The following is a 57,671-nucleotide window of genomic DNA, read 5'->3' as shown; positions in this document are numbered from 1 at the left end:
ACGAAGACGAGGAGCAGGGCCGCCGCCTTGACGCTCTCCTCCACCACCGGGGCGATCGCCACCGAGCCGAGCTGGTCGGCGCCGGAGGGGTCGGCGGTGGCCGCGGCTATCCACTGGGTCGCGAAACTGTTGGCCAGTATCGCGATCAGCGCCGCGGTGCAGGCACCCCAGCCGAAGCAGAACAGCAACTGCGGCCAGGGCGCGGGCGCGGCCCGGCCGAGCCACCGGAAGGCCGCCATGAGCGGCGGCACCGGCAGCAGGGCGAGGCCGAGTCCGACGAGGAAGCCGGGGGTACCGGTCTGCTCCCGTACGAGTTCGAGGATCGCGATCCCGGTGGCGGCGAGCAGGACGACGAGCACGCACATGCGGACCCTGCCCGACGTGCGTGCGAGCACAGGGGAGAGCGCTCGGAACACGTGATGACCCTACAGAGTGGGTCTGACACGTGTAGTGACGTTGTCAGTTCTCCGTGCGACGGAAGAGCAGGTCGTGTACGACGTGGCCCTTGTCGAGTCCCTGGCCCTCGAACCGGGTGAGCGGCCGGAAGTCGGGGCGCGGCGCGTAGCCGCCGTCGGGCTGCGTGTTCTCGAAGTCCGGGTGCGCGGTGAGGACTTCGAGCATCTGCTCGGCGTACGGCTCCCAGTCGGTCGCGCAGTGCAGCACGGCGCCCGGTGCCAGCCGGGTCGCGGCCAGGGTGAGGAACTCCGGCTGGATCAGCCGGCGCTTGTGGTGGCGGGCCTTGGGCCAGGGGTCCGGGAAGTAGACGCGGATCCCGTCGAGGCAGGCGGGCGGCAGCATTTCGCGGAGCAGGATGATCGCGTCGCCGTTGGCCACGCGGATGTTCGTGAGGCCGCCCCGTTCCGCGAGGGCGAGGAGGTTGCCCTGGCCGGGGGTGTGCACGTCGACGGCGAGGATGCCGGTGCCGGGGTCGGCGGCGGCCATCTGGGCGGTGGCCTCGCCCATGCCGAAGCCGATCTCCAGGACTACGGGGAGGCCGTCGAAGAGCGCCTTGAGGTCGATGACCTCGTGGCCGTCGATGTCCAGGCCCCAGGTGCCCCACAGGCGCTTCAGTGCCTCGCCCTGGCCGGTGGTGACCCGGCTGCGGCGCGGCTGGAAGCTGCGGATGCGGCGCTCGTGGTGCGAGCCGGCGGGGTCGGGCGCGGGGCCGTCGGGGAAGCGGGGCTCGGTGCGCCACTTGGGCGGCACGTACGTGTTCGCCTCCGGCGCGGGGCCGGGTGTGGGGTCGGCTACCGGGGGGCTGGGGTGGGGGTTCAGGGGCTCAGACACAATGCGGTGATTCTACGCCGGGGGGTGTGGCCTTGGCCTGGGGCGGCCGTGCCGTGGGCTCGCCGGGGGTGGGCTGGTTTGGCTCCGCCTGGGCTGGGCTCGGCCGGGCTGGGCTGGGCCGGCTGGCCGGCTGGGGTGGCGTCTGGCCGTCCGGGCTTGGGTGGGTTGCCGCGTCTGGGCCGCCTCGCTTCGCTTTGGCTCGCTTTCCGGGGCGGGGGCGGGGGCGGGGTCGGGGACGGGGTGGGGTGTCGTCCGGGACGGGCTTCGATGTTCGGCGCCTGATCCGAGCCGGGTTGTCCAGCGGTACCTGGCGCCGAATTCATCTCGTTTTAGTCCCGGCCGACACCCCACCCCCTCCCCGACCCCCGCCCGGCCGGGCTTGTTCAGCTTCGTGGGCGTTTGGGGCGCGGGGGGGAGAGACCGGGGGAAAGGGCTGCCGAGCGGCGGTCGTAGGGTCGGGGGATGGGTGTGGAGCGGTGGGTGCGGCGTGTGGTCGGGGCGGCCCGGTGATCGTGTGGCTCAACGGTCCCTTCGGGGGCGGGAAGACGCAGACGGCGTACGAGCTCCACCGGCGGCTGCCGGGCAGCGTGGTGTGCGATCCGGAACACGTCGGCTTCGGGCTGCACCGGATGATGCCGGCGGAGCTGCGGGGCGACTTCCAGGACCTCCGGGCGTGGCGGCAGGGGGTGTTCGAGGTACTGGACCTGGTGGCGCGGCGGCATCCGGGGCCGGTGCTGGTGCCGATGACGGTCACGGAGCCGGTCTGTTTCGCCGAGACGGTCGGGCGGCTGCGGGAACACGGCCACGAGGTACGGCACTTCGCCCTGCTCGCCGAGCGGGAGACCGTGCTGCGGCGGCTGCGCGAGCGGGGGCTCGGCCGCGGGCTGAAGCGGGAGAGTTTCGCGGTGGCCCGGCTCGACGGGTGCCTGGCGGCCCTGCGCGCACCGGAGTTCGCGGAGCACCTGGCCACCGATCGGCTGACGGTGTCGGGGGTCGCCGACCGGATCGCGGCCTCGGCAGGGCTCCGGCTGACGCCGGACACCGACGGCGCGCTCCGGGGCAGGCTCCGGCGGGCACTCGTCGGCGTACGGCACATCCGCTTCGACTGAGACGCGAGGCGTCAGGCGGCCGCTCCCGCGTACGCCCCGGCAGGGGCGGACCGCGTGGTGAGGGCGGTCATCCGGGCGGCGATGGTCCGGGCGGAGCTGCGCGGCAGCCGGTCGGCGATGAGGCCGTCGGCGAGGAAGAGCACCTGGTCGGCGTGGGCGGCGGCGGCCGGGTCGTGGGTGACCATGACGACGGTGGCCCGCAGGCTGTCGACGGCGGTGCGCAGCAGTTCGAGGACCTCGGCCGCGGTGGTGGTGTCGAGGGCGCCGGTGGGTTCGTCGGCGAAGACCACGTCGGGCCGGGTGACCAGCGCGCGGGCGATGGCGACGCGCTGCTGCTGGCCGCCGGAGAGCTCGGCGGGGCGGCGCCCGCCCTTGCCCTCCAGGCCGACGCGGGCGAGGAGCTCGGCGGCGCGGGCCCGGTCCTGGCCCGAGCTCCCGCCGCCGGCGAGTCGCATCGGGAGCAGGATGTTCTGCTCGACGGTGAGGGAGGGCAGCAGGTTGAAGGCCTGGAAGACGAAGCCGAGGCGGCTGCGGCGCAGCTCGGTGAGCTGGTCCTCGTTCATGCCGGTGATCTCGGTGCCACCGAGGCGGACGGAGCCCTCGGTGGGCAGGTCGAGTCCGGCGGCGCACTGGAGGAAGGTGGACTTGCCGGAGCCGGAGGGGCCCATGACGGCGGTGAAGCTGCCGCGCGGCAGGCTGAGGTCGATCCCGCGCAGCGCGTGCACGATGGTGGCCCCGCGCCCGTATGCGCGCCGTACGTCCCTCAGCTCGACGGCCGCCGAGGTGTCGTACCCCGCGCCCCCGTCGGACCGCTGCTGCCGCTTCGCTCGCCGGAGCCCCATGGTGTGCCGCCTTCCGTACCCGTGCCAGGGTGTCGCCTGATCGTGGCTCCGACGCTACGGATCACGCGGGGTCGGCGGCCATGACGCAGCCCGGCGGGCCGGCGGTGGGGTAAACCCCACCACCCTCAGAAGGAGCGGCGGATCAGCAGCAGTGCGCGGTCGTCGTTGACGTCCTTGGCGACCTTTTCGATCAGGTGCCAGGCGGCGCCCTCCCACCCGGCGGCGACGTAGCGGTCGGCTTCGCCGGTGAGGCGGTCGATGCCCTCGCTGATGTCGCGGTCGGCGGTCTCGACGAGGCCGTCCGTGAACAGCATGAGGACGTCGCCGCGGCGCAGGTTGCCGCGGGCGGGTTCGAACTCGGCGCCGTCGTAGACGCCGAGGAGCGGGCCTTCGCCGGACTTCTCCTGCCAGCGGCCGGTGCCCGCGGAGAGCTGGAGGGCGGGCAGGTGGCCGGCGGAGAGGAGTTCGTAGTCGCCGGTCTCCAGGTCCAGGACGAGGTGGATGGAGGTGGCGAAGCCCTCCTCCCAGTCCTGGCGGAGCAGGTAGCCGTTGGCGGCGGGCAGGAAGCCGTGCGGGGGCAGGGCGCCGAGCAGGCCGCCGAAGGCGCCGGAGAGGAGCAGGGCGCGGGAGCCGGCTTCCATGCCCTTGCCGGAGACGTCGGTCAGGACGATCTCCAGGGTCCGGCCGCCGTTCGTACGGGCAGCGACGACGAAGTCGCCGGAGAAGGACTGGCCGCCGGCCGGGCGCAGGGCCATTTCGCGGTGCCAGCCGGGCGGCAGGGCGGGCAGCTTGCTCTGGACCCGGATCCGTTCGCGCAGGTCGAAGAGCATGGTGCCGCCGCGCCGCCAGGGCACGCCGACGCGGCTGCGGAACTGCGCGATGACCAGTCCGAAGAACCCGCAGGCCGCGACGACCAGGACGGTGCCGGGGGTGACCCGCGCGGGGCCCTGGGTGTAGGGGCCGAGGACGAGGGCCTCGACGATCAGCGCGGTCGCGGAGGCGGCGTACAGCGCGAGCAGGGACGCGGGGCGCAGCAGCAGGCCCCCGGCCACGATCGGCAGGACGAGCGCGGAGGGCGAGAACCAGACGGGCAGCATCAGCGTGCCCCAGGCGAAGCCGGGGACGGTGAGCAGCAGGCAGGCGAAGGCGAGCCAGTCGGAGGCGTCGCCGCGGAAGTAGTCGACGGCGGATTTGCGCAGGGCGGTGCGGGCCCGGTGCCACAGCATGCGCGTCCGGGCCAGGAGGGTCTCCACACGGGCTCCGGCCATTGTTCCGGGACCTTATCCATCCTCGCTGTGGATGCGCAGGGGGACCCCTGTACCGGAGGTCCCCCGGTGCCCGAAAACAGATCGACTGGCAGCCAATGCCCTGATAGGCATCGGCATATGGCTCTTGAGATGCGCGTATTGCAGGCCGATGAGTGGGATGTCTGGTATGACCAGCTGGAACTGGCGTTCGGTGGTGTGGCCGACCTCCCGCAGGAGCGGAAGCTCTACCGGGAGCTGACGGAGACGGAACGTTCCCTCGGTGTGTGGGACGGCGAGACCTGCGTGGGCTCGGCGGGGGCCTTCAGCTTCCGCCTTTCCGTGCCCGGCGGCGCGCTCGTCCCGGCGGCGGGCGTGACGATGGTGGGGGTCTCCCCCACCCACCGGCGGCGCGGGGTGCTCAGCTCGCTGATGCGCCGCCAATTGGACGACATCCGGTCGGGTGGTGAACCACTCGCCGTGCTGACGGCCTCGGATCCGGCGATCTACGGGCGCTTCGGCTACGGCACCGCGACCTACGCCCTCGCGCTGGACATCGACACCACCCGTGTCGCGCTCTCCGTCCCGCCGGGGACGGACGAGGTGCGGCTGCGTCTGGCCGACCCGGAGCAGGCGCTGGCCGCGTGCGAGCGGGTCTACGCGGCGCTGGTCCCGAGGCGGCCAGGGATGCCCGCCCGGCAGCCGGGCTGGGAGCGCCTCGCGCTGCTGGACCCGCCGGGCGGGCGCGACGGCCGGTCGCCGCTGCAGTGCGTGCTCGCCGAGCGGGAGGACGGCGAGGTGGTGGGGTACGCCCGCTACCGGGTGAAGCCCGACTGGGAGCCGAGCGGTTCGGAGGGCAAGGTCGACGTGGTCGACCTCGACGCCCTGGACCCGGTGGCGGGCGCGGCCCTGTGGCGCTACCTCTTCGGGATCGACCTGACCTGGACGGTACGGGCGCACCGGCGGCCGGTGGACGATCCGGTGCTCCACCTGGTCAGCGACGTCCGCCGGTCCAAGCCGAGCACGCGGGACTCGCTGTACGTACGGCTGGTCGACCTGCCGGCCGCCCTGGAGGCGCGGGCGTACGGGGCCCCGCTGGACCTGGTCCTGGAGGTCGAGGACGCCTTCTGCCCGTGGAACGAGGGGCGGTGGCGGCTGGTGGCCGACGGCAAGGGCGGGGCCGCCTGCACGCGCACCGAGGAGGCGGCGGACCTCCGGCTGTCGGCGCGCGAGCTGGGCTCGGCGTACCTGGGCGGGATCACCCTCACCTCACTGGCGGCGGCCGGCCGCGTGCACGAGCTGCGCCCGGGCGCCGTCACGGAGGCCTCCCGGTCCTTCGCCGGGGACGTTGCCCCGTGGCTGCCGCACGGCTTCTAGGGAGTGTCGTCAAAGTGGCGCCGGCCGCCCGAAGGGCGGGGCCTCCGGCCAGGCGGGACTTTGACGACACGACCCAGGCCCTGTCAGGCCGCCGGCTCCCTAGCGGGCCTGGCAGGAAGGGCACCAGAAGAGGTTGCGGGCGGCGAGGTCGGCGGCGCGGATCTCGCCCCCGCAGATGTGGCAGGGCAGGTTCGCCCTGCGGTAGACGTACACCTCGCCGCCGTGGTCGTCCACCCGCGGCGGGCGGCCCATCGCCTCGGGCAGGTGCTCGTCGCGGACCGTGTCGATGCGGTTCTTCCGGACGCCCTCGCGCATCAGGGCGGCCAGGTCGGCCCACAGGGCGTCCCACTCGGCGCGGGTGAGGTCCTTTCCGAGCCGGTAGGGGTCGATGCCGTGCCGGAAGAGGACCTCGGCGCGGTAGACGTTGCCGACGCCCGCGACGATCTTCTGGTCCATGAGCAGGGCGGCGACGGTCGTGCGCGAGCGGGAGATACGGGCCCAGGCCCGGTCGGGGTCGTCGGCCGGGCGCAGCGGGTCGGGGCCGAGCCGGTCGTGTATCGCCTTCTTCTCGCCCTCGCCGATGAGCGCGCAGGCGGTGGGGCCCCGCAGGTCGGCGTAGTGGTCCTCGTTCAGCAGGCGCAGCCGGACCGTGTCCGTGGCCGGCGGGGCCGGGGCGGGGCCGAAGCCGAGCTTGCCGAAGAGGCCGAGGTGGATGTGGATCCAGGCGTCGCCGAGCTCGAGGAAGAGGTGCTTGCCGTGCGCCTCGGCGCTCTCCAGTTCCCGCCCGTCGAGCAGGGCCGCGCTCTCCGCGAAGCGCCCCTGGGGGCTGCTGACCCGGACCGGGCGGCCCGCGAACCGCTCGGCGTGGTCCTGGGCGAGGCGGTGGATCGTATGCCCCTCGGGCACGGCTGCTCTCCTTGGGAACGGCTCTCGCTGACACGAAAAGGCCGTGCCCCCGGGGAACCCGGTGGCACGGCCCGGCGGGATCAGCCCTGCTGCGGGTGGTGGGCCGGGATCGGGGGGAGCTCGCCGGTCTGCTCGTAGGCGGAGAGCATGTCGATGCGGCGCGTGTGGCGCTCCTCGTCGGAGTACGGGGTCGCCAGGAAGGCCTCGATGAAGCCGACGGCCTCGTCCTGCGTGTGCATCCGGCCGCCCACGGAGATCACGTTGGCGTTGTTGTGCTCGCGGCCGAGCTTCGCGGTCTCCACGCTCCAGGCGAGGATGGCGCGGACGCCCTTGACCTTGTTCGCGGCGATCTGCTCGCCGTTGCCGGAGCCGCCGATCACGATGCCGAGGCTGTCGGCGTCCGCGGCGGTCTTCTCCGCGGCACGGAGGCAGAACGGCGGGTAGTCGTCCACCGCGTCGTAGATGTGGGGCCCACAGTCGACGGGCTCGTGGCCGTTGTTCTTGAGCCAGTCCACCAGGTGGTTCTTGAGCTCAAAGCCGGCATGGTCGGATCCGAGGTACACGCGCATGGGACGAGTGTGGCACGAGCGCCCCCGACAGGCCGCGGCGGGTGTCGCGTAAGTCACTTCTAAAGCTCAAGTAAACCCAAAGAACGCAGATGGGACAGGGCGGGACCAAGGTCCTGGACGTTCGTCCCATCGCAACGATCCGGATTGGGGTCTTCCGCGCTGCGTTCATCTCAGGTTTGAATGCCCGGGCTCGCAACCCGAGAACCTAAGGATCCGTCCATGAGCTCCACGACGACCCTTCAGAAGGCAGGCGACCCGACCGGTGAACCCGGTTCCGCCCAGTCCTCCGACGGTCTGAAGGCCGGTCTCAAGAACCGCCACCTGTCCATGATCGCCATCGGCGGCGTCATCGGCGCCGGACTCTTCGTCGGCTCCGGCGGCGGCATCGCCAAGGCCGGCCCCGCCATCCTGGTCTCCTACGCGCTGGTCGGCGCGATGGTGGTCTTCGTGATGCGCATGCTCGGCGAGATGGCCGCCGCCAGCCCGAACTCGGGCTCCTTCTCCGCTTACGCCGACCGCGCGCTCGGCCGCTGGGCCGGCTTCTCCATCGGCTGGCTGTACTGGTTCTTCTGGGTCGTCGTGCTGGCCGTGGAGGCCACCGCCGGTGCGGCCATCCTGGAGAGCTGGATCCCCGCCGTCCCGCAGTGGGCCTGGGCGCTGATCGTGATGGCGGTCCTGACCGTCACCAACCTCGGCTCGGTCGCCTCGTACGGCGAGTTCGAGTTCTGGTTCGCGGGCATCAAGGTCGTCGCCATCGGCGCCTTCGTGGTCATCGGCATGCTGGCCGTCTTCGGCGTCCTGCCGGGCTCGGACAACCCGGGCGCGGGCTTCGCACACCTGACCGACACCGGCGGGTTCATCCCGAACGGCTGGGGCTCGATCCTCACCGGTGTGCTGATGGTCGTCTTCTCCTTCATGGGCAGCGAGATCGTCACCCTGGCCGCCGGCGAGTCCGAGGACCCGCGGCGCGCGGTCACCAAGGCCACCAACTCGGTGATCTGGCGCATCGGCGTCTTCTACCTGGGCTCGATCTTCATCGTGCTGACGCTGCTGCCGTGGAACGACCCGTCGATCACCGAGAAGGGCTCGTACGTCGCCGCCCTGGACTCGATCGGCATCGCACACGCCGGCACGATCATGGAGGTCATCGTCCTGACCGCCGTGCTCTCCTGCCTGAACTCGGGCCTCTACACCGCCTCCCGCATGGCGTTCTCGCTGGGCGAGCGCGGTGACGCCCCGAAGGCCTTCGCCAAGGTCAGCAAGAACGGTGTGCCGACCGCCGCCATCCTGGGCTCCGTGGTCTTCGGCTTCGTCGCCGTCTACTTCAACTACGCCTTCAAGGACACGGTCTTCAACTTCCTGCTGAACTCCTCGGGTGCGATCGCGCTCTTCGTCTGGCTGGTCATCTGCCTGACGCAGCTGCGGATGCGCGGGATCCTCATGCGTGAGGCGCCGGAGAAGGTCACCGTGAAGATGTGGCTCTTCCCGTACCTGACGTGGGCCACCGCCGCGATGATCGTCTTCGTGCTGGGCTACATGCTCTTCGACGACGCCAACCGCGAGGTCGTCCTGCTCTCGGTGCTGGTGGCGGCCGTGGTGCTGGTCATCGGCGTCGTACGCGACCTTCGCCGCAAGGCCGCACTGCGCGCCTAGCCCGGGCGCGGCGCAACGCGATGCGAGACACGGCAGCCCCGGACCACAGCGTGGTGGTCCGGGGCTGCCGTGCGAGGCGGGACGGGTCAGCCGCGGCGGCCGGCCAGCTTCCAGGCGGCCGGCAGGGCGCCCATCGCCAGGGCCGCCTTCAGGGCGTCGCCGATGAGGAACGGGGTCAGGCCCGCCGCGACGGCGGCGCTCAGGGACATCCCGGTGGCGGCCATCAGGTAGGGCACGCCCACCGCGTAGATCACCGCGGAGCCGAGCACCATCGTGCCGGCCGTACGGAGGACCGAGCGGTCGGCACCGAGTCGCGCGAGGGCGCCGACGAGGGTGGCGGCGAGCAGCATGCCGAGCACGTAGCCGAAGGAGGCGCCGCCCGCTCCGGAGGTGCCGCCCGCGAACCACGGCACCCCGGCCATGCCGACGAGGGCGTAGAGCGCGAGCGAGAGGAAGCCGCGGCGCGCGCCGAAGGCGGTGCCGACGAGCAGCGCCGCGAAGGTCTGGCCGGTGACCGGGACCGGGGAGCCGGGGACGGGCACCGCGATCTGCGCGGCCAGCCCGGTCAGCGCGGCCCCGCCGACGACGAGCGCGATGTCGCGGACGCGGCTCGCGGGCAGCAGGTCGGCGAGGACGGCGCCGGGCCGGAAGGAGACGGAAGCAGTGCTCATCGGGGCTCCGCGGGATCGTGGGTGGCAGGACGATCACCGACGTTAGTCCGCGGCCCGCCGGGCCCCCACCGCCACCCGCCACAAAGCCGTACTCCCCGGTTTGGTGGGGATCGCACAAAGTTCGCGTCCTACACCCGATGCGGCGTGATCCGCATCACGGGGAAGATTCAACAACACGTCCGTTTTGCACGGAAGGCCGCCGCTCAGTGAGACTGTAGGGTCCCGCCAATCCTGATGCGGAGCCCCCAACACCGCTGGGCCGAACGAGAGTACGAGCATCCCCTCATGCGTGACCGCCTGCCCGAAGCAGCCCCCCAGACGAACGGCCTCTCCGAGGAGCCCCTCAGCCACAGCCTGAAGCAGCGTCACCTGACGATGCTGGGCCTCGGCGGCGTGATCGGCGCCGGACTCTTCGTCGGCTCCGGGGCCGGCATCGGCATCGCCGGACCGGCCATCATCTGCTCCTACCTGCTCGCGGGCGTGCTCGCGATGCTCGTGATGCGGGCGCTGGGCGAGATGTCCGCCGCCATGCCCGCCTCGGGCTCCTTCTCCGTCTACGCGGAGAAGGCCCTCGGCCGCTGGGCCGGCTTCTCGGCGGGCTGGCTGTACTGGTTCCTGCTGGTCGTGGTGCTCGCCGTGGAGGCCACCGGCGCGGCGAAGATCGCGAACGGCTGGGTGCCCTCGGTCGACCAGTGGGTCTGGGTGCTCGTCTTCATGGTGGTCTTCACCGCGAGCAACCTGGCCGCCGTGCGCAACTTCGGCGAGTTCGAGTTCTGGTTCGCGGCCCTGAAGGTCGGGGCGATCGTGCTGTTCCTGGTCCTCGGCACCCTCGCGATCTTCGGCCTGCTCCCCGACACGGACCCCGTGGGCATGGCCAACCTGACCGGCCGGGGCGGCTTCTTCCCGGCCGGCACGGGCGGGGTCGTCGCCGGGATGCTCGCCGTCGTCTTCGCCTTCGGCGGCCTGGAGGTCGTCACCATCGCGGCCGCCGAGTCGGACGACCCGGCGCGGTCCGTGTCCCGGGCGGTGCGCAGCGCCGTGTGGCGCATCCTCTTCTTCTACGTCGGCTCGATGCTGGTCATCGTGACCCTGCTGCCGTGGGACTCGCTGGAGCCGGGCCAGAGCCCGTACGTCGCCGTCCTCGACTCCATCGGCATTCCGGGGGCGGGCCAGATCATGAACGTCGTCGTGTTCGTGGCGCTGCTGTCGGCACTCAACGCGAACCTGTACGGGTCCTCACGCATGGTGTTCTCGCTGGCCGAGCGGGGCGAGGCCCCGAGGTCGCTGCTGAAGGTCTCCGGGAGCGGCGTGCCGCGCCGGGCGGTCTTCGCGTCGGTGGCGTTCGGCTTCGTGTCGGTCGTGCTGAACCTGCTGTGGCCGGACACGATCTTCCTCTACATGCTCAACGCGGTCGGCGCCGTACTGCTGTTCGTGTGGGCGCTGATCGCGGTCTCGCAGCTGAAGCTGCGCCGGCGGATCGAGCGGGACATGCCGGAGCGGCTGACGCTGCCGATGTGGCTGTTCCCGTACGCGACCTGGGTGGCGCTGCTCGGCATGGGCGCGGTGCTCGTCCTGATGCTGTTCGACGACTCGGCGCGTCCGCAGCTGCTGTGGTCGACGGGCGCGGCGGCCGTGGTGCTGCTGGTGGCGGGGGTGCGGGAGCTGAGGGACCGTCGCCCCTGACGTTCGGCGACCTTCACGGAACGGGCCCGGGACTCACGTCCCGGGCCCGTTCCGCATTCCGGGGCGGCCGGTCACACCGCACCAACAGAGTCGACCCTTACTCGTGAGGGGGAACAGATACTGCTAGCGTGCAGTTGCGCATAGATTGCAATAAGCGATTGGCACGCCGAGGGGACCGGACACACGCATGGCCATCTACACGCTTCCTGAGCTTCCGTACGACTACGCGGCTCTCGAGCCCGTGATCAACCCGCAGATCATCGAGCTGCACCACGACAAGCACCACGCGGCCTACGTCGCGGGGGCCAACACCACGCTGGAGCAGCTGGAGGAGGCGCGCGACAAGGAGAACTGGGGCGCGCTGAACGGCCTGGAGAAGAACCTCGCGTTCCACCTCTCCGGCCACATCCTGCACAGCATCTACTGGCACAACATGGCCAGCCCCAAGACCGGCGACGGCGGCGGCATCCCGGACGAGAAGGACGGTCTGGGCGAGCTTCCGGCCGCGATCACCGAATCCTTCGGCTCCTTCGCCGCCTTCAAGAAGCAGCTCACCTTCGCGTCCTCCGCCACGCAGGGCTCCGGCTGGGGCGTGCTGGCGTACGAGCCCCTCAGCGGCCGCCTGATCGTCGAGCAGGTCTACGACCACCAGGGCAACGTCGGCCAGGCCTCCGTGCCAATCCTGGTCTTCGACGCCTGGGAGCACGCCTTCTACCTCCAGTACAAGAACCAGAAGGTGGACTTCATCGAGGCGATGTGGAACGTCGTGAACTGGCAGGACGTGGCCAGGCGCTACGCCGACGCCAAGGCGAACACCCCGCTGCTGATCCCCGCCAAGGGTTGATCGGCGCCCGCGAAGCCGCCCGACTCGTGATCGTCTTCTCAACCTTCACCGGCGGGCGTTGTGAACAGAAGGCCCTCGCGAGGACGTGACTCGCGAGGGCCTTCTGCGTACGTACGTGCGTGCTTTCGGGGCGGGCGGACTACTCGAAGCTCGGGCCCTTGGTGCGGGTGCGCTTGATCTCGTAGAAGCCCGGGGTGGAGGCGACGAGCAGGGTGCCGTCCCACAGCCGGGCGGCGGCCTCGCCCCGCGGAGCCGGCGTGACGACCGGACCGAAGAAGGCCACGTCCTGTCCGTCGGCACCGGGCACCGAGATCACCGGGGTGCCGACCTCCTGGCCGACGCGGTTGATGCCGTCGTTGTGGGACTCGCGCAGCACCTCGTCGTACTCGTCGGAGTCGGCGTAGGCGAGCAGCTCGGCCGGCAGGTCGAGCGCCGCCAGCGCCTCCGCGATCACCTCGCGGGTCGCGCCCTTGTCCTCGTTGTGGATGCGGGTGCCGAGTTCCGTGTAGAGCTTGCCGGTGATCTCGTCGCCGAACTTCTGCTGGGCGGCGACGACCACGCGCACCGGTGCCCAGCCCTTGGGGCCGAGCAGCTCGCGGTAGCGCTCGGGCAGTTCGTCCAGCTTGTTCTCGTTCAGGACGGCCAGGCTCATCACGTGCCAGCGGACCTCGACGTCGCGGACCTTCTCGACCTCCAGCATCCAGCGGGAGGTCATCCAGGCCCAGGGGCAGAGCGGGTCGAACCAGAAGTCGACCGGGGTCTTCTCGCGCACCTGGGTGTCGGTCATGTCTCTCCTCAGTCCTCGGTACTCAGTGGGGAAAAGGGCGTCCCTGGCTCACGTCCTCCGTCACCAACCAGCCAGGAGCCGCACGCATTCCCCCCATGGGAGGATTCGTCGCGAGAACGCGATCACGCACGAAGGAGTGCACGTGCCCGGAGAGAACCTGTCCCGCGACGAAGCCCGTGTGCGGGCCGAGCTGCTGTCCGTCGACGGATACGAGGTGGCCCTCGACGTCCGGTCGGCGGTGGACGAGGCCGAACCGGCCGAAGGCCCCAGGACCTTCCGCTCGGTGACGACGATCCGCTTCCGGGCCGCGGCCTCCGGCACGTCCACCTTCGCGGACCTGATCGCCCCTTCGGTGAACTCGGTCACCCTCAACGGGCGGGCGCTGGACCCGGCCGCCGTCTTCGACGGGGCGCGGATCACCCTGGAGGGACTGGCCGCCGAGAACGTCCTGGTCGTGGACGCGAACTGCGCCTACAGCCGGACCGGCGAGGGCCTGCACCGCTTCGTGGACCCGGAGGACGGCGAGGTCTACCTCTACACCCAGTACGAACCGGCGGACGCGCGGCGGGTGTACGCGAACTTCGAGCAGCCGGACCTGAAGGCGCCGTACCGCTTCGAGGTGACCGCGCCCGAGGACTGGCAGGTGTGGAGCAACGGCGCGGAGGAGTCCCGGGAGGGCGGCGTCCGGCGGTTCGCGCAGACCGAGCCGATCTCGACGTACATCACCTGCGTGGTGGCGGGCCCCTACCACTACGTGACGGACACCTACACGCGCGGGGACCTGACGATCCCGCTCGGCGCGATGTGCCGCAAGGGGCTGGCCCGGCACTTCGACGCGGACGACATCTTCCTCGTCACCAAGCAGGGCTTCGACCTCTTCCACGAGCTGTTCGACTACCCGTACCCCTTCGGCAAGTACGACCAGGCCTTCGTGCCGGAGTACAACCTGGGCGCGATGGAGAACCCGGGGATGGTGACCTTCCGGGAGGAGTACATCTTCCGCGGCAAGGTCACGCAGGCCTCGTACGAGCGGCGCGCGAACGTGATCATGCACGAGATGGCGCACATGTGGTTCGGCGACCTGGTCACCATGAAGTGGTGGGACGACCTGTGGCTGAAGGAGTCCTTCGCGGACTTCATGGGTTCCTTCGCCCTCGTGGAGGCCACCCGCTTCGACCAGGCGTGGGTCACCTTCGCCAACAGCCGCAAGGCGTGGGCGTACCGCGCCGACCAGCTGCCGTCCACGCACCCCATCACGGCCGACATCCGTGACCTGGAGGACGCGAAGCTGAACTTCGACGGGATCACCTACGCCAAGGGCGCGGCGGTGCTCAAGCAGCTGGTCGCCTACGTGGGACGGGACGCCTTCCTGGAGGGCGCGCGGCGCTACTTCAAGGCCCACGCATACGGGAACACGACACTGGACGACCTGCTGTCGGTGCTCGCGGAGGTCTCCGGGCGGGACATGGCCGCGTGGTCGCGGGCCTGGCTGCAGACGGCGGGCGTGAACGTGCTGACCCCAGTGGTCACGTACGACGCGGGCGGGCGCGTGACCGAACTGGCCGTGATGCAGGAGGGCGAGGAGCTGAGGCCGCACCGGGTCGCGGTCGGCCTGTACCGGCTGGAGTCGGACGGCACGCTGGTCCGCTACGCGCGGGCCGGGGTGGACGTGTCGGGGGCGCGGACCGTGGTCGCGGAGCTGGCGGGGCGGGAGCGGCCGGACCTGATCCTGGTCAACGACGAGGACCTCACCTACTGCAAGGTCCGCTTCGACGAGGGCTCGCTGGCCACGCTGCGGGCGCACCTGGGCGACCTCACGGACCCCCTCGCACGTGCGCTGAGCTGGTCGGCCGTGTGGGGTCTCACCCGGGACGGGCTGATGCCGGCCCGGGACTTCCTCGCGCTGGTGCTGGCGCACGCGGGGCGCGAGACGGACGTCGGCGTGCTGCAGATGCTGCACGCGCAGGCGCTGACGGCGGTCACCCACTACACGGCGCCGGAGCGGCGCGAGCAGGCCGGCCGGGAGCTGTCGGCGGGCGCGCTGCACGAACTGCGGCTGGCCGAGCCGGGTTCGGAGCACCAGCTGACCTGGGCCCGCTTCTTCGCGGCGGGCGCGGCCACGGAAGGCGACTTCCAGCTGCTGCTGGGGCTGCTGGACGGGTCGGCGCGGATCGACGGGCTGGAGGTGGACCAGGAGCTGCGGTGGGACTTCCTGCTGCCGCTGGCCGCGCACGGGGCGGTGGACGAGGCCGTACTGGGGGCCGAACTGTCCCGGGACGACACCGCGTCGGGCAAGCGGCACCAGGTGCGGTGCCTGGCGGCGCGGCCGTCGGCGGCGGTCAAGGACCAGGCGTGGGCGGCGGTGGTGGAGTCGGACGCGCTGTCGAACGCGCTGGTCGAAGCCACGATCGACGGGATGCAGCAGCCTTCGCAGCGGGGTCTGCTGGCGGCGTACGTGGAGCCGTACTTCGCGGTGCTGGAGCGGGTGTGGGCGGACCGGTCGATCCAGATCGGCATGGACGTGGTGAAGGGCCTCTACCCGTCCCTCCAGGACCCGGAGTCCACCGTCTCGGCGACGGACGCCTGGCTCGCCGCGCATCCCACGGCTGCGCCGGCCCTGCGCCGCCTGGTCCTGGAGTCCCGCGACGACCTGGCCCGGGCCCTGCGCGCCCAGCGCTGCGACGCGGCGGCCGGCAACTAGCCTGCGGCTCCACTGCTGGGGCTCCGCCCCAGACCCCGCGCCTCAAACGCCGGCGGGGCTGGATGTGCCCTGCGGGCACTCCAGCCCCGCCGGCGAGGTTGCGCTGCGCGCACGTCCGGACCGACGCCGGCCACATCCAGCCTCGCCGGCGTTTGAGGCGCGGGGTACGGGGCGGAGCCCCGGGCCTGCGGCCGCGCTCGCACCCCCTGGCCCGGCGGAGCCCCACGGCCTATCGGCCGTCGAACGTCCGTACTTTAGCCCCGGCTTGTCCCGATTTGCCGACGAGCGTGTAACAGGGGTTAGCAAGGCCATGGCCTGAGGGAATCACCGCGTCATGAACCAGAACGCACCCCTCCCCCTCGCCCACCTCACCGGCAGCCGCCCCCGCGTGCTGACCCTCGCCCAGCTGCGCGAGCACGGCGTCACCGCCTCCGACGCCGCCGAGCGGCCCTGGCAGCAGATCCTGCCCGGGGTGTTCCTGCTCCACTCCGGGCCGGCGACCAGTGAGGAGCGCCTGCACGCGGCCCTGCTCTACGCGGGGCGCCGCGGAGGTGGTGAGGCCATGATCACCGGGCTGGCGGCGCTCGCGCTGTACCGGTTCGCCTCGGCGCCCGCGCTGCTCGCCCTCTCTCACATCGACGTCCTCGTCCCCGGCACCCGGCGACTGCGGTCCACCGGGGACGTGCGGATCGTCCGGGGGCACACCCCTCCCCGGCCGCAGGAGGTGACCGGGCTCCCGGTGGCCCCCGTCGCGCGGGCCGTGGCCGACGCCGTCGCCCAGCTCGACGACGCCGGCACCGTGCGCCGCCTGCTCAGCGAGGCCGTCCGCGGCGGCCACTGCGAACCGGGCGCCGTCGTACGGGAGCTGACGGTGGCCCGGCTGCTGAACCGGCCGCACGTCGTGGACGCCGTCGAGTCCCTCCTGGCGGAGGGCCGGGCCATCGCCGAGGACCGGCTGTACCACCTCGTACGGGGCTACGAGCTCCCCGAGCCGGTCTGGAACGTGGACCTGCGGCTGCCCGGCGGCCCCCACCTCGGCGGCGTGGACGCCTTCTGGCCCGAGCACTCCGTGGCCGTGGAGATCGACACGCGGGCACCCCGCCAGGACGAGGACGAGGAGTGGTCCGAGTGCGTGCGCAAGCGCGAGACCCTGGAGCGGCTCGGGGTGACGGTCATCCACATCACCCCGCGCAAGCTCCGCGACTGGCCCGAGCAGCAGGCCGCGGTCATCCGGACCGCCCTGACGGCGTCCGGCGACCGCGAGCCCGCCGCCTACCTGGTGGTCCTGCCCCGGTGAGCACCGGGCGCCGGATTGGCCGGCGAGTACTCCGGGGTGCTCCAGCGCAGCCGCCCCGGGTGCAGGCTCTCCACCACCGACTCCACCCGGAAGCGGACCCGCCGCTCCCCATCGGCCCCGAACTCGGTGTCCGCGCGGCCGCTCAGCTGGAGCACCGCCCCGCTCTCCCAGTCCGGGAAGAGCAGCCCGGCCCGCGGATCGGCCGCCAGGTTCCCCAGGGTGAGGAACATGGCGTTGCCCGCGTAGTCCGGCCAGGCCAGCTCCACCGGCGACAGCACCTCCACGAAGCCCGGGAACCCGCCCCGGTGGCTGGCGTCGACCCCGTCCGCTTCCGCCGTGGTCGCGACGAAGAAGGTGTCGGCGCCGCGCACGGCCCGTTCCTGGCCGGGGGTGAGCGCGTCCCCGCGCCGTACGACGCCGGCCCCCTCGGCGACAAGGTCCAGCGGCTGCCGCTTCTGGAGGTACTTCGGACAGTTGGCGAACACCTGCTCCGCCTCGACGGCGAAGCCCCCCGGCGTCACCGCGAGGGTCCCGTTCAGGCGCATCCGGCGCCGGGTGCGCGGGTCGAGCGCGAGTGTGCCGACCCTGGTCCCGTCCTTCGCCAGCGCCTCCCCGAGCGGGTCCCCGGCCGGGAGACCGCCCGCGACCGCGATCCGGTCCGGTCCGGTGGCCCGTACGAAACCGGGCGCACCGGTGAGCAGGGAGGCCCACAGCCGCCCCGCGCCGTCGGCCGCGCCGACGACGAGGTGGGGCTGGAGCTCCAGGAAGGCCGCGGCGACGTCCCGGATGCCGGTGCCGATCGAACGGCCGACGTGCTCGGCGAGCTCCCGGACGCCGACCCGTTCCTGCACGGCCAGCGAGCCCGCGTGGTACGGCCCGGCCATTAGAAGAACCCGCAGGTCGGAGCGCCTGTGGTGGGAGCGGGCGCCCCTTCGGCGCCGGTCGGGACGGAGATCTCCAGCCGGGTGCCGTCCGGGTCGTGGAAGAAGATCCCGCCGGAGGCCCTGCCCTCGCCGTGGGCGACGACCCCCTCGTACGCGAACTCCACGCCCAGCGCGCGCAGCCGCTCCTCGTACTCCCGGACCTCCTCGATCGTTCCGGCCGAGAAGGCGAGGTGGTGCAGTCCCGCCGCGGCCGGGGCGTAGGCGGCGTCGGCCTGCTGCCAGAGGGTCAAGGTCAGCTCGCCGTCGTGGCCGAGGAAGGCGAAGCGGCGGCCCTCCTCCTTGCCCTCGCCGATGACCTCGAAGCCCAGGGCGTCCCGGTAGAAGGCGAGCGAGCGGTCCAGCTCGGTGACGTTCAGGCCCAGGTGGCCGGTACGGAGCTTGCTGATGGCGGACGTCATGAGGGTTCCTTCCCCAGAGGTTTCCCGTGTGATCTAACCTTCTAAATTGAGATTAGGGGTTAGACGCGGAATCGTCAACCGGCCACGTACCCTTGAGGGGTTAGTGGCACCAGGAGGCGGACATGACGGCGGCGGACCCACGACCCCTGACCGGGGAGCCGGTCTCGCTCGACCTGCTCAACACCCGCTGGATGAGGGAGGGCGAGCTCACCGACCTCTTCGCCGGGGCCTTCGGGCTGACCCGGATCGAGGGGCTCGCGATCTGGCTGCACAGCACCGGTCTGGCCGACCGCTTCCGCGCCGACGCCGCGACCCTCGTCCACCTGCTGACCGCCCGCGAGGCGCTGGCCCGAGCGGTCGCGGACCCGTCCGACGAGAGCGCCCGCGCCCTGGTCGACGCGGTGCTGGAGCACGGCCGCATCCGCGCGACGCTGACGGCCGACGGGCCGGGCGAGCGCGCCGAGTTCGCCGATCCGGCCTGGGGGCCGGCCTGGACGGCGGCGCGCGACTACCTCGAGCTGCTCGGCTCCGCACCCGACCGGATCCGCAAGTGCGCCTCCGAGAGGTGCGTGCTGCACTTCCACGACACCTCGCGCAACGGCACCCGGCGCTGGTGCTCGATGGCCGCCTGCGGAAACCGGGCGAAGGCCTCGCGCCACTACGCGCGCACGCGCGTGCGCTGAGCGCCCGGAATTTGTCACACCCGATCTGAGACCGTTCCTCACGGCAAGGCGGGTAAGTCTACAAATCCACTCTTCAGCACCCTCGGTTCGCACCGGTCTGTCCCGGTACGGTCGCGCTGGCGCAAACCCCGCATTGGCGAGAGTGCGCCATGGCAGGTCTCGGTCAATGACAACTCTCCCCAAAGAGCGACCGCTTGCGCAAAGCTGACCGGTCATCCGGCACCGAAATCCGGACCGTTTCTTTCACTTACCAGGGATGCTGATGACCCTCGAATCCCCCAGCTCCATATCCGGGGCCAGACGCGTCGCACGCGTCGCGGCCGCGGCCGGTCTGGTCGCCGCCCTCGCGGCCACCGGCTCCGGGACCGTCTTCGCTGCGACCGGCGCCGACAACCCGGGCACCACCCCCGCCGTGAAGTCCGCCGACCAGAAGCTCGGTTCGGCCGACGCCGAGCTGCTCCAGGAGGCGAAGACCAAGGGCGACGCGACCGTCACCGTCATGGTCGCCACCGCCCCCGGGCAGACCAAGCAGGTGGCCGAGCAGCTCGACGCCGTCCAGGGCGCCTCGGTGGGCCAGACGTACGACAAGCTCGGTTACGTCCGCGCCACCCTGCCCACCGGCCAGGCGGAGGCCGCGCTGAAGGCGGCCGCCAAGCTGTCCTCCGTGCACGGCATCGACCTGCGGCACGAGATCCAGCTGCCGGACCCGCGCCCCGACGCGGGCCGCGAGACGGGAGCGGGCACGCCCGCGCCCGGGTCGTACCCGGCGCCGGACAAGAACACCCCGGCGAAGAACCCGTACAACCCGTCCTTCGAGACCGGCGCGGTCGACTTCGTCAAGAACAACCCGCAGGCCGACGGCCGCGGCGTGACCATCGGCATCATGGACTCGGGCGTCGACCTCGGCCACCCGGCCCTGCAGAAGACCACCACCGGCGAGCGCAAGATCGTCGACTGGGTGACGGCGACCGACCCGATCACCGACGGCGACGCCACCTGGCGCGCCCAGATCACCCCGGTCACCGCCACGGGCGGCACCTTCACGGCGGGCGGCCAGAGCTGGAAGGCCCCCGAGGGCAGCTTCCAGTGGAGCCGCTTCAGCGAGTCGATCACCGCCAACGGCGACATGAAGGGCGACGTCAACCGGGACGGGGACACCACCGACCGGTTCGGCCTGCTCTACGACGTCGCCGCCGGCACCGTCCGCGTCGACACGGACCAGGACGGCGACTTCACGAACAACGAGCCGATGAAGCCCTACCGGGACGGCTACCAGATCGGCTACTTCGGCACGGACAACCCGGCGACCGAGGTCGCCGAGCGCATCCCGTTCGTGATCGAGATCCGCAAGGACGTCCCGATGGACCCGCTCGGCGGTGACTGGGTCGGCAAGAAGGCCGACTTCGTCAACGTCGGCATCATCGAGTCCGAGCACGGCACGCACGTCGCCGGCATCACCTCCGCCAACGGCCTCTTCGGCGGCGCGATGAACGGCGAGGCGCCGGGCGCGAAGATCGTCTCCTCGCGCGCCTGCTCCTGGTCCGGCGGCTGCACCAACATCGCGCTGACCGAGGGCATGATCGACCTCGTCGTCAACCGCGGCGTGGACATCGTCAACATGTCCATCGGCGGTCTGCCGGCGCTGAACGACGGCAACAACGCGCGCTCCGAGCTCTACAAGAACCTCATCGACACCTACGGTGTCCAGCTCGTCATCTCGGCGGGCAACGAGGGTCCCGGCATCAACACCATCGGCGACCCCGGCCTCGCGGACAAGGTCATCTCCGTGGGCGCCGCGGTCTCCAAGGAGACCTGGGCCGCCAACTACGGCTCCGCCGTGACCAAGAAGTACAACATGTTCCCCTTCTCCTCGCGCGGTCCGCGTGAGGACGGCGGCTTCACGCCGACCATCACCGCCCCCGGCGCGTCGATCAACACCATCCAGACCTGGCTGCCCGGCGCGCCGGTGAAGGAGGCCGGTTACAACCTGCCGGCCGGTTACGGCATGCTCCAGGGCACCTCGATGTCCTCGCCGCAGGCCGCGGGCGCCAGCGCCCTGCTGATCTCGGCCGCCAAGCAGGCCGGCATCAAGCTGGACCCGGCCGCCCTGCGGGTGGCGCTGACCAGCACCGCGAAGAAGATCGACGATGTCCCGGCCCACGCACAGGGTGCCGGTCTCATCAACGTGAACGGCGCGTGGGAGTCCATCCAGCGCGGCCCGAAGGCCAACGACTTCACCGTCAAGGCGCCGGTCGACACCGCGATCGACCAGTTCCTGAAGACCCCGGGCTTCGGCACCGGCGTCTACGACCGCGAGGGCGGCCTCAAGGTCGGCCAGAAGAAGGTCTACGACGTCGTCGTCACCCGCACCACGGGCGTCAAGTACGGCACCCGGCACAACCTGAGCTGGCGCAACAACGACGGCACCTTCAAGGTTCTCGGCGGCTACGACTACGTCACCCTGCCGCTGAACAAGCCCGTCACCATCAAGGTCGAGGCCAACGCCAAGTCGGGCGGCGTCCACAGCGGCATCCTGCAGCTGGACGACGAGACCACCGAGGGCATCGACAAGCAGATCCTGACCACGGTCGTCGCCGCCACCCCGCTGGCGAAGCCGTCGTTCACGCTGTCGGAGACCTCCTCCGTGCAGCGCAACAGCCACAAGTCGTACTTCGTGACCGTTCCGGCGGGCGCCAAGACCCTCGAGGTCGCCCTCGGCGGTCTCGCGGCGGGCAGCCAGACGCGCTTCATCTCGATCCACCCGTACGGTGTGGGCGTCGAGGACAGCGCGACGACCCAGTGCTACCCGAACTACGACAACCCGTCGAACAAGTGCCGCCCCGACCTGCGCTCGTACCCCGAGCCGACGCCGGGCGTGTGGGAGATCGAGGTCGAGTCGCGCCGTACGTCGCCGCTCCTCGACAACCCGTTCAAGCTGGACGTCTCCGTGCTCGGCGCGGCCTTCGACCCCGCGGTCAAGGTCCTGCCCGAGGTGAAGCAGGGCACCCCGGCGCCCGTCCAGTGGACCGTCAAGAACGACGCCGCCGCCATCTCCGGCGGCAAGCTGCAGGGCGGCCCGCTCGGCTCCGCGAAGGTCGCCAAGCCGACCATCGCGAACGGTGAGACCCAGACCACCGAGGTCACCATCGGCCAGGGCGTCTCCCGCCTCGACATCGCGATCGGCAAGGTGTCCGACACCGGCGCCGACCTCGACCTCGAGGTCTACAAGGACGGCGCCAAGGTCGGCTCCTCCGCCGACGGCGACTCCGAGGAGGCCGTGAGCCTGGCCGACCCGGCCGCGGGCACCTACACCATCAAGGTGATCGGCTACGCGGTCCCGGCCGGCTCCACCACGTACGACTACCGCGACGTGTACTTCTCGTCCGCCCTGGGCTCCGTCCAGGTCGACGAGGCCGCCACGGTGAACCTCGCCAACGGCGCCACCGCGCCGGTCTCGGCAAACGTCCTGGTCAACAGCGCGGCCCCCGAGGGCCGCCAGTTCTTCGGCCAGGTCCAGCTGCTCAACGCCCGCGGCACCGCCGCCGGCACCGGCAGCGTGCAGATCGAGAAGGTCCTCCCGTAACGGAGTGACCGCATGAAGGAGGGGCCGGTGCTCGATGAGCACCGGCCCCTTCCTGCACCGGCCCGGGGACCGGTCGCGGAGGCGGAGGAACCGGACGCCGCCCGGGTCCCGTCCGTACTACGGACAATGGATTGGACAAGCGGCCCGGGGTCGCACGCATGATGGAGCAGGCTAGCCCCAGCTGCACGTACCAGAGGAGTCACCGTGAGGGTCGGAATCGTCGGAGCCACCGGACAGGTCGGCGGAGTCATGCGGAGCATCCTCGCCGAGCGGAAGTTCCCGGTGGACGAGCTGCGGCTGTTCGCCTCGGCCCGTTCCGCCGGCACGACCCTGGAGTGGGAGGGCCGGGAGATCACCATCGAGGACGCTTCCACGGCCGACTACTCCGGCCTGGACATCGTGCTCTTCTCCGCCGGTGGCGCCACCTCCAAGGCCCTCGCCGAGAAGGTCGCCTCGCAGGGCGCCGTCGTGATCGACAACTCCTCGGCGTGGCGCAGGGACCCCGAGGTCCCCCTGGTGGTCTCAGAGGTCAACCCGCACGCGATCAAGAACCGCCCCAAGGGCATCATCGCGAACCCGAACTGCACCACCATGGCCGCGATGCCGGTGCTGCGTCCGCTGCACGACGAGGCCGGCCTGACCGCCATGGTCGCCACCACCTACCAGGCCGTGTCCGGCTCGGGCCTGGCGGGCGTCGCCGAGCTCGACGGCCAGGTCAAGGCCGTGGCGGACGGTGCGACCGGGCTGGTCCACGACGGCGGGGCCGTCGACTTCCCCGAGCCGGGCGTCTACAAGCGTCCGATCGCCTTCAACGTGCTGCCGCTCGCGGGCTCGATCGTGGACGACGGCACCTTCGAGACCGACGAGGAGCAGAAGCTCCGCAACGAGTCCCGCAAGATCCTGGAGATCCCGGAGCTCAAGGTCTCGGGCACCTGCGTGCGCGTACCGGTCTTCTCCGGCCACTCGCTCCAGGTCAACGCGCGCTTCGACCGCCCGATCAGCGTCGAGCGCGCCTACGAGCTGCTGAAGGACGCCCCGGGCGTGGAGCTGTCCGAGATCCCGAACCCTCTCCAGGCGGCCGGCAAGGACGCCTCGTACGTGGGTCGCATCCGCGTCGACGAGACCGTGGAGAACGGCCTCGCGCTGTTCCTGTCGAACGACAACCTGCGCAAGGGCGCGGCGCTGAACGCGGTGCAGATCGCGGAGCTCGTGGCCGAGGAGCTGCGCGGCTGAGCCGGCTCGCACGATGGAGGGGCGGCACCGTGACGGTGCCGCCCCTCCGTTGTTCTAGAGCCCGAGCTGCTGACGCAGCGCCCGGTCGATCTCCCTCATCGACTGCACCGGCACCATGCCGATCCGCCGTCCGAACCGCGAGAGGTCCAGGGCCCTGATCTGCTCGCACTGAGCCTTGGAGTCCAGTCTGAGACCGGTCTCCGTCGCAGACAGGAGAACCTGGAACGTGCGCACATGGGTGACGTTCGAGGTCACCGGCACCACGGCCAGGACACCTCGCTGAGCGCGGTCCGCCATACGGTTCGCGGCATCGTTGGTCACCAGGACGGCAGGGCGCAGTTTGTTGGCCTCACTGCCCACGGCCGGGTCGAGATCTACGAGGTAGATGTCACCGCGCTTCATCAACGATCCCGTCCCCCACCGTGTTGTCCCACAGTTCAGCCTCGCCGCTTTCGTACCACTCGTCCCACGCGGCCAGGTACTCGTCCTCCAGTGCCGACTCCTGCAGCAGCCGGATAGCGGCCTGTATCACCGCAGAACGGGACTCCGCTTCTGTCCTGGCCGCGTACTGATCGACGAAGGCCACGACCTCCTCCGGCAAGCTCACACTAATCTTCATACCTGAAAGGCTACCGCTAGTACTACCCGGGGCGCCACCGTTTCGTTCGCCCCTGGATTACTCCGCCGCGGTGCCCCAGTCCGGATGGCAGGATGGCCGGGCAACGTCACCATCAAAGGAGATGACCGCGTGCCAGGCACGAATCTCACCCGTGAAGAGGCCCAGCAGCGAGCGAAGCTGCTCACCGTCGACTCGTACGAGATCGAACTCGATCTCAGCGGCGCGCAGGAGGGCGGCACCTACCCCTCCGTGACCACCGTGCGCTTCCAGTCGGCCGAGGCCGGGGCCGAGACCTTCATCGATCTGGTCGCACCGGCCGTGCACGAGGTCGTCCTCAACGGCAAGGCGCTCGACGTCGCCGCCGTCTTCCGGGACTCGCGCATCGCCCTGACGCACCTGGCGGCCGGGGCGAACGAGCTGCGGGTCGTCGCGGACTGCGCGTACACCAACACCGGCGAGGGCCTGCACCGCTTCGTCGACCCGGTGGACCAGCAGGCCTACCTGTACACCCAGTTCGAGGTGCCGGACGCGCGGCGGGTCTTCGCCAGCTTCGAGCAGCCCGACCTGAAGGCAACCTTCCAGTTCACCGTGACGGCCCCCGAGGGCTGGACGGTCATCTCGAACTCGCCGACCCCCGAGCCGAAGGACCGGGTCTGGGCCTTCGAGCCGACCCCCCGCATCTCCTCCTACATCACCGCCCTGATCGTCGGCCCGTACCACGCGGTGCACAGCAGCTACGAGGGTCCGGACGGCCAGTCCGTGCCGCTCGGCATCTACTGCCGCCCCTCGCTCGCCGAGTTCCTCGACGCGGACGCGATCTTCGACGTGACCCGGCAGGGCTTCGACTGGTTCCAGGAGAAGTTCGCCTACGACTACCCGTTCGCGAAGTACGACCAGCTCTTCGTGCCCGAGTTCAACGCGGGCGCCATGGAGAACGCGGGCGCGGTGACCATCCGCGACCAGTACGTCTTCCGCTCCAAGGTGACGGACGCGGCGTACGAGGTGCGCGCCGAGACCATCCTGCACGAGCTCGCCCACATGTGGTTCGGCGACCTCGTCACCATGGAGTGGTGGAACGACCTGTGGCTGAACGAGTCGTTCGCCACCTACACCTCCATCGCCTGCCAGGCGTACGCGGAGGGCTCGAAGTGGCCGCACGCGTGGACCACCTTCGCCAACTCCATGAAGACCTGGGCGTACCGGCAGGACCAGCTGCCGTCCACGCACCCGATCATGGCGGACATCCGTGACCTGGACGACGTCCTGGTCAACTTCGACGGCATCACGTACGCCAAGGGCGCCTCGGTGCTCAAGCAGCTCGTCGCCTACGTCGGCATGGACGCCTTCTTCAAGGGCGTGCAGGCGTACTTCAAGGCGCACGCGTTCGGCAACACGCGCCTGTCCGACCTGCTGGGCGCCCTGGAGGAGACCTCGGGCCGCGATCTGGCCGCCTGGTCGAAGGCGTGGCTGGAGACGGCCGGCATCAACATCCTGCGCCCGGAGATCGAGACCGACGAGAAGGGCTCCATCACCTCCTTCGCGATCCGCCAGGAGGCCCCGGCCCTGCCGGCGGGCGCCAAGGGCGAGCCCGTGCTGCGCCCGCACCGGATCGCGGTCGGCCTGTACGAGCTGCAGGACGGCAAGCTGGTCCGCACGGACCGCGTCGAGCTGGACATCGACGGCGAGCTGACGGCGGTGCCGGAGCTGGCAGGCCGTGCCCGTCCGACCGTCGTGCTGCTGAACGACGACGACCTGTCGTACGCGAAGGTCCGCCTCGACGAGGTCTCCCTCGCCAACGTCACGGCGCACCTGGGCGACTTCACCGAGTCCCTGCCGCGTGCGCTGTGCTGGGCCTCGGCCTGGGACATGACCCGGGACGGCGAGCTGGCCACCCGCGACTACCTCTCCCTCGTCCTGTCGGGCATCGGCAAGGAGTCGGACATCGGCGTGGTCCAGTCGCTGCACCGCCAGGTGAAGCTGGCCATCGACCTGTACGCCGACCCGGCGTGGCGGGAGCAGGGCCTGGCCACCTGGACCGAGGCCACGCTGGAGCACCTGCGGGCGGCCGAGCCGGGCAGTGACCACCAGCTGGCGTGGGCGCGCGCCTTCGCGGCGACGGCCCGCACGGAGGGGCAGCTGACCTACCTGTCGGCGCTGCTGGACGGCTCGGCCGTGATCGAGGGCCTGGCCGTCGACACGGAGCTGCGGTGGGCGTTCCTGGAGCGGCTCGCCGCGACGGGCGTCGCCGACGAGCAGGCCATCGCGGCCGAGCTGGAGCGGGACGCCACGGCGGCGGGCGAGCGCCACGCGGCGACCGCACGGGCCGCGCGCCCGACGGCGGAGGCCAAGGCCGAGGCGTGGGCGTCGGTGGTGGAGTCCGCGGACCTCCCCAACGCCGTGCAGGAGGCGGTGATCGGCGGCTTCGTCCAGACCGACCAGCGCGAGCTGCTGGCCCCGTACACCGCGAAGTACTTCGCGGCGGTCAAGGAGGTCTGGGACACCCGCAGCCACGAGATCGCCCAGCAGATCGCGGTGGGGCTCTACCCCTCCCTCCAGGTCTCGGAGGAGACGCTGGCCGCGACGGACGCCTGGCTGGCGTCGGCCGAGCCGAACGCGGCGCTGCGCCGCCTGGTCTCGGAGTCCCGCGCGGGCGTCGAGCGCGCGCTGAAGGCCCAGGCGGCCGACTCCGCCGCCGCTTCGGCCTGATCCGGCGGCCCGGAAAAAAGGGGGCGCCCCCGGTGCATCACGCACCGGGGGCGCCCCTTTCCCGTCGTCCGTACGCCCGTCAGCGCATCGACTGGATCCAGCGCCAGCCGCCCTCGCCGATGGACACGGGGGCGTCGAAGCCGGTACCGGCCGCGGTGCCCGGCAGGAAGTCCAGGCCGCCGGTGCCGGTGCCCTCGGGCGCCGTGGTGAGCAGCAGGTCGGCACGGCCGTCGCCGTTGGAGTCGCCGACGGTGCCGGCGAGCGGGTGGGAGGCCGGGGGCGCGGAGCCGATCTGCGTGGGCGCGGTGAGCGTCTGGGCTCCGGCGGACAGGAACTGGAGGATCCTGCCGTCGGCGGTGCGGGCCCAGAGGTCGGCGCGGCCGTCGTTGTTCACGTCGCCCGGGGCGAGGATCTCGTGGTCCTTCCACTCGGTGAGGCCCAGCGTCGGCACGGCCTCCCACACGGTGGGGTTGGTGCCGACGCTGCCCCGGTGCAGGTACAGCCCGTTGACGCTGCGGCCCACGAGGTCGGGCTGCCCGTCACCGTCGACGTCTCCGACGGCGAGCACGTTGGCGTGCGCCCAGTTCGCGGGGCGTTGGCCCATCGGAATGCGCTCACCGAGGCGGCCGAGGCCGAGGTTGGGGTAGACCCACAGGTCGTCGCCGATGCGCGCGATGACGTCCTCACGGCCGTCGCCGTTCCAGTCGCCGCGGTGGCTGACGTCGGCGCCCGCGAAACCGCTCGCGCCGATGACGCGGTACGGGGCGAAGCGGCCGCCGCCGGTTCCGGGGTAGAGGCGCAGCGAGCCGTCGTCCTGGACGGCGAGCAGGTCGCGAATGCCGTCACCGGTGAGGTCGCCGTCGACGGCGCGCGGGCGGTCGGCGAAGGTGGCGGCCGAGCGGACCAGCTTGTGGTCCATGATCGAGGTGAAGGGGACGGTGAGGCCCTCGCTGATGTCCATGGCCTCGCTCCGCAGGTCACGGAAGTCCTGGCGGCTGAAGAAGCTGTAGTCGAACTTCGAGACCCACTTCGTGTGCGTCTCGTTGTCGGCGGAGGTGTACGCGCCACCGCGGCAGGGCTCCGGCCCCGTCGGCGTGCACGCCGCCTCGGCCAAGGACAGGGTGCCGGGCAGGCCCGCGTAGACCGGGTCCATGTGGGGGTAGGTCGGCCGGGCGTTGAAGTCGCCGACGAGGATGACCGGCAGGCCGCCCGACCAGCTCTCGATCCGTTGCATCAGCGCCGGAGTGTCGTTCTGCGTGAGGTCGTCGCGCCGCAGGTGTGTGCCGCAGGCCAGGACCGTGCGCCCGTCCACCGGGGCCTTGGCGCAGACCACGGAGCGGTGCTCCTTGGTGTAGCCGGGCGGCGTCAGCTCCGCCGACATGCCGGTGACCTCGCTCTGGCGGCCCTTGATCAGGAGCGCCTGGCCGAAGCCCTTGTCGTCGCCCCACTTGTCGCAGCCGGCGGCGGGCTGGGTGCTGGTCCAGACGGCCGCGTAGCCGGGCAGGACCTGGCGCAGCCGGTCGTACTGGCCCTTGCACATCTCCTGGAGGGCCACCACGTCGGCGTCCCAGTCGGTGATGTGCTTCTGGAGGCCGTCCGCCCAGGCGGTCAGGGTCATCTCGCTCCGGCAGTCGGACGCGCCGCAGACGTTGTACGTGATCGTGCGCACCGGCGGTGTGCCTGCCGGTGCCTGCGCGGACTCGGCCGGTATCGCCGGCGCGCTCACGAACAGGCCGGCCGCCAGGACCAGTCCCGCGGCCGCCCATCCCCGTAGTGCCGTTCTCGCTCTCACTGCCCCCACCCTCGTCGTCATCAGGCAAAAGGGCCAGGCTAGATCACTGCGCCGGCACCGCTTTCAGGGCGTCCAGGACATGGGCCAGGGCCGGTGCCGATTCGGAGCCGCGGCGGACCGCCGCGATCACGTGGCGGGTGGGGCGGTCGTGGGCGAGGACCCTGACGGCCACCCCGGAGGCGCGGCTCGACACCATGCGCGGGACCAGCGCCACGCCCATGCCCGCCTCGACCATGGCCAGGATCGCGGTCCAGCCGGACGCCGAGTGGGCCTGCTCCGGAACGAAGCCCGCCGCCTCGCACGCGCCCACAGCGATCTCCGACCAGGGGCCGCTGCCCCCGTAGATCCAGGGGTCCCCGGACAGGTCCGCCAGCCGCAGGTCCGCCGCGTCCGCCCGCGGGTGCCCCGGCGGGAGCGCCACGTCCAGCGGGTCCTCCAGCAGCGTCACCCGGGTGAACCGGGGGTCCCGCGCCGTCGGGGCGTGGGCCGCCAGCGACAGCGCCAGGTCGACCGCCCCCGCCGACAGCAGCTCGTAGGACTCGGCCGCCTCCGTCTCCCGTACGCGGACCTCCACCCGGGGGTGGCTGCGCCGCAGCGCCGCCACCGCCGGGACGACGAGGGCGGGTACGGCCGTGGAGAAGGCCCCGATCCGGACCTCTCCCGCGTCCCCTGCGAGGTACCCGGCCAGCTCCGCCTCGGCCCGCTCCAGCTCGGCGAAGACCGCCCCCGCGTGCCGCAGTACGAGGTGCGCGGCGTCGGTGAGGCGGACCCTGCGGCCCTGGGCCTCCAGCAGCGCAACCCCCAACTGCCGGGCGAGATTGGTCAGCTGCTGCGAAACGGCCGAGGGCGTCATGTGCAGCGCCTCGGCCGTCGCGGTCACGGTCCCCTGTTCGGCGAGGGTCCGCAGGATCCGCAGCTTCTTGATGTCCCACTCGGTCATGGGCCCGAACCTACCGCCGGGCACCGAGCCCGACACCGCCGAGGATCAGCGCCATGCAGAGCAGCTGCGCCGGTCCGGTCTGTTCGCCGATGAGCAGGAAGCCGAGGACCGCGACGCAGACCGGCTGGAGGTAGTAGACGATCCCGGCGCGGGCTGCTCCGATGATCGAGACGGCCTTGTTCCACGCGAAGAAGGCGACGGCCGAGGAGAACACCCCGACGTACAGGAGCGGTCCGACCGTTCCGGCGCCGATCTCGAAGCCGCCCTGGACGGAGAGGGAGACGGCGTAGGCCGGGGCCAGCATCAGCGCGCCGAGCACGAAGGTGGTGAGCAGGAAGGCCAGTCCGCCGAGCTCGGCGGGCTTGCGCTTGAGCAGGGCGCTGTAGGTGGCGAAGGAGAGGGCCGCCGCGAACATCCACAGGTCGCCGGCGCCGAAGTCGAAGCCGAGGGAGCCGTCCCCGACCAGCAGCAGCACGCCGAACGCGGCGAGCAGCAGGCCGAACGTGCGCCGGGCGCCGAGCCGTTCGCCGCCGAGGCGGCCGTAGAGCGCCATGATGACGGGCGAGGCGGCCATGATCATGCCCATGTTGGAGGCGGAGGTGGTCAGTCCGGCCTGGTGCACGAGGGTGTTGTAGAGGGCGACGCCGAACAGCGTGGCGAGGGCGATGAATCCGGAGTGCTTGCGGATCAGGGCCCGCTGCTGCCAGGCCTGCCGGGCGGCGAAGGGGGCGACGGCGAGGGTGGCGATGATCCACCGCCAGAAGACGGCCTGGACGGGCGGGACGGAGTCGGCCATCCCCCGGGTGGCGACGAAGCTGCCGGACCAGACGACCGTCGCGAGCAGGGCGAGGAGTACGCCGAGTCCGGCGGCCCCCTTCTTCCCCGCGGTGGCGGGTTGTGCCTGCGAAACGGTACGGACGCGGTCCATGACGGCCACTGTGTGTCTCCCCCTCGGGGTCGGTCGGGTGGTGGGTGCGGTGTTACGGTCGCACCTCTCGACCCCTCAGGTCCATCGAAATGTTTCGATCGTTCTCTTCAGTAGAACTGAACGGTTCTGGCTTGGCAGCAGCGCGGGCGGCAGCCAGCTGGCCGGCGATCGTGGCCCCGAAGGCGATCGCCATCCCCACCAGCTGGACGGGGGTCAGCGCCTGGCCGAGGGCGGCCCACCCGAGGACGGCGGCGGTGAGCGGGGAGAGCGGGCCGAGCAGGGTGACCGAGGTGGCGGTGAGCTGCCCGATGCCGCGGAACCAGAGCCAGTACGCGATGCCGGTGTTGATCAGCATCATGTAGCCGTAGCCGAGGAAGGCCTTGCCGTCGAGCACGGGCGGCGCCCCTTCGACGAGGGCGGCGACGGGGATGATGACCAGTCCGCCCGCCGTGAGCTGCCAGCCGGTCACGGCCAGCGGCCCGACGCCCTCGGGCCGGCCCCAGCGCTTGGTCATGACGGTGCCGGCGCCCATGGAGGCGGAGGAGACCACACCGGCGACGACGCCGACGAGGTCGAGCTTCGCATCGCCGGTGAGGACGACCATGCTCACGCCGAACGCCCCGACGACGGCGGCGAGCACGGTGCGCAGGCTCGCCCGCTCCCCGAGGACGAGGGCGGCGAGCGCGACGACGAACAGCGGGCCGACGGCGCCGAGTACGGCCGCGACCCCGCCGGGCAGGCGGTAGGCGGAGAGGAACAGCAGCGGGAAGAAGGCGCCGATGTTGAGCGTGCCCAGGACGGCCGACTTCCACCACCACTCGCCCTTGGGGAGGGTCCGGGAGAGGGCGGTCAGCAGCAGTCCGGCAGGCAGGGCCCGCATCACGCCGGTGAACAGAGGCCGGTCGGGCGGCAGCAGTTCGGTGGCGACGGCGTACGTGGAACCCCAGGAGATGGGGGCGAGGGCGGTCAGGGCGACGGTGGCGATGCGCTTCATGGCGGGTGACTCCTCGGGCAGGTGAGGAACGGCGGCGGTTCAGGCGGCGACGGGAGCCGAAGGGCGGGGGGCGGCCGGGGCGCCGGCCGCGACCGGGGCCGGCGGCTCGGCGTACACGGCGACGGCGGGCAGGTGCCGCTCCAGCCGGACCAGGGCCAGGGCGGCGCCGAGGGCGGTGACGGTCAGGACGGCCCAGGGCAGCCGGCCGTCGACGGCGAGCAGGGCGGTGAAGAGGGAGGGGGCGAGGGCGCCGGCCAGCGAGTAGGAGAGCTGGTAGGTGGCGAGGTAGCGGCCGCGGGCGGCTTCGGGGGCGGCGGAGACCGACAGGGCGCCGCCGGAGGGGCTGTGCACCAGTTCCCCGAGGGTGTAGACGATCACGATGGCCAGCAGGAAGACCAGGGTCGCGGTCTGGCCGGGGCGCAGCGTGCCGAGCACGATCTGCCCGGCGAAGGCGGCGGCGAAGAGCAGCGCGCCGAGGGCGGCGGAGCGGGTGCGACGGGCTCCGGAGCGGCGGACCCGGCCCGCGACGAGGACACCGACGCCGGCGCACAGGACGGTGTTGACGGTGAAGGCGGCTCCGGTGAGGGAGTCGGGGGCCATCAGCCAGGTGGAGAGGTAGAGCGGGAAGAGCACCGAGAGGGCGGAGTAGCCGAGGGCGGTGAGGAAGTTGGCGGCGGTGAGACCGAGGAAGGGCCGGTCCCGCAGGACCATCCGGTAGCCGGCGGACGGGCGCCCGGCGGAGCCGGCGGCGACGGCCGGGGCGGCGTCACGGAGGGGGCGGACCCGGCTGACGAGCAGTCCGGCGACGGCGAAGGCGAGCGCGTTGCCCCAGGCGGTGTACGTGAACCCGCCGGTCCCCCATACCGCCAGCACTCCGGAGACGAGGAGGGCGCCCGCGCCCATCCCGGCGTTCTGCAGGGCCCGGATGGAGGCCTGGAGCCGGTCGCGGGCGGCGCCGCGCGCCACCTCCCCGATCAGGGACTGCTGGACGACGGCGAAGGAGCGGTCGGCGAGTGCGGTGACGAGGGCGACCGCCGCGAAGGCCGGCAGGCTGCCGGCCAGGGGGTAGAGGGCGAAGCCGAGCGCCCGGATCCCGTAGAGGACGAGGTTGACCTTCTTGGCGCCGAACCGGTCGACGGCCGTGCCGGCCAGCGGCATGAAGGCCAGTCCGGCCACTCCGGTAATGGTCATGACCAGGCCGACCAGGGTGAAGGAGAGGCCGGTGACGTGGTGGAAGAAGACGAGCGAGAACGGGATGTACATGCCGATCCCGATCGCGCTGATCCCGACGCCCACGAGGAGCGACCGCTCCCCCGCCACTCGCGCCTCGGCACCTGCCTTGACGGTGTTCATCACGCCTCCCCCGAAGTAGGTCACTGGAGAGTAGCTTACCGGTAAGCTACTTTCCGTCAAGCAACTTTCTTGCGAACGAACAAGTGGAAGCTGGATACTGCGCCCATGACCGAGGCCAACAAGGACGCCGTCGACGCGATCACCGCACAGTGGTACGCGGTACGACCGGACCTGGACACCGCGCCCATGGCCGTCTTCGGCCGCATCTACCGGATCACCAAGGCCATGGGCGACGCGATGGAGCGGACCTACAACCGCTTCGGGATCTCCCGCGGGGAGTTCGACGTCGTCGCCACCCTCCGGCGATCCGGAACCCCGTACACCCTCTCGCCCCGCCAGCTCTCCGCGACGCTGATGCTCACCACGGGCGGCATGACCGGGCGTCTGGACAAGCTGGAGAAGGCCGGGCTGCTCATCCGCAAGCCCGATCCGCACGACCGCCGCGGGCTCCAGGTGACGATCACCGACCGCGGTCTCGCCCTTATCGACGAGGCCGTCACCGCCGGGCTGGAAGTTCAGCGCGCCGCGCTCACCGGTCTGAGCGAGGAGGAGGTCGAGGTGCTGTCGGGGTTGCTGCGGAAGCTGCTGGCCGACCTGCCGTAACGCCTGGCCGGCCGGGGGCCGGTCGGCTGCCGGCCGGGGGCTGTGGGTGCCGCTGCGCGGGGCCGTCCCCTACCCGCCCTTCCGCCGTTCCCCGAGCTCCGCCCGGGGGCGGGAACGCGACGGGGCGCCAGGGGTCCACACACCGGCCGTGCGATCGGCCGTGCGTGGACCCCCGGCGCCCCGGGTGTCTTCAGATGCGGTGGGGTCAGCTCTCGGTCGTCGGCTGCTTGCGCGACTTGTCGCCGACCATCACGAGGCCCGCGATCACCAGGAACAGCACGATCGGCGCGGCCACGTACAGGCCCAGCGTCTCGCCAATGCTCAGACCCTTGCCCGGGTCGTCGCCGTCGTCGCGGGTCACCGCGAGGGCGGGAGACGTCATCAGCAGCATCATCAGCGTCGTTCCGGCCGTGACGGCGCCGGCGCGCAGAGCGTTCTTCTTGTCCACGGTGCAAACGTAGCGAACACCCAAACGACCCGCGCGCCCGGGGGTGCCGTACGGGCTCATCCTCCCCCGGCCGCCCCCGCCCGCACCGCGCTCAGCAGCGCGTTCGCCCGCGGCGAGGCGGCCAGTTCCTCCAGGGTCAGCGGCCGCCCCCCGGCATCGGCGACCGGGAGCCGCCAATTGGGGTACTGGTCCCAGGTCCCCGGCAGGTTCTGCGGGCGCCGGTCCCCCACCGCGTCCGGCAGCCATACGCCGACCAGCCGGGCCGGGGTGCGCAGCAGGAACCCGTACAGGGCCCGTACGGCGGCCTCCTCGCCCTTGGTCTCCAGGCCGAGGCGGTCCAGCAACTCCAGCCATTCGGCGGTGTCGGCGGCGTCCTCGGCCCGTTCCTCCTCGGCCGGGCGGGTCAGCAGGCCGAGCCGGTCCCGCAGCTCCACATGACCCCCGGCCAGCTTGGCGGCCGTCGGCGGCAGGTCGTGGGTGGTGGCGGTGGCCAGGCAGTCGGCCCTCCAGGCCTGCGGCGCGAGCGGACTGCCGGCGCCGTCCCAGTCCCGCTCGAACCAGAGCACCGAGGTGCCGAGCACCCCGCGCCGGGCCAGCGCCCGGCGCACCCGCGGCTCCACCGTCCCCAGGTCCTCTCCGACGACCAGGGCCCCGGCGCGGTGGGCCTCCAGCACCAGGATCGCCAGCATGGCCTCCCCGTCGTACGAGACGTACGTGCCCTCGGCGGGCGGGCAGCCCTCCGGGATCCACCAGAGCCGGAACAGGCCCATCACGTGGTCGATCCGCAGGGCGCCCGCGTACCGGAACACCCCGCGCAGCAGCGCCCGGAAGGGGGCGTACCCGGTGGCGGCCAGCCGGTCCGGGCGCCAGGGCGGCAGGCCCCAGTCCTGGCCGCGCGCGTTGAAGGCGTCCGGCGGGGCGCCGACCGAGGTGCTCCGGGCGTGGAAGGGGCCGGTCCGGGCATCGGAGCCCTCGGGGTGCACGCCGACGGCGAGGTCGTGGACGATGCCCACGGCCATGCCGGCCTCCCGCGCCGCCCGCTGGGCGGCGGCGAGCTGAGCATCCGTCAGCCAGACCAGCCACCGGTGGAAGTCACCGCGCTGCTCGGGGTCCTCCCCGGCCGCGGCGGCGCACCAGGCCGCGTGCCGGTCGAGCGCCGGTCCCTGGTCGGCGCAGAACCGCCGGTAGTCGGCCTCGCGTTCGACGGTGCGCGGGACGGCGTACAGCAACTCCAGAGCCCGGCGCTTGAGGTCCCAGACGGCATCGCGGTCGATCAGCGCGCCCTTCTCCAGCACCTCCCGCCGCAGCTCGCCCCCGCGCGCGGCGAGTTCGGCGAGGGCCTCGCGCTCGGGACAGCGGGCGTACTCCGGGACGTCCTCGACGTGCAGGTGCACCGGGTCGGGGAAGCGGCGGGAGGAAGGGCGGTAGGGGGACGGGTCGGTCGGGGTGCCCGGCACGGCCGCGTGCAGCGGGTTGACCTGGATGAAGCCGGCGCCGTGGGTGCGCCCGGCCCAGCGGGCGAGCGCGGCGAGGTCGCCGAGGTCGCCCATGCCCCAGGAACGCTCGGAGAGCAGCGAGTACAGCTGAACGAGCAGCCCGTGGGCCCGCTCGGGTGCGGCGGGAGCCCGGTCCGGGGCCAGGACGAGGGTCGCCTCGGCACTGCGCCCATCAGGCAGGGCAACGCTGATCCGATGCACCCCCAACGGCAACCCGTCGGGCAGCACCCCCTCGGCCCCGATGCACCACTCCACCGCGTCGGCCGCGTCGTCGGCACCGGCGTCCCGGTCCGGCTGTGGCACAGGGTCAGCCCCGGTCGAGTCCCGCCGGGGCCGGGTGTGTGCCGGGGCGCCCCCGCAGGGCGCCGAACGCAGTACCGCGTCACTGTCCACCCCCTCGCCACGTTCGGCGCCCGAGGAGGTGCCCCGGCACGCACCCGGCCCCACCGGACCGGCCCCCGCCGCGAGGTCGACCCCGACGGTGCCCCCGCCCGCAGCCCCCGGGTCCCCCGGAACCAAGTCCGGCCCCGCGCCCACGTGGTCCGGCCCCGCGCCCGAGCGGTCCGGCTCCGCGGCCTCCGGTTCCAGCCGGATCCGCGTCCCGGCGGGCAGGGCGGCCAGTTCGGCCGGCGGGTCCTCGCCCGCCCACCGCACCAGTACGGGCGGCAGCAGCCGCGCCGCAGCGACCCGTTCGGCCTCGGCCAGGCTCGCCCGGATGTCCTCCGGTGTCTCGGCGGCCACCCCGAGGAGCCCGAGCACGGTGGCGACCGTGGCCCGCGGCACCGGGACGGTGACGTCCGGGCCGGGATGGTAGGCGGTGGCGATGCCGTGCAGGGCCGCGAGCCGGGCGAGGTCGTCCATCTACGGGCACTCCTTCGTGCGTGAGGGTGGATCAGAAGGGTGGTGCAGAAGGGTGGGACGCCGCCGGGAAACACACCAGCCATACCCACTCGGAGGCATCGCATTCCTGGCCTATCCCGGTCAGATCACCCATGCTCATTGACACTCCGCCCGCACTGGTGGTGGGCTCGGGCTCGTTCGTACGAGCGGGGGACGTCTCGGGACGAGGAGGCTCTGTGCAGCTCAGGGGCAGGAAACGGGCGACGGCCGCCGCCATCGCGGTGATCGGGACGCTGCTCGGCGGCGCCGTGGCCGCCGCGCCTCCCGGGGCCCTCGCCGCACCCTCCGCCCCCTCCGCACCGGGCGGCCCGGGAGGCCCGGGCCAGGGTCCGGCACCCGGCACCGGCCCCGCCCCCGGCCCCGTGCCCGACCCCGGAGCCGACTTCCCGCGCACCGCGGCCGAGGGCCCGGCCGTGTGGCCGCGGCCGCGCTCGATGGCCGCCGATCCGGCCCGCGAGGTCACCCTGGCGGCGGAGGCCGTGCTCGTCGTCCCGCCGGCCGCCGACCCGTACGCCGTCCAGGTGGTGCGGGACGCCCTGCGCGGGGCGGGCGTACGGACCCTGCACGAGCGGCCCCCCGGGCAGCCACTGCCGGAGCGCGGCACCCTCGTACGGCTCCAGGGCCCGGACGCGCAGGAGGCGCTGCGCGCACTGGGCGCGGCGGAGCCCGGCGACCTGCCGGACGGCGGCTACCGGCTGGCCGTGGGCCGGCCCGGCAGCCGGGACACGGTGGCGCTGGCCGGGGTCGGCGAGGACGGGCTGTTCCACGCGGCGCAGACGCTGCGCCAGCTCCTCGAGGCGAGTCCGGGGAAGGTGCCGGGGGTGCAGGTGCGGGACTGGCCGGCCGCGCCCGTACGCGGAATCGTCGAGGGTTTCTACGGGCAGCCGTGGACCGGGGAACAGCGCCTCGCGCAGCTGGACTTCATGGGCCGCACCAAGCAGAACCGGCTGCTGCTCGCGCCCGGTGACGACCCGTACCGGACGACGCGCTGGCGCGAGGAGTACCCCGGGGAGCGGCAGGAGGAGTTCCGCGCGCTGGCCGAACGGGCCCGCGCCAACCGGGTGGTACTGGGCTGGGCGGTGACCCCCGGACAGTCGATGTGCCTGTCCTCGGCGGCCGACCGGGCGGCGCTCGCGCACAAGATGGACGCGATGTGGGAGCTGGGATTCCGGGCCTTCCAGGTGCAGTTCCAGGACGTCAGCTACACCGAATGGGGCTGCAGGGCGGACCGGGAGCGGTTCGGGAAGGGCCCGGCGGCGGCCGCGAAGGCGCACGCGGAGGTCGCGGGCGAGCTGGCGGCGCACCTGGCCGCACGGCACCCGGGGACGGCGGCGCTGTCGCTGCTGCCGACGGAGTTCTACCAGGAGGGCGCCACCGCCTACCGGACGGCCCTGGCGGGCGCGTTGGACGGGCGGGTGGAGGTGGCCTGGACGGGCGTCGGGGTGGTGCCGCGCACGATCACCGGCAAGGAACTGTCCGGGGCCCGCTCCGCGCTGGGCCACCCGCTGGTCACCATGGACAACTACCCGGTGAACGACTGGGACCCGGGCCGGATCTTCCTCGGCCCGTACGTGGGCCGCGAACCGGCGGTGGCGGGCGGCTCGGCAGCGCTGCTGGCCAACGCGATGCCCCAGGGCACCCTGTCGCGCATCCCGCTGTTCACGGCGGCGGACTTCGCGTGGAACCCGGGCGACTACCGGGCCGGGGAATCGTGGGCGGCGGCGGTGCGGGAGCTGGCGGGCCGCGATCCGCGCACGCGGGAGGCGGTGGCGGCGCTGGCCGGGAACACCGCCGCGTCGGGGCTCAAGCAGCAGGAGTCCGCGTACCTGGGGCCGCTGGTCGAGCGGTTCTGGAAGGCCCGGGCCGCGGGTGATCCGGCGGCGGGGGCGGAGCTGCGCCGGGCCTTCACCGTGCTGCGCGAGGCGCCGGCCCGGCTGCCGGCCCTGGCGGGCGAGGCGGGGCCGTGGCTGGAGCGGCTGTCGCGGTACGGAACGGCGGGCGAGCTTGCGGTCGACGTGCTCCAGGCCCAGGCCCGCGGGGACGGGGCCGCGGCCTGGCAGGCGTCCCGGGAGCTGGCGCGCGCCCGGCAGGCACTGGCGGAGCCGGCGACCGCCCGGGTGGACCAGGCCGTCCTGGAGCCGTTCCTGAAGCAGGCGGCGGCGGAGGCGGACGCCTGGACCGGGGCCGCCCGCCGGACGGGCACGGTGACCAAGGACGCGGGCGCCTGGACGGTACGGCTCGACGGGGAGCGACCGGTGGCGGCGGTGACGGTGATGACGGATCCGCTCCCGGCGGGCACGCGGGGCGCCGCGGTGGAGGCCCACGTACCGGGCGAGGGCTGGCGCAAGGTCGCCGAGGCGGCCGCCTCGGGCTGGACGCAGGTGGACACGGCGGGACTGCGGGCCGACGCCGTGCGGCTGTCGTGGGCGGGGGCCGGTGCCGCGCCCGCGGTGCACCAGGTGGTCCCCTGGCTGGGGGACGGCCCGCAGGCCCGCTTCGAGCTGGCCGACGGGGGCCGGGCCGACGCGGAGATCGGCGGCGCCCCGCAGCGGGTCTCGGCGGAGCTGTACGCGCTCGGCCCCGGCGAGGTCCGGGGCCCGCTGTCGGCGCGGCCGCCGGCGGGCATAGAGGTCCGCCTCCCGGACCGGGCCGTGGTCCCGCGCGGCGGGCGGGTGTCGGTCCCGTTCGAGGTGGTGGTCGCACCGGCGACGCCGCCGGGCAGCTACGAGATCCCGGTGTCCTTCAACGGCGAGTCCCGCACGCTGACCGTCCGGGCGGTCCCGCGCACCGGCGGCCCCGACCTGCTGCGCACCGCGCGGGCGAGCTCCTCTGCGGACGAGACCCCCGGCTTCCCGGCCTCGGCGGCCACGGACGGCTCCCCGGCCACCCGCTGGTCCTCCCCGCCGGTGGACGGCGCGTGGTGGCAGGCGGAACTCCCGGCCCCGGCCCGGCTCGGCCGCCTGGAACTGCACTGGCAGGAGGCCCATCCCTCGGCGTACCGGGTCCAGACCTCCGCGGACGGAGTGACCTGGCACCCGGCCGCCACGGTCCCGTCGTCCCGCGGCGGCCACGAGTCCCTCCGGCTGGATGCCCCGGACACTCGCTTCATCCGCGTGACCTGCGACACCCGGGCAACCCGCTACGGCTGCTCCCTCTGGTCGGCGGAGGCCTACGCGGTGACGGGCCCGTAACCCTGCGGGCCACTCCCCCACCCCGCCCCTTCCCTAAACCGGGCTCCGCCCGGGACACATCCAGCCCCTCCGGCGTTTGAGGAGCGGGGTCCGGGGCGGAGCCCCGGGAAACGGCGCCGCGCGTGCACTCGGGCAGGACCCCCGACCGGGAGGTCAGGAGGCCGCGACGCCGATCCGGTCCAGCGCGTCCTCGGCCCCGTACGGCTGGAGGTACGGCATCCAGCGCGGATCCCGGTGCCCCGTCCCGATGATCCGCCACGCTAGCCCGGACGGCGGAGCCGGCTGGTGACGCAGGCGCCAGCCCAGCTCCAGCAGGTGGCGGTCGGCCTTGACGTGGTTGCACCGGCGGCAGGCGGCCACCACGTTGTCCCACGCGTGCTGCCCTCCCCGGCTGCGCGGAATGACGTGGTCGACGCTGGTGGCGACGGCGCCGCAGTACATGCAGCGGCCGCCGTCCCGCGCGAACAGAGCGCGCCGGGTGAGCGGAACGGGCCCCCGGTAGGGGACCCGCACGAAGCGCTTGAGCCGGACCACGCTGGGCGCGGGGACGGCTCTCGTCGCGCTGTGCAGATAGGCGCCGGATTCCTCCAGGGAGACCGCTTTGTTCTCCAGGACGAGGACGAGCGCGCGGCGGAGCGGTACGACGCCGAGGGGCTCGTACGACGCGTTGAGGACCAGGACGTGCGGCACGGACTGCCTCCTTGTACGCCGGCGGCGCGTGGCTCGCGCCGGGACGATCTGCTCTCCAGTCTCCCCTTACGGCTGGTGGAAGCGCCACCAAGAGCCCGTAACGGGCCCGGGGTGTTTTCAACCACACTCCCCTACATCCCCGGGTGAGCCTGGTCTCTCCCTCGAACACCGCGCCGGGGTGAAGGGAATGCCCCGTTAGTGTGGTTGGTCTGCCCGCATCATCCGTTCCGCGCGCAGACCGCTAAACCGGGAGGTTCCTGTCGTGCCCTGGCCCGCCGTTCTGCTGCCGCTCGCAGCCGACGTACCCGACGCGCCCCCCTCGGTGAAAGAGGCACAGGCGAGCGTCACCGAGGCCGCGAGCTTCATCGAGGAGAACTGGGCCACCTGGCTGAGCATCGGCCTGCGCATCCTCCTGATCGTCGTGATCGCCGCAGCCCTCCGCTCGGTGGTCCGCAAGGCGCTGACCAAGCTCATAAACCGGATGAACACCAGCGCCGAGGCGGTCGAGGGCACCGCGCTCGGCGGGCTCCTCGTCAACGCCGAGCGGCGCCGCCAGCGTTCCGAGGCGATCGGTTCGGTCCTGCGTTCGGTCGCCTCGTTCCTGATCCTCGGCACGGCCGCGCTGATGGTGCTGGCCGCGCTGAAGATCGATCTTGCACCGCTGCTGGCGAGTGCCGGTGTGGCCGGTGTGGCGATCGGTTTCGGTGCCCGGAACCTGGTGACGGACTTCCTGTCCGGCGTGTTCATGATCATGGAGGACCAGTACGGCGTCGGTGACAAGATCGACGCGGGCGTGGCCTCGGGCGAGGTCATAGAGGTCGGCCTGCGGGTGACCAAGCTCCGCGGGGACAACGGCGAGATCTGGTACGTGCGCAACGGCGAGATCAAGCGGATCGGCAACCTCAGCCAGGGTTGGGCGACGGCGGGTGTGGCCGTGCAGGTCAAGCCGTCCGAGGACCTGGCACGGATCCGCGAGGTGGTCCAGAAGGTGGCCGACACCCTGGCGAAGGAGACCCCGTGGGACGAGCGCCTGTGGGGCCCGGTGGAGGTGCTGGGCCTGGACGAGGTGCTGCTCGCCTCGATGACGGTGAAGGTGTCGGCGAAGACGATGCCGGGCCAGCAGTTCGCGGTGGAGCGGGAGCTGCGCTGGCGGATCAAGGAGGCCTTCGACGCCGCGGGCATCCGGATCATCGGCGGGGCCCCGGCACCGGCCGATGAGGAGGAGACCCCGGCGGACCCGGCGGCCGCGGTCGCCCCGCCGTCCGCGCTGTCGAACCCGGCCTCCCCGCAGTCGCTGGCCACCACCCCGATCCCGCCCCCGGCCGGCCCCCGGATCACCAAGTAATCCCCTCCCCGCCACCCACTGCCCCGCAGGTCACATCCTGCGGGGCAGTGCCATTGACACGGCCCGAACGGCGATAGGAAACTTACCTAACAGTTGCCCTTCCCCAGGACCCCCGACGTCCGCCTCCGTGAGGGAGAGACCGCGCCATGCCCGCCGCAACCCCCGGAACGCCCAGCCTCCTGCGTGCCATGAACGACCGGGCCGCGCTCGAACTCCTGCTGACCCACGGCCCCTTGTCCCGGACCCGGATCGGCCACCTGACCGGGCTCTCCAAGCCCACCGCCTCCCAGCTGCTGGCCCGGCTGGAGGCGGCCGGACTCGTCGTGGCCACCGGCACCGACGGCGGGCGCCCCGGCCCCAGCGCGCAGCTGTACGCGGTCAACCCCCGGGCTGCCCACGTCGGCGGGCTCGACGTCACCCCCGGGCGCGTCCTGGCGGCCGTCGCCGACCTCACCGGCACGGTGCTCGGTACGCACGAGGTCCCGTACGCCGAGGGCACCGAGGCCGTCCAGCAGGTCACCGAGGCCCTCGGCGGCGCGGTCAAGGCGGCCGGGCTCCACCACTCCGATCTGCACCGGGTGGTCATCGCCACCCCGGGCGCCTTCGACCCGCAGACGGGCCGGCTGCGCTACGCCAGCCACCTCCCCGGATGGCACTCCCCCACCCTCCTCGAAGAGCTGGCGGCGGCCCTGCCGATGCCGGTCGAGTACGAGAACGACGTCAACCTCGCCGCCGTCGCCGAGCAGCGCCTCGGCGCCGCGCGCGGCCACGAGGACTTCGTCCTGCTGTGGAACGAGGAGGGCCTCGGCGCAGCCCTGGTGCTCGGCGGCCGACTGCACCGCGGCTGGACCGGCGGCGCCGGCGAGGTGGGCTTCCTGCCCGTGCCGGGGCACCCCTTGGTCCGGCAGGTGACCCGGGCCAACACCGGCGGCTACCAGGAGCTGGCCGGCGCCCAGGTGGTTCCCGGCCTGGCCGCGGAGCTGGGCGTCGAGGCGCCGCCCGCGCCGGCCGCGGCCGCCGAGGGCGCGTACAGCCCGGAGGTCACCGCCGCCGTCGCCCTGCTCATGCGGGCCGCGGCCGCGCCCGAGGGAGCGCACCTGCGTTTCCTGCAGTCGTACGCGACCCTGCTCGCCACCGGTCTCGCCTCGCTGGTCGCCGTACTGGACCCGGAGATCGTGGTGCTCTCCGGGGCCGTGATCGCCGCGGGCGGGGAGCCGCTGCGCGGCCTGCTCGAGTCCGAACTCGCCGAACTGGCCCCCTCCCGGCCCCGCCTGGTGTCCGGCGGGGTCCAGGAGCGGCCCGTGCTGCACGGCGCCCTGGAAAGCGCGCTCGCCGCCACGCGCGACGAGGTGTTCGACACCTCCCGCTGACCGGGGACCGCCCGTCGAAACCGTCAGCCCCAGCCCCCCACGCCCCACGTCTCCACGTCCCCCGCCTCACGCCCCACCGCGCGCATCCACTGGCCCCCCCACGGAAGTTCCTCACGCAGAGAGCGAGCCCCGCCATGCCCAGAACCGCACGCCTGACCGCCACGGCCGCCGCCCTGGCCGCCCTCTCCGTACTCGCCACCGCGTGTACGGGCCAGGGCGCCGGCACGGCATCCGACGATCCGAAAGCGGACGTCACCCTCAACTTCTGGCACGGCTGGTCCGCGCCGGGCGAGACGAAGGCGATCGAGGAGAACATCGCGCGGTTCGAGAAGGCGCATCCGAACATCAAGGTCGACGTCACCGGGAACATGACCGACGACAAGATCAAACAGGCGTTGCGCGCGGGCGGGGACAAGGCCCCCGACGTGGTCTCCTCCTTCACCACGGACAGCGTCGGCACCTTCTGCAACTCCAAGGCCTTCGCCGACCTGAACCCCTTCCTCCGCGCGTCCGGCATCGACAAGACGAAGGTCTTCCCCAAGACCCTGCTGGAGTACACGCAGTTCGAGGGCAACCAGTGCACGCTGCCGCTGCTGAATGACGCGTACGGCCTCGTCTACAACAAGACCGCCTTCGAGGCCGCCGGCATCACCGAGCCCCCGAAGACCTGGAGCCGCTTCGTCGAGGTCGCGCAGAAACTGACCAAGCCCAGCGGGGATTCGTACGAGCAGCTCGGCCTGATGCCCACCTTCCACGGCTACGAGACCAAGCCGACGCGGCTCGCCGCGCAGTGGGGCGCCACGTACTTCGGCGCCGACGGCAAGTCCAACCTGGCCGGGGACCCGGGCTTCGCGAAGATGCTGACCGCGCAGAAGGACCTGGTCGCCAAGCTCGGCGGCTACGAGAAGCTGGAGAAGTTCCGCAACACCTTCGGTGACGAGTGGAGCGCCGAGCACCCCTTCCACCTGGGTCTGGTCGCGATGCAGATCGACGGCGAGTGGCGGCCCGCCATGGCCGCGGAGGCCGGCGTGAAGTTCGAGATCGGCACCGCGCCGCTGCCCGTTCCCGACGACCGGGCCGCCGACTACGGCAAGGGATACCTCTCGGGCACGATCATGGGCATCGCCTCCGGCAGCAGGAAGCAGAACGCGGCCTGGGAACTGGTGAAGTACATGACCACCGACACCGAGGCGGTCGTGGCCTTCGCCAACGCCATCCACAACGTGCCCTCCACCCTGGCCGCACTGGAGTCGCCGGACCTGCGGGTGACCCCGGAGTTCAAGACCTTCATCGACATCGCCCGCCACCCCAAGTCCGGCACCACTCCGGCCCAGGCCGACGGCGGCACGTACCAGCTGACCTTCGAGGACTTCGCGTACGCGGTCGAGAAGGGCGACGTCGCCGACATACCGGCCGGTCTCGCCAAGACCGACCAGCAGATCGACACGGACATCGCGAAGGCCAAGTAGCGCCGGATGACCACTCACACACTGCGGGCGAAGCGCCGCCGGTCCGCCCTGCGGACCGCGGCCTTCATGTCGCCCTGGCTGATCGGGTTCGCGGTCTTCTTCGCCTACCCCCTGCTGTCCACCCTCTCCTTCTCCTTCACCAAGTACGACGGCTTCCGGCAGCCCGCCTTCAACGGCGCGGACAACTGGGCCTACGTCTTCACGGACTATCCGCTGTTCTGGCCGGCGATGCGCAACACCCTGTGGCTGGTGCTGGTGATGGTCAGCTGCCGGGTCGTGTTCGGCTTCGGCGTCGGCCTGCTCATCACCCGGATCAAGACGGCGGCCGGGGTCTTCCGGACCCTGTTCTACCTGCCCTACCTCGCCCCGCCGGTCGCCGCGACCCTGGCCTTCGTCTTCCTGCTCAACCCGGGCACCGGACCCGTCGACAGCCTGCTGGGCTCCGTAGGGCTGCCCACTCCCGGCTGGTTCACCGACGCCGGCTGGTCCAAGCCCGCGCTGACCGCCCTCGCCCTGTGGGGGGTGGGCGACCTCATGGTCATCTTCATGGCCGCGCTGCTCGACGTACCGAAGGAGCAGTACGAGGCCGCCGAGCTGGACGGCGCCGGCGCCTGGGCGCGCCTGCGCCACATCACGCTGCCGAACATCTCCCCGATCATCATGTTCGCCGTGGTCACCGGGGTCATCCAGGCCATGCAGTACTACACCCAGCCGCTCGTGGCCGGAAAGGTGGCGAGCGGGGTGATCGGCGGCTCGGGCCAGCAGTTCGAACCCGGCTACCCCGACAAGTCCACGCTGACCCTGCCGCAGCTCGTCTACAACCTCGGGTTCCAGCGCTTCGACTACGGCACCGCGTGCGTCGTGGCGCTCGTCCTGTTCGCCCTCTCCATGGCCTGCACCGCGCTGCTGATGCGCCGCCGTGGCGGACTGATCGGAGCAGCGGAGTGAGTACGCGCGGCCGCAGGGCCGTACTGCACTGGATCGGGGTGCACTCCCTGGGCGTGGCCGCCGCCCTGTTCTTCGTCCTGCCCTTCGTCTTCCTCGTCCTCACCTCCCTGATGGGCGACCGGCAGGCGCTGACCCGCGACCTGTGGCCGGACACCTGGGAGTGGGGCAACTACGCCCGGGTGTGGCACACGCCCGGCTTCCTGACCTGGTGGCGCAACACCCTGCTGTACGCCGGGCTGGGCACCCTGCTGACCGTGGTCTCCTCGGTGCCCGTCGCCTACGCGCTCGCCACGTTCCGCTTCCGCGGGCGGCGGCTGTCCCTGCTGCTGGTGATCGCCATGATGATGCTGCCGCCGCAGGTGGTGGTCATGCCCATGTACCTCTTCTGGGCCAAGCAGCTCGACCTGTCCGGCACCCTGTGGCCGCTGATCATCCCGATGGCGTTCGGCGACGCCTTCACCATCTTCCTGCTCCGCCAGTTCCTGCTGACGATCCCGGCCGAGTACCTGGACGCGGCCCGCGTCGACGGCTGCGGCGAACTGCGCACCCTGCTGCGGGTGGTGCTGCCGATGGCGAAACCCGGGATCGCCGCCGCCGCGCTGTTCCAGTTCTTCACCGCGTGGAACGACTACTTCGGCCCGCAGATCTACGCCTCCGACAATCCCGCGGCCTGGACCCTCAGTTACGGGCTGGAGTCCTTCAAGGGGGCGCACCACACCAACTGGAACCTGACCATGGCCGCGACCGTCCTGGTCATGGCCCCGGTGATCGTCCTCTTCTTCTTCGCCCAGAAGGCGTTCGTCGAGGGAGTCACCCTGAGCGGCGTGAAAGGCTGACAACGATGAAACTCGCAGTGGTGGGCGGCGGTTCCACCTACACCCCCGAGCTGATCGACGGCTTCGCGCGGCTGCGCGACACCCTCCCCGTCAGCGAACTGGTGCTGATCGACCCGGCCACCGAGCGGCTCGAGCTGATCGGCGGCCTGGCCCGGCGGATCTTCGCCCGGCAGGGGCACCCGGGGCTGGTCACCACCACCTCCGACCTCGACGCGGGCGTCGACGGCGCCGACGCCGTCCTGCTCCAGCTGCGCGTCGGCGGGCAGGCGGCCAGGCTCCGGGACGAGACCTGGCCGCTGGAGTGCGGCTGCGTCGGACAGGAGACCACGGGCGCGGGCGGCCTCGCCAAGGCGCTGCGCACGGTCCCCGTGGTCCTCGACATCGCCGAGCGGGTCCGCCGGACCAGCCCTCAGGCGTGGATCATCGACTTCACCAACCCGGTCGGCATCGTCACCCGGGCCCTGCTCCAGGCCGGGCACAAGGCGGTGGGCCTTTGCAACGTGGCCATCGGCCTCCAGCGGAAGTTCGCCGCCCTGCTCGGCCTGGCGCCGGCCGACATCCACCTGGACCACGTGGGGCTCAACCACCTCACCTGGGAGCTGGGCGTGCGCCGGGGCGGCCCGGACGGCGAGGACCTGCTGCCGGGCCTGCTCGCCGCGCACGGGGAGGCCGTCGCGGCGGACCTGCGGCTGCCGCGCGAGGTGCTGGACCGGCTCAGGGTCGTGCCCTCGTACTACCTGCGCTACTTCTACTCCCACGACGAGGTCGTCCGGGAGCTCGCGACCAAGCCCTCGCGGGCCGCCGAGGTCGCCGCGATGGAGCGGGAGCTGCTCGCCCTGTACGGGGACCCCGCGCTGGACGAGAAGCCGGCGCTGCTGGCGAAGCGGGGCGGGGCCTTCTACTCCGAGGCGGCCGTGGACCTGGCCGCCTCGCTGCTGGGCGACGGCAGCGGCGGCCCGGCGGTGCAGGTGGTCAACACGTACAACAACGGCACCCTGCCCTTCCTCCCGGACGACGCGGTCGTCGAGGTCCAGGCCCGCATCGGCGGCGCCGGCGGCCCGGTGCCGCTCGCGGTGCCCCGGCTGGACCCGCTGTACGCCGGGCTGATCTCGCACGTGACGGCGTACGAGGACCTCGCCCTGGACGCGGCGCTGCGCGGCGGCCGGGAACGGGTCTTCAGGGCGCTGCTGGCCCACCCCCTCGTGGGCCAGTTCGACCTCGCCGAGGGGCTGACGGACCGGCTGCTCGCACACAACAAGGAGCACCTGCCGTGGGCCTGACGCTCTGTCCCGTACTGGCGATCGACGCGGGCAACAGCAAGACGGACGTGTCGCTCGTCGCACCGGACGGCTCGGTGATGTGCACCGGACGGGCCGGGGGTTTCCAGCCCTCCCGCACGGGCGTGGCCGCCGCCGTCGACGTGATCGCGGAGGCGATGGCCTCCGTGGGCCTGGACGGCGGCGGGCCCGGCCGGCCCGTCGCCGAGCACGTGTCGGCCTGTCTGGCGAACGCCGACTTCCCGGTGGAGGAGTGGAAGCTGGCGCGCGAGATCAAGCGCCGGGGCTGGGGCCGCGCCACGGCGGTGCACAACGACACCTTCGCCCTGCTGCGGGCCGGGCTCCCCGCGGACGCCGAGGCGCGTGGTGTGGCGGTGGTGTGCGGAGCGGGCATCAACTGCGTGGGGGTGTCCCCGGACGGCCGGACCGCCCGCTTCCCCTCGATCGGCCGGATCTCCGGCGACTGGGGCGGCGGGGGCGGACTGGCCGAGGAGGCCCTGTGGTTCGCGGCCCGCGCCGAGGACGGGCGGGGCGGGGCGACGGAGCTGGCCCGGGCCCTGCCCGCGCACTTCGGCCTCGGCTCGGTGTACGCGCTGATCGAGGCCCTGCACCTGGAGCGGATCCCGGGCGCCCGACGGCACGAGCTGACCCCGGTGCTGTTCGCGGTGGCGGCGGCCGGGGACCCGGTGGCGCTGTCCCTGGTGCACCGGCAGGCGGAGGAGATCGCGACCATGGCGACGGTGGCGCTGCGCCGCCTGGACCTGCTGGCCGAGGAGGTCCCGGTGGTGCTGGGGGGCAGCGTGCTGGCGGCCCGGCATCCGCAGCTCAACGGGCGCGTCGAGGAACTGCTGGCCGAACGGGCCCCGTACGCCCGGGTGACGGTGGTGACGGCCCCGCCGGTGCTGGGTGCGGCGCTGCTGGGCCTCGACGCGCTCGGCGCCCCGGTCCGGGCCCGCGAGAAGGTCCGTGCCCATTTCGGGCACGTCCCCGCCCACCAATTCGGGTGAACCCGGGCCGGAATGCGGTCGGTCTGGAACCGTGGGCGCCGTGCGGACGTATTGACGTTGAAGGGGCGGCGGGGGCGGCGGCCGGAGGTGGATCACCCGAGATCGGGCACCGGGTGGTGTGGCCGACCGTCGCTACGGCCATACTGCTGCGGAGCATGAGACCGAGGGGGAGGTCACGGTGGCCATCACATCACGCGCGCCCGCGCCGGAGGGCGGTGTCTCCGTACCGCCCCCGGCGCCGCCGGCGGCGCCGCCGAGGCGGGTCACCGCCTGGGCGGAGGGCGTGGAGCGGCTGCGCGAGGCGGCGACGACCGAGCCCGGCCGGCTGCGGATCATCGGAGCTGCCCTGGCCGCTCTGATCGTGCTGTTCGGCGCGGTCAGCGTGGGGGAGATCTCCGGCCGGTCCACCGCGGCCGAGGACGTCGTGGGCCGCAGCCAGCCGCTGAGCGCCGACGCGGCCAGCATCTACCGCTCCCTCGCGGACGCCGACACGACCTCCTCCAGCGGATTCCTGCTGGGCGCCCAGGAGCCGCGCGAGGTGCGCCAGCGGTACGAGAAGGACATCGCCAACGCCTCCAGGCTGCTGGTGAGCGCCGCCGCCAACACCGGAGGCAACAAGGACTCCCGCGAGCAGATCACCCTGCTGAGCGAGCAGCTGCCGCGCTACACCGGGCTGATAGAGCAGGCACGGGCCGCCAACCGGCAGGGTCTGCCGCTGGGCGGCGCCTATCTCCGGTACGCCAACGAGCAGATGACCACCCAGCTGCTGCCCGCCGCGCAGCGGCTGTACGAGGCGGAGACCGGCCGGCTCTACACCGACTACGACGACGCCCGGTCCTGGCCGCTGGCCTCGCTCGCCGCGGGCCTTTTCGCGCTCGCCGCCCTGGTGTGGGCGCAGCGGCGCAACTACCGTCGTACGAACCGGGTCTTCAACCACGGGCTGCTGGCCGCGACGGCCGCGTCCGTCGTGGTCCTGCTGTGGCTGGCCGTGGGCCACACCGTGGCACGGTCCTCGCTGAGTGAGGCCCGGGCGAACGGGCAGGAGTCCCTGAAGGTGCTCAACGACGCGCGGATCGCCTCGCTCCAGGCGCGGGCGGGTGAGAACCTGACGCTGGTCGCGCGGGGCGCCGTCCTGGCCGGGGACGGGAAGTCCGACAAGTACGACGTGGACTTCACGAACAACATGAAGGTGCTCGACTCCGGGCTGGCGACCGCGCTGCGGCTGGCCGACGACGCGGCCGGACGGACGCCCGTGACCCGCGCCTCGGAGGGCGTGCGGCAGTGGAAGCAGCGCCACACGGCGGCCCGGGAGGCGGACTTGAAGGGCGACTACGAGGCCGCACTGCCCCAGGTCGTCGGCGACAAGGACCACAAGGACAGCAGCGGGGCGGCCTTCGACACGGTGGACGCCTCGCTGGAGCAGGCCGTGGCCCACGAGCAGCAGCAGTTCACCCGGGCCGCCCGGGACGGGCTCGGGGCGCTGACCGGTCTGGTGACGGGTGCGGCGGCCCTCGCGGTCGTCGGCGCGGCGGCGGCGCTGCTCGGCATCGGGCGCAGGCTTTCGGAGTACAGGTGAGAGCGATGCGGATACGGTCGGTGCGAGCCTCCGAAGGTCATGGGGACGGGAACGGGAAGGAGGCCGGAGTGTCCGGCGTGGGACGCCTGACGCGGCGGCTGCGCGGCTGGGGCGGGGTGAGCGCGATGGCCGCCGCCTGCGCGGTGACGGCCGCGGCAGTGCTGGTGCCGCTGGCCCGGGCGACTCCGGATGCCGGCCGCCCGGTCACGGTCCGCGAGCCGGCCTCGATGGTGGCGGCCCCGGCGGCCCCGGCCGACACCTGCCAGGACCCGGAGGCCAGCCTGCGCCCATCGGGGCTGGACGGGGCGTCGATCGCGCGGATCAAGGCGGCGGGCAAGCTCGTCGCGGGCGTGGACCAGAACAGCTTCCGCTGGGGGTACCGCAACCAGTCCGACGGCGGCCGCCTCGACGGCTTCGACATCGACCTGGTGAAGGCCATCGCGCAGGACATCCTGGGCGATCCGAACGCGGTGATCTACCGTGCCATCCCCACCAGCCAGCGCGTTCCGGCGCTCAAGGAGGGCCGCGTCGACATCGTCGTGCGGACCATGACCATCAACTGCAAGCGGCTGGAGGACGTCGCCTTCTCGACGGCCTACTTCGAGGCCGGGCAGCAGGTGCTGGCGCCCAAGGGCTCACCGATCACCGGCTACGACACCTCGCTGAAGGACAAGCGGATCTGCTTCGCCGCCGGTTCGACGGCGGAGGCCACGCTGAAGGCCCAGTCCTACGACTCGGTGCCGGTCACCGTGCCCAACCAGCTGGACTGCCTGGTCCGTCTGCAGCTGGGCGAGGTGGACGGCATCATCACCGACAACGCCCTCGCCGCCGGCCAGGCCGCGCAGGACCCCTCGGTGCAGCTGGTCGGCTCGCCGTTCACCCGCGAGTTCTACGGCGTGGCGATGAACAAGGACTCCGCCGACCTGGTACGCCGGGTCAACAAGGTGCTGGAGGGCTACCGCGCGGGCGGCAACGACAGCCCGTGGATGAAGTCGTACCTCAAGCACCTGCAGCCCGTGCTGCCCGGCGTGACCGCGCCGCCTCCGCCCAAGTACCGGGACGGCTGAGGCCGGTGGGTTCCGGTGCGGAGACAGAATCGGAAGCGGAGGCACAGTCGGTGGAGCCAGGGTCGCCGGGGGCGCAGTCGGCAGTGATGGACCGGGACGGCGTCGACCGCGCCCTGGCCCGGCTGGGCGCGGAGCACGAGGCCGTCGAGACCTCGCTGCTGGCCCTCCAGGACCACGCCGGGCGCCGGCTGCTGGAGGGCGCCGGGCTGACCGGGGTCACCAAGGAGCGGTGGGCGGCGGCCGAAGCCGACATCACCCGGCTGTGGAGGTACTTCGACGCCTACAGCGGGGCCCTGGCCGCCGCCCGGGAGATCCGGGACCGGCGCCGCTGGCCCAGCCGTGAGGACCTGGCCGAGCTGACCGAGCGGCTGCGCGGGCCCGGTGTGCTGATCGCCGGGGCGGCCGTGGAGGGCGCCGCGCTGGCCGAGCGGCTCTCCCTGGCCGAGCTGGTGGCCCGGATGAACGGGCTGTACGCGAGCTCGCTGGACGTGGTGGTCGCCGCCGACGCGGTGTGGTCGGCGCTGCCGGCCCGGATCGACCTGCTCGCCGCCGAGCTGCACCGCACGCGCTCGCTGGCCCACTCGGTGGGGGTGCGGCCGGGTGAGCACCCCTCGGGCGACGACCTGGAGGCCATCACCGCCGAGCTGGCGGAGCTGCGGGCGCAGGTGATCGCCGACCCACTGGCGTTCTGGCTGCCGGCGGCGGGGAGTTCGGCGCCGGGCGGGGGCCGTCCGGACACCGCGCGCTACGACCGGGCGGCGCTCGCGCTGGAGGACGTACGGCGTGAGGTCGAGGCGGTGCTGGACGTACGGCAGGACGCCGAGCAGCGGCTGATCGCCCTGCGGGACGTGCTCTCGCGGGCCGACCGGACCCTGGCGGAGGCGCGGACGGCGCGCGGCGAGGTGCTGGCGAAGATCGCCGCGTCGGAGGTGCCCGCGGTGAGCGGTCCCCCGACGGTGTTGCAGGAGCAGCTGGCGGCGGCGGCCGAGCACCGGCGCCAGTCCCGCTGGCACCGGCTCTCCCCGCTGCTGGAATCGCTGGAGGAGCGGGCCGAGGAGGAACTGCGCAGGGCCCGCGAGTCGTTGACGGCGGTGACGGCGCCACTGGCGGTCCGGGCCGAGCTGCGCGGGCGGCTGGACGCGTACAAGGCGAAGGTGGCCCGGCACGGGCTGGCCGAGGACCCGCTGCTGATCGAGCGGTACGACGCGGCGCGGCGGATGCTGTGGAGCGCGCCCTGCGACCTGCGGGCCGCGGAACAGGCCGTGCTGCGCTACCAGCAGGCGGCGGCGGAGTCGTTGCAGGGCACGGGAAGTGGCGCGGGAACGCCTGGAAAGGAGGACGCATGAGTCTGATCGGAACCGCGTGCGTTCGCCCGGGCTGCCCGGGGACGTACGAGGACATGGGCGGCGGCGAGCTGTACTGCGACACCTGCGGGCTGGCGCCGGTCGGCGCGGTCTCGGCGGGTGCCGAGGAGCTGGTGTCGCCGCCGACGGGGATGACCAGCGCGGCGCGCGGCGGATCCCTGGGGTCGGGCGGGTCGCGGGGGTCGGCGGGGTCGCAGGGTTCACACGGCTCCGCGCGGTCCTCGGCCTCGGCGCGGTCCTCGCGTTCGTCCCGCTCGTCGGGGTCTCGGCGCTCCGTGTCGGGCCGGCTGTCGCGCTCGCTGTCGGGTCCGGCGTCCACCCGGTCGGTGTCGGTGCGCAGTTCGGGCTCGGCGGCCTCGTCCTCGGGGCGCGGGCGGCTGGGGGCCGGGCTGGTCACCGTGCCGGAAGTGCCGCGTCCGGACCCGTCGGCGGCGGTCCTGGAGAACCCGGAGGTACCGGAGCGCAAGCGGTTCTGCTCGCGTTCGGACTGCGGGGCTCCGGTGGGCCGGGCCCGGGGTGAGCGGCCCGGGCGGACGGAAGGGTTCTGCACCAAGTGCGGGCACCCGTACTCCTTCGTGCCCAAGCTGAACGCGGGCGATGTGGTGCACGGCCAGTACGAGGTCGCGGGCTGCCTCGCGCACGGCGGGCTCGGCTGGGTGTACCTGGCGGTGGACCGCGCGGTCTCGGACCGGTGGGTGGTGCTCAAGGGCCTGCTGGACACCGGCGACCAGGACGCCATGGAGGCCGCGATATCGGAGCGGCGGTTCCTCGCGGAGATCGAGCACTCCAACATCGTGCGGATCTACAACTTCGTGGAGCACCTGGACCAGCGGACGGGTTCGCTGGACGGGTACATCGTCATGGAGTACGTGGGCGGCAAATCGCTGAAGGAGATCGCGAACGAGCGGCGCCGGCCCGACGGCCGGCGTGATCCGCTGCCGGTGGAGCAGGCGTGCGCGTACGGGATCGAGGCGCTGGAGGCGCTCGGCCACCTGCACAGCAGGAACCTGCTGTACTGCGACTTCAAGGTCGACAACGCGATCCAGCAGCAGGACCAGCTGAAGCTGATCGACATGGGCGCGGTGCGGCGGATGGACGACGAGGAGTCGGCCATCTACGGCACGGTGGGCTACCAGGCGCCCGAGGTCGCGGAGCTGGGCCCCTCGGTCGCCTCCGACCTGTACACGGTGGCGCGCACCCTGGCGGTGCTCACCTTCGACTTCCAGGGCTACACGAACGTGTTCGTGGACTCGCTGCCGGATCCGGAGCACATCGAGGTGTTCCGGCGGTACGAGTCCTTCTACCGGCTGCTCGTCCGGGCCACCGACCCGGACCCCGGGCGGCGGTTCGCGTCCGCGCAGGAGATGGCGGACCAGCTGACGGGCGTGCTGCGGGAGGTGGTCGCCCTCCAGACGGGCCGGCCGCGGCCGCAGCTGTCCACCCTTTTCGGCCCGGAACTGCGCGTCCCCGACAACCGCCTGTTCGCCGACGTGGCGGGGACGACGGTGTCCCGGCTCGGCGAGCGGGTCGTGGCCTCCGGGCGGGGCGGCCCGGTCGCTTCCCTGCTGGGCGGGCGGTTCGGGCTGCGCGGCTCCGACTCCGGCTCCGGCTCCGGCCGTGGCCGTGGCGTCGGCCCCCGCCCGGCGGCCACGCCGCCGGGCCTGCCGGCCGGTCCGCCGTTGCCCGGCCTCGCCGCACCGGCGGGCGCGGGCGCCGTGGGCGGCACGCCGCCCGGCGGCACGCCGCCCGGCGGCACGCCCGTTCCGCCCGGGACCCCGCCGCCCGTACCCGGGTACCCGGCCGCGGGCACCGCGGTGCCCGGGCTCGGGAGCACCGCCACGCATGTGGCGGGGGCCCCGGTACCCGCGCCCCGGCAGGCTCCGGCAGCGGCTCCGGTCAGGGGGGCGGGCGCAGGCCCCGCATCCCCGTCGGCGCCCGCGGCGGCGACCACGCTCGACCCCCGGGACACCTCCCTGGCCCTGCCCGTGCCGCTCGTGGACCCGGCCGACCCGAACGCCGGTTTCCTGGCCGGTCTGCTGGCCACCGCTCCCGGCGACCTGCTGGGGGCCCTCGGCTCGGCGCCGGCCGAATCGGCCGAGCTGCGGCTGCGCGAGCTGCGGGCCCGGCTGGAGCTGGGCGAAACGGCCGCGGCCTGCCACGCCCTGGCGGAGCTGGAGGCCCGGCACCCGGACGACTGGCGGGTGGTGTGGGCCCGCGGCATCGCCTCGCTGGCCACCGGCGAGAACGAGATCGCCGCCCTGTCCTTCGACGCGATCTACGACGCCTTCCCGGGCGAGCCCGCGCCCAAGCTGGCCCTCGGGCTGTGCGCGGAGGTCCTGGGCCAGCTGGACAACGCCGCCGAGTACTACCGCCTCGTCTGGGCCACCGACCCCGGCTTCGTGAGCGCCGCGTTCGGGCTGGCCCGGGTCCAGCTGGCCGCGGGCGAGCGGGGCGAGGCCGTGCGCACGCTGGAGTCCGTGCCGGAGGCGTCCATCCACTACACCGCCGCGCGGGTGGCGGCCGTACGCGCACGTCTGCGCGACCGCTCCCCGCACGAGCCGCTGCTCGCCGATCTGGTGGCCGCCGCCGAGCAGGTGGAGGCCCTGCGGCGGTCGGGCCTGGACCCCGAGCGTCACGAGAGGCTGGCGACGGAGGTTCTGGGCTCGGCCCTCGACTGGGTACTGTCGGGTAGCCGGGGTTCCGACCCCGGCCGGACCTCGCTGCTCGGCAGTCAACTGGACGAGCGGGGCCTGCGCTTCGGACTGGAGCGCTCGTACCGCGTGCTCGCACGGCTGGCGCAGCGGGGCGAGGAGAGGATCGAACTGGTGGAGCGGGCAAACCGTTTCCGTCCCCGGACGTGGGTGTGAGTGATGTCGATGCATCGGCTGTCGGGCTGCCCCAGCTGCGCGGAACCCCTGGAGGAGGGTGACCGTTTCTGCGGCGTCTGCGGCCACGCCGTCACCGCCCCTCCCCCGGCTGCCGCCACGGACCACCCGACCATCCCGCTGCCCACGGCGCCGCCGCGCGGCGCCGCCGCCGGACAGGAAGCGGAAGCGGAAGCGGATACGGGTACCTCCTCGGGCGGCTACGGGGCCCCGGCCCCCTCCGGCCCCTACGGCGCCACCGAGCCGGCCCCCGGGTGGGGCAGTGTGGCCGCGGCGGCGCCGACCCTGGTCGGCGACCCGGCCGACTGGGCCACTCCTCCGCCTGAGCCGGGCCCCGACGGGGCCCCCCGGCGCGGGGACGACGCCCCGGGGGACGCCGGCCGCGGGCACGAGACCCCGTACGAGAGCCCGTACGAGCCTCCGTACGAAGCCCGGTACGGGACGGCCCCGTACGGCACGGCCCCCCAGGCCGCGGTGGACGAGCCCGAGGCCCGGCACGACCTCGCCGGGAGCGCCGGCACGCCCCCCGAAGGCACCCCGTGGAGCCCGGGCGGCGAATCCCCGTACGGGACCCCGTACGGCACCGCCCCGCAGGACCCGGCCGACGGGCCGGCCGCCCGCTACGACCTGCCCGGCGGCCCGGCGACTTCCCCCGAGGGGACCGCGTGGGACCTGGCGGACGGCGGCACCGCGCCCGAGGGCGGCCAGGAGGCCGCCGCCGAAGCCCCGCAGGGCGGCGCCGGCCGGACCTGCGTGGCCTGCCGGGCCGGCAACGTCGACACCGACGGGTACTGCGAGCACTGCGGGCACGCCCAGCCCCGGGAGCGGGACCACCAGGAGGAGGAGCTCGGGAGCGTCGCCGCCGTCAGCGACCGCGGGCTGCGCCACCACCGCAACGAGGACTCGTTCGCGGTCGCGGCCACGGCCCTGCCGGACGGCTCCGCCGCCACCGTCGCCATCGTCTGCGACGGCGTCTCCTCCGCCAGCCGCCCCGACGAGGCCTCGGCCGCCGCGGCCGGCGCCGCCAACGAGGCCCTGCTCGAGGCGCTCCCGCGCGGCGCCCACCCGCAGGAGGCCATGCACGAGGCGATCCTGGCCGCGGCCGCCGCCGTCAACGCGCTGGCCCCGGAGATCGCCGGCGCGCAGAACGCTCCCGCGTGCACCCTGGTCGGAGCCGTCGTCAGCGGCGGTCTGCTGACCATCGGCTGGGTGGGCGACAGCCGCGCGTACTGGGTCCCGGACGACCGCGCCGCCCTGCCCCGCCGCCTCACCGAGGACGACTCCTGGGCCGCCCAGATGGTCGCGGCCGGCCTGATGGGCGAGGCCGAGGCCTACGCCGATGCCCGCGCCCACGCCATCACCGGCTGGCTCGGGGCCGACGCGTACGAACTCGAACCGCACACCGCGGTCTTCAAGCCGGACCACCCCGGGGTGGTCGTGGTCTGCACCGACGGCCTGTGGAACTACGCGGAATCGGCGCGGGAGATGGCCCAGGTACTGCCCTCGGACGCCGCCGCCCGGCCCCTGCACAGCGCCCAGGTCCTGGTCGGCCACGCCCTCGACGGCGGCGGCCACGACAACGTGACCGTGGCCGTGGTGCCGTTCGCCGCGGTCCCGGAGCCGCAGGCCCCGCCGCAACCGGAAGCGGAAGCGGACGCCCCGAACCAAGCCTGACCCGCCCCCGGTCCGCCCGGTCGCCCCGCCCTCGACAGGTCCGACCGTCAGCCCGTCCGTCAGCCCGTCCGTCCGCCCGCCGCTCAAGCCCTCTAGGACCCTAGGAGTCCAGCCGATGGCGAACTTCGCCAAGCCGAGCGCCCCGCGCTTCAGCGTGGAGGTGTACCAGAACGAGTTCCTCCCCCAGGGCGGGCAGGACGTCCACGCCATCGTCACGGTCACCTCCAGCGGTGGTGCCACCGCCACCCGCGCCCCGGCCGCCCAGGGCTCGGCGGCCGTCGTGATCATGGTGGACTGCTCCGGTTCCATGGAGTACCCGCCGGACAAGATGCGCGGCGCCCGCGAGGCCACGGCCGCGGCCGTCGACACCCTGCGCGACGGC

46 protein-coding genes (2 of these 46 only partly in view) are annotated in these 57,671 nt (G+C 72.8%); 26 read left to right on the top strand and 20 right to left on the bottom strand.

All coding sequences use genetic code 11. The features are described from left to right. A protein-coding gene (locus ACIP5M_RS01530) for a PrsW family glutamic-type intramembrane protease (RefSeq protein WP_401191826.1) crosses the window boundary here: on the bottom strand, positions 1 to 365 show its beginning. It extends 1,024 nt beyond the left edge of the window; 365 of the gene's 1,389 nt are visible here — the first part of the coding sequence; it begins with the start codon at positions 363 to 365; the stop codon falls past the left edge of the window. A gap of 94 nt (positions 366 to 459) precedes the next feature. Then, on the bottom strand, positions 460 to 1,287 hold the full coding sequence (gene trmB / locus ACIP5M_RS01525; RefSeq protein ID WP_401190704.1) for a tRNA (guanosine(46)-N7)-methyltransferase TrmB: 828 nt from the start codon (positions 1,285 to 1,287) through the stop codon (positions 460 to 462). 506 nt (positions 1,288 to 1,793) lie between these two features. Here trmB and ACIP5M_RS01520 point away from each other — a divergent pair. Further along, positions 1,794 to 2,396, top strand: coding sequence for an AAA family ATPase (locus ACIP5M_RS01520; RefSeq protein ID WP_401190702.1), 603 nt, complete (start codon positions 1,794 to 1,796; stop codon positions 2,394 to 2,396). Positions 2,397 to 2,407: 11 nt separating this feature from the next. Here ACIP5M_RS01520 and ACIP5M_RS01515 read toward each other — a convergent pair whose 3' ends face one another. Beyond that, positions 2,408 to 3,238 carry an ABC transporter ATP-binding protein gene (locus tag ACIP5M_RS01515; protein WP_401190701.1) on the bottom strand — a complete coding sequence of 277 codons (831 nt, stop codon included), beginning with the start codon at positions 3,236 to 3,238 and terminating at the stop codon, positions 2,408 to 2,410. A gap of 125 nt (positions 3,239 to 3,363) precedes the next feature. Then, a complete protein-coding gene (locus tag ACIP5M_RS01510) occupies positions 3,364 to 4,506 on the bottom strand; it encodes a PP2C family protein-serine/threonine phosphatase (protein ID WP_401190699.1) in 1,143 nt (380 codons plus the stop codon). Positions 4,507 to 4,623: 117 nt separating this feature from the next. Here ACIP5M_RS01510 and ACIP5M_RS01505 point away from each other — a divergent pair, with 117 nt between their 5' ends. Then, entirely contained in the window at positions 4,624 to 5,859 is a 1,236-nt protein-coding gene (locus ACIP5M_RS01505; RefSeq protein ID WP_401190697.1) for a GNAT family N-acetyltransferase, read from the top strand. A 99-nt stretch (positions 5,860 to 5,958) separates the two neighbouring features. On the opposite strand, the gene ACIP5M_RS01500 is transcribed toward ACIP5M_RS01505, so the two are convergent. Both ACIP5M_RS01500 and ACIP5M_RS01495 read right to left on the bottom strand, forming a co-directional pair. Next, on the bottom strand, positions 5,959 to 6,765 hold the full coding sequence (locus ACIP5M_RS01500; RefSeq protein ID WP_401190695.1) for an Fpg/Nei family DNA glycosylase: 807 nt from the start codon (positions 6,763 to 6,765) through the stop codon (positions 5,959 to 5,961). Between the two features lie 80 nt (positions 6,766 to 6,845). Beyond that, entirely contained in the window at positions 6,846 to 7,334 is a 489-nt protein-coding gene (locus ACIP5M_RS01495; protein WP_401190694.1) for a ribose-5-phosphate isomerase, read from the bottom strand. 219 nt (positions 7,335 to 7,553) lie between these two features. Here ACIP5M_RS01495 and ACIP5M_RS01490 point away from each other — a divergent pair, with 219 nt between their 5' ends. Then, complete coding sequence (locus tag ACIP5M_RS01490; protein WP_401190692.1) at positions 7,554 to 8,987, top strand: amino acid permease; 1,434 nt, start codon at positions 7,554 to 7,556, stop codon at positions 8,985 to 8,987. Positions 8,988 to 9,073: 86 nt separating this feature from the next. Here ACIP5M_RS01490 and ACIP5M_RS01485 read toward each other — a convergent pair whose 3' ends face one another. Next, positions 9,074 to 9,658: a biotin transporter BioY gene (locus ACIP5M_RS01485; protein WP_401190690.1), complete on the bottom strand. Its 585-nt coding sequence runs from the start codon at positions 9,656 to 9,658 to the stop codon at positions 9,074 to 9,076. Between the two features lie 285 nt (positions 9,659 to 9,943). Here ACIP5M_RS01485 and ACIP5M_RS01480 point away from each other — a divergent pair, with 285 nt between their 5' ends. Together ACIP5M_RS01480 and ACIP5M_RS01475 are read left to right on the top strand one after the other, a co-directional pair. Continuing rightward, positions 9,944 to 11,341, top strand: a complete 1,398-nt coding sequence (locus ACIP5M_RS01480) for an amino acid permease (protein ID WP_401190688.1) — start codon at positions 9,944 to 9,946, stop codon at positions 11,339 to 11,341. Positions 11,342 to 11,528: 187 nt separating this feature from the next. Next, on the top strand, positions 11,529 to 12,185 hold the full coding sequence (locus ACIP5M_RS01475) for a superoxide dismutase (protein ID WP_401190686.1): 657 nt from the start codon (positions 11,529 to 11,531) through the stop codon (positions 12,183 to 12,185). A gap of 139 nt (positions 12,186 to 12,324) precedes the next feature. Here the strand turns inward: ACIP5M_RS01475 and ACIP5M_RS01470 are convergent, their stop codons facing one another. Continuing rightward, the gene (locus ACIP5M_RS01470) at positions 12,325 to 12,972 is read right to left on the bottom strand and encodes a DsbA family protein (protein WP_401190685.1); all 648 of its coding nucleotides are present in this window, start codon (positions 12,970 to 12,972) and stop codon (positions 12,325 to 12,327) included. A 142-nt stretch (positions 12,973 to 13,114) separates the two neighbouring features. Here ACIP5M_RS01470 and pepN (ACIP5M_RS01465) point away from each other — a divergent pair, with 142 nt between their 5' ends. Both pepN (ACIP5M_RS01465) and ACIP5M_RS01460 read left to right on the top strand, forming a co-directional pair. Next, a complete protein-coding gene (pepN, locus tag ACIP5M_RS01465; RefSeq protein WP_401190683.1) occupies positions 13,115 to 15,673 on the top strand; it encodes an aminopeptidase N in 2,559 nt (852 codons plus the stop codon). A gap of 334 nt (positions 15,674 to 16,007) precedes the next feature. Further along, complete coding sequence (locus ACIP5M_RS01460) at positions 16,008 to 16,970, top strand: hypothetical protein (RefSeq protein ID WP_401190682.1); 963 nt, start codon at positions 16,008 to 16,010, stop codon at positions 16,968 to 16,970. Here ACIP5M_RS01460 and ACIP5M_RS01455 read toward each other — a convergent pair. Both ACIP5M_RS01455 and ACIP5M_RS01450 read right to left on the bottom strand, forming a co-directional pair. Then, positions 16,946 to 17,854, bottom strand: coding sequence for a pyridoxamine 5'-phosphate oxidase family protein (locus ACIP5M_RS01455; RefSeq protein ID WP_401190680.1), 909 nt, complete (start codon positions 17,852 to 17,854; stop codon positions 16,946 to 16,948). The two genes, ACIP5M_RS01460 and ACIP5M_RS01455, sit on opposite strands and share 25 nt — an antisense overlap. Further along, positions 17,854 to 18,312, bottom strand: a complete 459-nt coding sequence (locus tag ACIP5M_RS01450) for a VOC family protein (RefSeq protein ID WP_401190679.1) — start codon at positions 18,310 to 18,312, stop codon at positions 17,854 to 17,856. Before ACIP5M_RS01450 ends, ACIP5M_RS01455 begins: the two co-directional genes overlap by 1 nt. A 122-nt stretch (positions 18,313 to 18,434) precedes the next feature. Between ACIP5M_RS01450 and ACIP5M_RS01445 the strand changes: the two genes are divergently transcribed. The 3 genes from ACIP5M_RS01445 to ACIP5M_RS01435 all read left to right on the top strand — a co-directional run bounded on the left by ACIP5M_RS01445 (position 18,435) and on the right by ACIP5M_RS01435 (position 23,811). Next, complete coding sequence (locus ACIP5M_RS01445) at positions 18,435 to 18,995, top strand: CGNR zinc finger domain-containing protein (protein WP_401190677.1); 561 nt, start codon at positions 18,435 to 18,437, stop codon at positions 18,993 to 18,995. A 262-nt stretch (positions 18,996 to 19,257) separates the two neighbouring features. Then, positions 19,258 to 22,578, top strand: coding sequence for a S8 family serine peptidase (locus ACIP5M_RS01440; RefSeq protein ID WP_401190676.1), 3,321 nt, complete (start codon positions 19,258 to 19,260; stop codon positions 22,576 to 22,578). A 204-nt stretch (positions 22,579 to 22,782) separates the two neighbouring features. Beyond that, the gene (locus ACIP5M_RS01435) at positions 22,783 to 23,811 is read left to right on the top strand and encodes an aspartate-semialdehyde dehydrogenase (RefSeq protein ID WP_401190675.1); all 1,029 of its coding nucleotides are present in this window, start codon (positions 22,783 to 22,785) and stop codon (positions 23,809 to 23,811) included. 54 nt (positions 23,812 to 23,865) lie between these two features. On the opposite strand, the gene ACIP5M_RS01430 is transcribed toward ACIP5M_RS01435, so the two are convergent. Both ACIP5M_RS01430 and ACIP5M_RS01425 read right to left on the bottom strand, forming a co-directional pair. Continuing rightward, complete coding sequence (locus ACIP5M_RS01430) at positions 23,866 to 24,213, bottom strand: type II toxin-antitoxin system PemK/MazF family toxin (RefSeq protein ID WP_401190674.1); 348 nt, start codon at positions 24,211 to 24,213, stop codon at positions 23,866 to 23,868. After that, the gene (locus ACIP5M_RS01425; protein WP_401190672.1) at positions 24,200 to 24,430 is read right to left on the bottom strand and encodes a type II toxin-antitoxin system ParD family antitoxin; all 231 of its coding nucleotides are present in this window, start codon (positions 24,428 to 24,430) and stop codon (positions 24,200 to 24,202) included. The genes ACIP5M_RS01430 and ACIP5M_RS01425 overlap by 14 nt, the downstream gene beginning before the upstream one ends. Before the next feature lie 129 nt (positions 24,431 to 24,559). On the opposite strand from ACIP5M_RS01425, the gene pepN (ACIP5M_RS01420) reads away from it, so the two are divergent. Then, positions 24,560 to 27,136 (top strand): aminopeptidase N, encoded by a 2,577-nt coding sequence (gene pepN, locus ACIP5M_RS01420; protein WP_401190671.1) that lies wholly within the window; start codon positions 24,560 to 24,562, stop codon positions 27,134 to 27,136. 79 nt (positions 27,137 to 27,215) lie between these two features. Here the strand turns inward: pepN (ACIP5M_RS01420) and ACIP5M_RS01415 are convergent, their stop codons facing one another. From ACIP5M_RS01415 to ACIP5M_RS01395, 5 genes are read right to left on the bottom strand one after another with little or no spacing between them, the layout of a single operon-like run. Next, complete coding sequence (locus ACIP5M_RS01415) at positions 27,216 to 28,928, bottom strand: FG-GAP-like repeat-containing protein (RefSeq protein ID WP_401190669.1); 1,713 nt, start codon at positions 28,926 to 28,928, stop codon at positions 27,216 to 27,218. A 43-nt stretch (positions 28,929 to 28,971) separates the two neighbouring features. Then, positions 28,972 to 29,868, bottom strand: a complete 897-nt coding sequence (locus ACIP5M_RS01410; RefSeq protein WP_401190667.1) for a LysR family transcriptional regulator — start codon at positions 29,866 to 29,868, stop codon at positions 28,972 to 28,974. A 10-nt stretch (positions 29,869 to 29,878) separates the two neighbouring features. After that, positions 29,879 to 30,796, bottom strand: a complete 918-nt coding sequence (locus ACIP5M_RS01405; protein ID WP_401190665.1) for a DMT family transporter — start codon at positions 30,794 to 30,796, stop codon at positions 29,879 to 29,881. Between the two features lie 52 nt (positions 30,797 to 30,848). After that, positions 30,849 to 31,790: an EamA family transporter gene (locus ACIP5M_RS01400; RefSeq protein WP_401190663.1), complete on the bottom strand. Its 942-nt coding sequence runs from the start codon at positions 31,788 to 31,790 to the stop codon at positions 30,849 to 30,851. A 39-nt stretch (positions 31,791 to 31,829) separates the two neighbouring features. After that, a complete protein-coding gene (locus ACIP5M_RS01395) occupies positions 31,830 to 33,143 on the bottom strand; it encodes an MFS transporter (protein ID WP_401190661.1) in 1,314 nt (437 codons plus the stop codon). 105 nt (positions 33,144 to 33,248) lie between these two features. Between ACIP5M_RS01395 and ACIP5M_RS01390 the strand changes: the two genes are divergently transcribed. Then, complete coding sequence (locus ACIP5M_RS01390; RefSeq protein WP_401190659.1) at positions 33,249 to 33,746, top strand: MarR family winged helix-turn-helix transcriptional regulator; 498 nt, start codon at positions 33,249 to 33,251, stop codon at positions 33,744 to 33,746. 205 nt (positions 33,747 to 33,951) lie between these two features. Here the strand turns inward: ACIP5M_RS01390 and ACIP5M_RS01385 are convergent, their stop codons facing one another. Beyond that, positions 33,952 to 34,194 (bottom strand): hypothetical protein, encoded by a 243-nt coding sequence (locus ACIP5M_RS01385; RefSeq protein ID WP_401190658.1) that lies wholly within the window; start codon positions 34,192 to 34,194, stop codon positions 33,952 to 33,954. Between the two features lie 56 nt (positions 34,195 to 34,250). Beyond that, a complete protein-coding gene (locus ACIP5M_RS01380) occupies positions 34,251 to 36,551 on the bottom strand; it encodes a 4-alpha-glucanotransferase (RefSeq protein ID WP_401190656.1) in 2,301 nt (766 codons plus the stop codon). Between the two features lie 215 nt (positions 36,552 to 36,766). Here ACIP5M_RS01380 and ACIP5M_RS01375 point away from each other — a divergent pair, with 215 nt between their 5' ends. Further along, positions 36,767 to 39,781 carry a beta-N-acetylglucosaminidase domain-containing protein gene (locus tag ACIP5M_RS01375; protein ID WP_401190654.1) on the top strand — a complete coding sequence of 1,005 codons (3,015 nt, stop codon included), beginning with the start codon at positions 36,767 to 36,769 and terminating at the stop codon, positions 39,779 to 39,781. A 153-nt stretch (positions 39,782 to 39,934) separates the two neighbouring features. On the opposite strand, the gene ACIP5M_RS01370 is transcribed toward ACIP5M_RS01375, so the two are convergent. Then, entirely contained in the window at positions 39,935 to 40,471 is a 537-nt protein-coding gene (locus ACIP5M_RS01370) for an HNH endonuclease (protein WP_328925761.1), read from the bottom strand. Positions 40,472 to 40,733: 262 nt separating this feature from the next. Here ACIP5M_RS01370 and ACIP5M_RS01365 point away from each other — a divergent pair, with 262 nt between their 5' ends. The 13 genes from ACIP5M_RS01365 to ACIP5M_RS01305 all read left to right on the top strand — a co-directional run. Beyond that, on the top strand, positions 40,734 to 41,816 hold the full coding sequence (locus tag ACIP5M_RS01365; protein WP_401190652.1) for a mechanosensitive ion channel family protein: 1,083 nt from the start codon (positions 40,734 to 40,736) through the stop codon (positions 41,814 to 41,816). A gap of 146 nt (positions 41,817 to 41,962) precedes the next feature. Beyond that, positions 41,963 to 43,186, top strand: a complete 1,224-nt coding sequence (locus tag ACIP5M_RS01360) for an ROK family protein (RefSeq protein WP_401190650.1) — start codon at positions 41,963 to 41,965, stop codon at positions 43,184 to 43,186. A 134-nt stretch (positions 43,187 to 43,320) separates the two neighbouring features. Then, complete coding sequence (locus ACIP5M_RS01355) at positions 43,321 to 44,655, top strand: ABC transporter substrate-binding protein (RefSeq protein WP_401190648.1); 1,335 nt, start codon at positions 43,321 to 43,323, stop codon at positions 44,653 to 44,655. A gap of 6 nt (positions 44,656 to 44,661) precedes the next feature. Continuing rightward, positions 44,662 to 45,603, top strand: a complete 942-nt coding sequence (locus ACIP5M_RS01350) for a carbohydrate ABC transporter permease (RefSeq protein WP_401190647.1) — start codon at positions 44,662 to 44,664, stop codon at positions 45,601 to 45,603. After that, a complete protein-coding gene (locus ACIP5M_RS01345) occupies positions 45,600 to 46,439 on the top strand; it encodes a carbohydrate ABC transporter permease (RefSeq protein WP_401190645.1) in 840 nt (279 codons plus the stop codon). The genes ACIP5M_RS01350 and ACIP5M_RS01345 overlap by 4 nt, the downstream gene beginning before the upstream one ends. A 5-nt stretch (positions 46,440 to 46,444) precedes the next feature. After that, positions 46,445 to 47,719: a 6-phospho-beta-glucosidase gene (locus ACIP5M_RS01340; protein ID WP_401190643.1), complete on the top strand. Its 1,275-nt coding sequence runs from the start codon at positions 46,445 to 46,447 to the stop codon at positions 47,717 to 47,719. Then, positions 47,710 to 48,723, top strand: a complete 1,014-nt coding sequence (locus ACIP5M_RS01335; protein ID WP_401190641.1) for an N-acetylglucosamine kinase — start codon at positions 47,710 to 47,712, stop codon at positions 48,721 to 48,723. Before ACIP5M_RS01340 ends, ACIP5M_RS01335 begins: the two co-directional genes overlap by 10 nt. Positions 48,724 to 48,901: 178 nt before the next feature. Beyond that, complete coding sequence (locus ACIP5M_RS01330) at positions 48,902 to 50,299, top strand: hypothetical protein (RefSeq protein ID WP_401190639.1); 1,398 nt, start codon at positions 48,902 to 48,904, stop codon at positions 50,297 to 50,299. A 77-nt stretch (positions 50,300 to 50,376) separates the two neighbouring features. Continuing rightward, positions 50,377 to 51,366, top strand: a complete 990-nt coding sequence (locus ACIP5M_RS01325) for a glutamate ABC transporter substrate-binding protein (RefSeq protein WP_401191823.1) — start codon at positions 50,377 to 50,379, stop codon at positions 51,364 to 51,366. 86 nt (positions 51,367 to 51,452) lie between these two features. Further along, positions 51,453 to 52,712 carry a hypothetical protein gene (locus tag ACIP5M_RS01320; RefSeq protein WP_401191821.1) on the top strand — a complete coding sequence of 420 codons (1,260 nt, stop codon included), beginning with the start codon at positions 51,453 to 51,455 and terminating at the stop codon, positions 52,710 to 52,712. After that, entirely contained in the window at positions 52,709 to 55,597 is a 2,889-nt protein-coding gene (locus ACIP5M_RS01315; protein WP_401190637.1) for a tetratricopeptide repeat protein, read from the top strand. Before ACIP5M_RS01320 ends, ACIP5M_RS01315 begins: the two co-directional genes overlap by 4 nt. Positions 55,598 to 55,600: 3 nt before the next feature. Beyond that, positions 55,601 to 57,289, top strand: a complete 1,689-nt coding sequence (locus ACIP5M_RS01310) for a protein phosphatase 2C domain-containing protein (RefSeq protein WP_401190635.1) — start codon at positions 55,601 to 55,603, stop codon at positions 57,287 to 57,289. 115 nt (positions 57,290 to 57,404) lie between these two features. Beyond that, a protein-coding gene (locus ACIP5M_RS01305; protein WP_401190633.1) for a VWA domain-containing protein crosses the window boundary here: on the top strand, positions 57,405 to 57,671 show its start. The gene runs 1,059 nt beyond the window's last position; the window shows 267 of its 1,326 coding nt (coding positions 1-267); its start codon is at positions 57,405 to 57,407; its stop codon lies off the right edge, out of view.

Source organism: Streptomyces sp. NPDC088762 (genome assembly GCF_044750905.1).
Taxonomy (GTDB): Bacteria; Actinomycetota; Actinomycetes; order Streptomycetales; family Streptomycetaceae; genus Streptomyces.
This window is presented reverse-complemented; position numbering and strand designations above follow the sequence as displayed.

Excerpts from the sequence above, each read along its gene's own strand:
- ACIP5M_RS01515 (WP_401190701.1), bottom strand. The coding sequence starts at position 3,238 with ATGGGGCTCCGGCGAGCGAAGCGGCAGCAGCGGTCCGACGGGGGCGCG.
- ACIP5M_RS01510 (WP_401190699.1), bottom strand. The coding sequence starts at position 4,506 with ATGGCCGGAGCCCGTGTGGAGACCCTCCTGGCCCGGACGCGCATGCTG.
- ACIP5M_RS01505 (WP_401190697.1), top strand. The coding sequence starts at position 4,624 with ATGGCTCTTGAGATGCGCGTATTGCAGGCCGATGAGTGGGATGTCTGG.
- ACIP5M_RS01495 (WP_401190694.1), bottom strand. The coding sequence starts at position 7,334 with ATGCGCGTGTACCTCGGATCCGACCATGCCGGCTTTGAGCTCAAGAAC.
- ACIP5M_RS01490 (WP_401190692.1), top strand. The coding sequence starts at position 7,554 with ATGAGCTCCACGACGACCCTTCAGAAGGCAGGCGACCCGACCGGTGAA.
- ACIP5M_RS01485 (WP_401190690.1), bottom strand. The coding sequence starts at position 9,658 with ATGAGCACTGCTTCCGTCTCCTTCCGGCCCGGCGCCGTCCTCGCCGAC.
- ACIP5M_RS01480 (WP_401190688.1), top strand. The coding sequence starts at position 9,944 with ATGCGTGACCGCCTGCCCGAAGCAGCCCCCCAGACGAACGGCCTCTCC.
- ACIP5M_RS01475 (WP_401190686.1), top strand. The coding sequence starts at position 11,529 with ATGGCCATCTACACGCTTCCTGAGCTTCCGTACGACTACGCGGCTCTC.
- ACIP5M_RS01470 (WP_401190685.1), bottom strand. The coding sequence starts at position 12,972 with ATGACCGACACCCAGGTGCGCGAGAAGACCCCGGTCGACTTCTGGTTC.
- ACIP5M_RS01460 (WP_401190682.1), top strand. The coding sequence starts at position 16,008 with ATGAACCAGAACGCACCCCTCCCCCTCGCCCACCTCACCGGCAGCCGC.
- ACIP5M_RS01455 (WP_401190680.1), bottom strand. The coding sequence starts at position 17,854 with ATGGCCGGGCCGTACCACGCGGGCTCGCTGGCCGTGCAGGAACGGGTC.
- ACIP5M_RS01450 (WP_401190679.1), bottom strand. The coding sequence starts at position 18,312 with ATGACGTCCGCCATCAGCAAGCTCCGTACCGGCCACCTGGGCCTGAAC.
- ACIP5M_RS01445 (WP_401190677.1), top strand. The coding sequence starts at position 18,435 with ATGACGGCGGCGGACCCACGACCCCTGACCGGGGAGCCGGTCTCGCTC.
- ACIP5M_RS01440 (WP_401190676.1), top strand. The coding sequence starts at position 19,258 with ATGACCCTCGAATCCCCCAGCTCCATATCCGGGGCCAGACGCGTCGCA.
- ACIP5M_RS01430 (WP_401190674.1), bottom strand. The coding sequence starts at position 24,213 with ATGAAGCGCGGTGACATCTACCTCGTAGATCTCGACCCGGCCGTGGGC.
- ACIP5M_RS01425 (WP_401190672.1), bottom strand. The coding sequence starts at position 24,430 with ATGAAGATTAGTGTGAGCTTGCCGGAGGAGGTCGTGGCCTTCGTCGAT.
- ACIP5M_RS01410 (WP_401190667.1), bottom strand. The coding sequence starts at position 29,868 with ATGACCGAGTGGGACATCAAGAAGCTGCGGATCCTGCGGACCCTCGCC.
- ACIP5M_RS01405 (WP_401190665.1), bottom strand. The coding sequence starts at position 30,796 with ATGGACCGCGTCCGTACCGTTTCGCAGGCACAACCCGCCACCGCGGGG.
- ACIP5M_RS01400 (WP_401190663.1), bottom strand. The coding sequence starts at position 31,790 with ATGAAGCGCATCGCCACCGTCGCCCTGACCGCCCTCGCCCCCATCTCC.
- ACIP5M_RS01395 (WP_401190661.1), bottom strand. The coding sequence starts at position 33,143 with ATGAACACCGTCAAGGCAGGTGCCGAGGCGCGAGTGGCGGGGGAGCGG.
- ACIP5M_RS01390 (WP_401190659.1), top strand. The coding sequence starts at position 33,249 with ATGACCGAGGCCAACAAGGACGCCGTCGACGCGATCACCGCACAGTGG.
- ACIP5M_RS01380 (WP_401190656.1), bottom strand. The coding sequence starts at position 36,551 with ATGGACGACCTCGCCCGGCTCGCGGCCCTGCACGGCATCGCCACCGCC.
- ACIP5M_RS01360 (WP_401190650.1), top strand. The coding sequence starts at position 41,963 with ATGCCCGCCGCAACCCCCGGAACGCCCAGCCTCCTGCGTGCCATGAAC.
- ACIP5M_RS01355 (WP_401190648.1), top strand. The coding sequence starts at position 43,321 with ATGCCCAGAACCGCACGCCTGACCGCCACGGCCGCCGCCCTGGCCGCC.
- ACIP5M_RS01350 (WP_401190647.1), top strand. The coding sequence starts at position 44,662 with ATGACCACTCACACACTGCGGGCGAAGCGCCGCCGGTCCGCCCTGCGG.
- ACIP5M_RS01340 (WP_401190643.1), top strand. The coding sequence starts at position 46,445 with ATGAAACTCGCAGTGGTGGGCGGCGGTTCCACCTACACCCCCGAGCTG.
- ACIP5M_RS01320 (WP_401191821.1), top strand. The coding sequence starts at position 51,453 with ATGGACCGGGACGGCGTCGACCGCGCCCTGGCCCGGCTGGGCGCGGAG.
- ACIP5M_RS01315 (WP_401190637.1), top strand. The coding sequence starts at position 52,709 with ATGAGTCTGATCGGAACCGCGTGCGTTCGCCCGGGCTGCCCGGGGACG.
- ACIP5M_RS01310 (WP_401190635.1), top strand. The coding sequence starts at position 55,601 with ATGTCGATGCATCGGCTGTCGGGCTGCCCCAGCTGCGCGGAACCCCTG.